The sequence below is a fragment of the Saccharibacillus alkalitolerans genome (assembly GCF_011090185.1).
Taxonomy (GTDB): domain Bacteria; phylum Bacillota; class Bacilli; order Paenibacillales; family Paenibacillaceae; genus Saccharibacillus; species Saccharibacillus alkalitolerans.
Genome location: NZ_JAAFGS010000001.1, coordinates 1 through 57,671, shown reverse-complemented (window position 1 = coordinate 57,671; position 57,671 = coordinate 1). Strand labels below are relative to the sequence as shown.

The 57,671-nt window shown below is 57.8% G+C and carries 50 protein-coding genes (1 of these 50 running past the window's edge); 7 read left to right on the top strand and 43 right to left on the bottom strand.

Annotated elements, in window-relative coordinates; all coding sequences use genetic code 11:
* A protein-coding gene (locus GYN08_RS00245) for an alpha/beta fold hydrolase (RefSeq protein WP_166271359.1) crosses the window boundary here: on the bottom strand, positions 1-224 show its beginning. It extends 610 nt beyond the left edge of the window; 224 of the gene's 834 nt are visible here — the first part of the coding sequence; it begins with the start codon at positions 222-224; its stop codon lies off the left edge, out of view.
* A 201-nt stretch (positions 225-425) separates the two neighbouring features.
* Positions 426-1,094, bottom strand: a complete 669-nt coding sequence (locus tag GYN08_RS00240) for a bifunctional 2-keto-4-hydroxyglutarate aldolase/2-keto-3-deoxy-6-phosphogluconate aldolase (RefSeq protein ID WP_166271357.1) — start codon at positions 1,092-1,094, stop codon at positions 426-428.
* A 484-nt stretch (positions 1,095-1,578) separates the two neighbouring features.
* On the opposite strand from GYN08_RS00240, the gene GYN08_RS00235 reads away from it, so the two are divergent.
* Positions 1,579-1,830, top strand: a complete 252-nt coding sequence (locus tag GYN08_RS00235; RefSeq protein WP_166271356.1) for a KGG domain-containing protein — start codon at positions 1,579-1,581, stop codon at positions 1,828-1,830.
* A 360-nt stretch (positions 1,831-2,190) separates the two neighbouring features.
* A complete protein-coding gene (gene ilvD, locus GYN08_RS00230) occupies positions 2,191-3,876 on the top strand; it encodes a dihydroxy-acid dehydratase (RefSeq protein WP_166271355.1) in 1,686 nt (561 codons plus the stop codon).
* A 160-nt stretch (positions 3,877-4,036) separates the two neighbouring features.
* Here ilvD and GYN08_RS00225 read toward each other — a convergent pair whose 3' ends face one another.
* Complete coding sequence (locus GYN08_RS00225) at positions 4,037-5,479, bottom strand: polysaccharide deacetylase family protein (protein WP_166271354.1); 1,443 nt, start codon at positions 5,477-5,479, stop codon at positions 4,037-4,039.
* Between the two features lie 153 nt (positions 5,480-5,632).
* Here GYN08_RS00225 and GYN08_RS00220 point away from each other — a divergent pair, with 153 nt between their 5' ends.
* Together GYN08_RS00220 and GYN08_RS00215 are read left to right on the top strand one after the other, a co-directional pair.
* Positions 5,633-6,829: an AI-2E family transporter gene (locus GYN08_RS00220; protein WP_166271353.1), complete on the top strand. Its 1,197-nt coding sequence runs from the start codon at positions 5,633-5,635 to the stop codon at positions 6,827-6,829.
* Positions 6,830-7,034: 205 nt separating this feature from the next.
* On the top strand, positions 7,035-8,627 hold the full coding sequence (locus GYN08_RS00215; protein ID WP_166271350.1) for a catalase: 1,593 nt from the start codon (positions 7,035-7,037) through the stop codon (positions 8,625-8,627).
* Between the two features lie 190 nt (positions 8,628-8,817).
* Here GYN08_RS00215 and GYN08_RS00210 read toward each other — a convergent pair whose 3' ends face one another.
* The 12 genes from GYN08_RS00210 to cymR all read right to left on the bottom strand — a co-directional run bounded on the left by GYN08_RS00210 (position 8,818) and on the right by cymR (position 21,496).
* On the bottom strand, positions 8,818-11,163 hold the full coding sequence (locus GYN08_RS00210; protein WP_235945682.1) for a methyl-accepting chemotaxis protein: 2,346 nt from the start codon (positions 11,161-11,163) through the stop codon (positions 8,818-8,820).
* A 272-nt stretch (positions 11,164-11,435) separates the two neighbouring features.
* Positions 11,436-12,755, bottom strand: a complete 1,320-nt coding sequence (locus GYN08_RS00205; RefSeq protein WP_166273043.1) for a peptidase U32 family protein — start codon at positions 12,753-12,755, stop codon at positions 11,436-11,438.
* Positions 12,756-12,782: 27 nt separating this feature from the next.
* Positions 12,783-13,715: a peptidase U32 family protein gene (locus GYN08_RS00200; protein ID WP_166271348.1), complete on the bottom strand. Its 933-nt coding sequence runs from the start codon at positions 13,713-13,715 to the stop codon at positions 12,783-12,785.
* 94 nt (positions 13,716-13,809) lie between these two features.
* A complete protein-coding gene (gene mltG, locus GYN08_RS00195) occupies positions 13,810-14,874 on the bottom strand; it encodes an endolytic transglycosylase MltG (protein ID WP_328802138.1) in 1,065 nt (354 codons plus the stop codon).
* A 132-nt stretch (positions 14,875-15,006) separates the two neighbouring features.
* Positions 15,007-15,315, bottom strand: a complete 309-nt coding sequence (locus GYN08_RS00190; RefSeq protein ID WP_166271344.1) for a DUF1292 domain-containing protein — start codon at positions 15,313-15,315, stop codon at positions 15,007-15,009.
* 5 nt (positions 15,316-15,320) lie between these two features.
* Positions 15,321-15,620 (bottom strand): DUF1292 domain-containing protein, encoded by a 300-nt coding sequence (locus tag GYN08_RS00185; RefSeq protein ID WP_166271342.1) that lies wholly within the window; start codon positions 15,618-15,620, stop codon positions 15,321-15,323.
* A gap of 13 nt (positions 15,621-15,633) precedes the next feature.
* Complete coding sequence (gene ruvX, locus GYN08_RS00180) at positions 15,634-16,050, bottom strand: Holliday junction resolvase RuvX (RefSeq protein ID WP_166271340.1); 417 nt, start codon at positions 16,048-16,050, stop codon at positions 15,634-15,636.
* A gap of 12 nt (positions 16,051-16,062) precedes the next feature.
* On the bottom strand, positions 16,063-16,320 hold the full coding sequence (locus tag GYN08_RS00175; protein WP_166271338.1) for an IreB family regulatory phosphoprotein: 258 nt from the start codon (positions 16,318-16,320) through the stop codon (positions 16,063-16,065).
* 135 nt (positions 16,321-16,455) lie between these two features.
* Positions 16,456-19,095, bottom strand: a complete 2,640-nt coding sequence (gene alaS / locus GYN08_RS00170) for an alanine--tRNA ligase (RefSeq protein WP_166271336.1) — start codon at positions 19,093-19,095, stop codon at positions 16,456-16,458.
* Between the two features lie 503 nt (positions 19,096-19,598).
* Positions 19,599-19,808 (bottom strand): hypothetical protein, encoded by a 210-nt coding sequence (locus GYN08_RS00165; protein WP_166271334.1) that lies wholly within the window; start codon positions 19,806-19,808, stop codon positions 19,599-19,601.
* A 101-nt stretch (positions 19,809-19,909) separates the two neighbouring features.
* On the bottom strand, positions 19,910-21,061 hold the full coding sequence (locus GYN08_RS00160; protein ID WP_166271332.1) for a cysteine desulfurase family protein: 1,152 nt from the start codon (positions 21,059-21,061) through the stop codon (positions 19,910-19,912).
* A 15-nt stretch (positions 21,062-21,076) separates the two neighbouring features.
* The gene (gene cymR, locus GYN08_RS00155; protein ID WP_166271330.1) at positions 21,077-21,496 is read right to left on the bottom strand and encodes a cysteine metabolism transcriptional regulator CymR; all 420 of its coding nucleotides are present in this window, start codon (positions 21,494-21,496) and stop codon (positions 21,077-21,079) included.
* Positions 21,497-21,769: 273 nt separating this feature from the next.
* Here cymR and mnmA point away from each other — a divergent pair, with 273 nt between their 5' ends.
* A complete protein-coding gene (gene mnmA / locus GYN08_RS00150; protein ID WP_166271328.1) occupies positions 21,770-22,909 on the top strand; it encodes a tRNA 2-thiouridine(34) synthase MnmA in 1,140 nt (379 codons plus the stop codon).
* 133 nt (positions 22,910-23,042) lie between these two features.
* Here the strand turns inward: mnmA and GYN08_RS00145 are convergent, their stop codons facing one another.
* The 12 genes from GYN08_RS00145 to GYN08_RS00090 all read right to left on the bottom strand — a co-directional run bounded on the left by GYN08_RS00145 (position 23,043) and on the right by GYN08_RS00090 (position 37,942).
* The gene (locus tag GYN08_RS00145; protein WP_166271326.1) at positions 23,043-24,182 is read right to left on the bottom strand and encodes an LCP family protein; all 1,140 of its coding nucleotides are present in this window, start codon (positions 24,180-24,182) and stop codon (positions 23,043-23,045) included.
* Positions 24,183-24,467: 285 nt separating this feature from the next.
* Complete coding sequence (gene crcB / locus GYN08_RS00140; RefSeq protein WP_166271324.1) at positions 24,468-24,833, bottom strand: fluoride efflux transporter CrcB; 366 nt, start codon at positions 24,831-24,833, stop codon at positions 24,468-24,470.
* Positions 24,830-25,234, bottom strand: coding sequence for a fluoride efflux transporter CrcB (gene crcB / locus GYN08_RS00135; RefSeq protein WP_166271322.1), 405 nt, complete (start codon positions 25,232-25,234; stop codon positions 24,830-24,832). The genes crcB (GYN08_RS00140) and crcB (GYN08_RS00135) overlap by 4 nt, the downstream gene beginning before the upstream one ends.
* Before the next feature lie 69 nt (positions 25,235-25,303).
* Positions 25,304-26,617, bottom strand: coding sequence for a replication-associated recombination protein A (locus GYN08_RS00130; RefSeq protein WP_408015047.1), 1,314 nt, complete (start codon positions 26,615-26,617; stop codon positions 25,304-25,306).
* Between the two features lie 221 nt (positions 26,618-26,838).
* Positions 26,839-29,010 carry a HelD family protein gene (locus GYN08_RS00125; protein WP_166271320.1) on the bottom strand — a complete coding sequence of 724 codons (2,172 nt, stop codon included), beginning with the start codon at positions 29,008-29,010 and terminating at the stop codon, positions 26,839-26,841.
* Between the two features lie 278 nt (positions 29,011-29,288).
* A complete protein-coding gene (locus GYN08_RS00120; RefSeq protein WP_166271318.1) occupies positions 29,289-30,056 on the bottom strand; it encodes a tRNA threonylcarbamoyladenosine dehydratase in 768 nt (255 codons plus the stop codon).
* A gap of 100 nt (positions 30,057-30,156) precedes the next feature.
* Positions 30,157-31,956 carry an aspartate--tRNA ligase gene (gene aspS, locus GYN08_RS00115; protein WP_166273041.1) on the bottom strand — a complete coding sequence of 600 codons (1,800 nt, stop codon included), beginning with the start codon at positions 31,954-31,956 and terminating at the stop codon, positions 30,157-30,159.
* A 78-nt stretch (positions 31,957-32,034) separates the two neighbouring features.
* Entirely contained in the window at positions 32,035-33,282 is a 1,248-nt protein-coding gene (gene hisS, locus GYN08_RS00110) for a histidine--tRNA ligase (RefSeq protein WP_166271316.1), read from the bottom strand.
* Between the two features lie 712 nt (positions 33,283-33,994).
* Complete coding sequence (locus GYN08_RS00105) at positions 33,995-34,447, bottom strand: hypothetical protein (protein WP_166271314.1); 453 nt, start codon at positions 34,445-34,447, stop codon at positions 33,995-33,997.
* A gap of 147 nt (positions 34,448-34,594) precedes the next feature.
* Positions 34,595-35,101, bottom strand: coding sequence for a type 1 glutamine amidotransferase domain-containing protein (locus GYN08_RS00100; RefSeq protein ID WP_166271312.1), 507 nt, complete (start codon positions 35,099-35,101; stop codon positions 34,595-34,597).
* A 151-nt stretch (positions 35,102-35,252) separates the two neighbouring features.
* Positions 35,253-35,696 carry a D-aminoacyl-tRNA deacylase gene (gene dtd / locus GYN08_RS00095; protein WP_166271310.1) on the bottom strand — a complete coding sequence of 148 codons (444 nt, stop codon included), beginning with the start codon at positions 35,694-35,696 and terminating at the stop codon, positions 35,253-35,255.
* A gap of 53 nt (positions 35,697-35,749) precedes the next feature.
* Positions 35,750-37,942 carry a RelA/SpoT family protein gene (locus GYN08_RS00090; RefSeq protein ID WP_166271308.1) on the bottom strand — a complete coding sequence of 731 codons (2,193 nt, stop codon included), beginning with the start codon at positions 37,940-37,942 and terminating at the stop codon, positions 35,750-35,752.
* A 410-nt stretch (positions 37,943-38,352) separates the two neighbouring features.
* On the opposite strand from GYN08_RS00090, the gene uraA reads away from it, so the two are divergent.
* Positions 38,353-39,672, top strand: coding sequence for a uracil permease (gene uraA / locus GYN08_RS00085; protein ID WP_166271306.1), 1,320 nt, complete (start codon positions 38,353-38,355; stop codon positions 39,670-39,672).
* A 203-nt stretch (positions 39,673-39,875) separates the two neighbouring features.
* Here the strand turns inward: uraA and GYN08_RS00080 are convergent, their stop codons facing one another.
* The 16 genes from GYN08_RS00080 to ruvC form a co-directional block, all read right to left on the bottom strand.
* Positions 39,876-41,096: a cation:proton antiporter gene (locus GYN08_RS00080; protein ID WP_166271304.1), complete on the bottom strand. Its 1,221-nt coding sequence runs from the start codon at positions 41,094-41,096 to the stop codon at positions 39,876-39,878.
* Positions 41,096-41,593 carry a cation:proton antiporter regulatory subunit gene (locus GYN08_RS00075; RefSeq protein WP_166271302.1) on the bottom strand — a complete coding sequence of 166 codons (498 nt, stop codon included), beginning with the start codon at positions 41,591-41,593 and terminating at the stop codon, positions 41,096-41,098. The genes GYN08_RS00080 and GYN08_RS00075 overlap by 1 nt, the downstream gene beginning before the upstream one ends.
* A gap of 252 nt (positions 41,594-41,845) precedes the next feature.
* A complete protein-coding gene (locus tag GYN08_RS00070) occupies positions 41,846-42,358 on the bottom strand; it encodes an adenine phosphoribosyltransferase (protein WP_166271300.1) in 513 nt (170 codons plus the stop codon).
* A 68-nt stretch (positions 42,359-42,426) separates the two neighbouring features.
* A complete protein-coding gene (gene recJ, locus GYN08_RS00065) occupies positions 42,427-44,874 on the bottom strand; it encodes a single-stranded-DNA-specific exonuclease RecJ (protein ID WP_166271298.1) in 2,448 nt (815 codons plus the stop codon).
* Positions 44,875-44,961: 87 nt separating this feature from the next.
* Positions 44,962-45,864, bottom strand: a complete 903-nt coding sequence (locus GYN08_RS00060) for a cation diffusion facilitator family transporter (protein WP_166271296.1) — start codon at positions 45,862-45,864, stop codon at positions 44,962-44,964.
* A 133-nt stretch (positions 45,865-45,997) separates the two neighbouring features.
* Positions 45,998-46,927, bottom strand: coding sequence for a protein translocase subunit SecF (secF, locus tag GYN08_RS00055; RefSeq protein ID WP_166271294.1), 930 nt, complete (start codon positions 46,925-46,927; stop codon positions 45,998-46,000).
* Positions 46,917-48,317: a protein translocase subunit SecD gene (gene secD / locus GYN08_RS00050; RefSeq protein WP_166271292.1), complete on the bottom strand. Its 1,401-nt coding sequence runs from the start codon at positions 48,315-48,317 to the stop codon at positions 46,917-46,919. Before secD ends, secF begins: the two co-directional genes overlap by 11 nt.
* 89 nt (positions 48,318-48,406) lie before the next feature.
* Complete coding sequence (locus tag GYN08_RS00045; protein WP_166271290.1) at positions 48,407-48,694, bottom strand: post-transcriptional regulator; 288 nt, start codon at positions 48,692-48,694, stop codon at positions 48,407-48,409.
* Between the two features lie 147 nt (positions 48,695-48,841).
* Complete coding sequence (locus tag GYN08_RS00040) at positions 48,842-50,158, bottom strand: ArsB/NhaD family transporter (protein ID WP_166271287.1); 1,317 nt, start codon at positions 50,156-50,158, stop codon at positions 48,842-48,844.
* A 262-nt stretch (positions 50,159-50,420) separates the two neighbouring features.
* On the bottom strand, positions 50,421-50,750 hold the full coding sequence (yajC, locus tag GYN08_RS00035) for a preprotein translocase subunit YajC (RefSeq protein ID WP_166271285.1): 330 nt from the start codon (positions 50,748-50,750) through the stop codon (positions 50,421-50,423).
* A 62-nt stretch (positions 50,751-50,812) separates the two neighbouring features.
* A complete protein-coding gene (gene tgt, locus GYN08_RS00030) occupies positions 50,813-51,952 on the bottom strand; it encodes a tRNA guanosine(34) transglycosylase Tgt (protein WP_166271283.1) in 1,140 nt (379 codons plus the stop codon).
* A gap of 44 nt (positions 51,953-51,996) precedes the next feature.
* On the bottom strand, positions 51,997-53,031 hold the full coding sequence (gene queA, locus GYN08_RS00025) for a tRNA preQ1(34) S-adenosylmethionine ribosyltransferase-isomerase QueA (protein ID WP_166271281.1): 1,035 nt from the start codon (positions 53,029-53,031) through the stop codon (positions 51,997-51,999).
* A 7-nt stretch (positions 53,032-53,038) separates the two neighbouring features.
* Complete coding sequence (locus GYN08_RS00020) at positions 53,039-55,159, bottom strand: SpoIID/LytB domain-containing protein (RefSeq protein ID WP_166271279.1); 2,121 nt, start codon at positions 55,157-55,159, stop codon at positions 53,039-53,041.
* 51 nt (positions 55,160-55,210) lie between these two features.
* Positions 55,211-56,218, bottom strand: coding sequence for a Holliday junction branch migration DNA helicase RuvB (gene ruvB / locus GYN08_RS00015; protein ID WP_166271277.1), 1,008 nt, complete (start codon positions 56,216-56,218; stop codon positions 55,211-55,213).
* Between the two features lie 37 nt (positions 56,219-56,255).
* Positions 56,256-56,876 (bottom strand): Holliday junction branch migration protein RuvA, encoded by a 621-nt coding sequence (ruvA, locus tag GYN08_RS00010; protein ID WP_166271275.1) that lies wholly within the window; start codon positions 56,874-56,876, stop codon positions 56,256-56,258.
* Positions 56,873-57,376: a crossover junction endodeoxyribonuclease RuvC gene (gene ruvC, locus GYN08_RS00005; protein WP_166271273.1), complete on the bottom strand. Its 504-nt coding sequence runs from the start codon at positions 57,374-57,376 to the stop codon at positions 56,873-56,875. Before ruvC ends, ruvA begins: the two co-directional genes overlap by 4 nt.
* An 85-nt stretch (positions 57,377-57,461) precedes the next feature.
* On the opposite strand from ruvC, the gene GYN08_RS23445 reads away from it, so the two are divergent.
* Positions 57,462-57,671 (top strand): hypothetical protein (locus GYN08_RS23445; RefSeq protein ID WP_206023561.1); only part of this gene is annotated, 210 nt, incomplete at its 3' end.

Here is a 57,671-nt window from a genome sequence, read left to right as displayed (position 1 = left end):
GATACGGCCGCGGCATCGTCGCTCTTCATGGCGGCTTCCGCTTCCGCGGACGGCTTGTAAGGCGTTCCCGCGTACACGGCGGCCGCCGCAAGCACGATCAGCAGAACGACGGCGACGATGAGGAAGAAGAGTCGGCTTTTCCGGCGCGGTTGTCCGCCGCCGCGCCGTCCTCTCCGTCTGCCGCTTTCGAACGGCCGGATCGGCGATCTTGTTCCCGTCAACATAAAAAAGTCCTCCTCGCTTGCTTTCTTGTTCCGTATCCTCCGGGTTTCCCGCAGCAGCGGTCCAAGGGCCCGATACGGACTTTCCCTGTCTCATTATAGAGAAAGTCCGACGGTCCGGCAAAGTCGTCCTCCGCGAATCCCGGCATAAAAAAGAAGCCCGCGCCTCGGGACGATGGAATTCGCGCGGACTCCCGTTTTCGTTCAGTATCCTTTTGCCCGGCGATACGCTTCCGTATACTGCGCCGCCTTATCGCGTATTTTCGACATGTCGCCGGTCTTCAGCGCTTCGCTGGTCAAATCCGAACCGATGCCGACCGCCACCGCTCCGCCCGCGATCCAGTCGCCGAGATTGTCGACGGATACGCCCCCGGTCGGCATCAGGTTGGCTTGAGGGACCGGTCCTTTGAACGTTTTGATGATGGAAGGTTCGAACATATTTCCCGGGAAAAGCTTCATCACGTCCGCGCCCAGTTCAAGCCCCTTCAACAGATCGGAAATGGTCACCACACCCGGCATGACGGGAATCCGATACAGGTTGCACAGCTTGATCGTATCTTCGTTAAGGGCTGGCGAGACGACAAACTGCGCTCCGGACATGATGGCCATGCGTGCCGTATGCGGCTCCAAAACCGTGCCGGCTCCGATTACCGCAAAACGCTCCGAATCCATCGGCGCTTCCGGGTTATAGATCCGGCTCAGTCTTTCGATCGCCTGAAGCGCGTTGGGTACCGTCATTGTAATTTCGATAATTTTGACGCCGCCGGCGATTGCCTGCTCCGCCATCTCCACGACCTGCTCCGGGGAATCTCCGCGCAGAACCGCCACCACGCCGCAGTCGAGAATGCGCTGCAGCACTTTGATCTTTTTCATTCGCTTCCCATTCCTCTCCGAATTCCGGCCGCGTGCGGCGAATACGGCCGACATTTTGGCATACGCGATTTTCCGCCGCCTGTACCCGCTTTCATTGTGAGGCAAGCCCGTTTGCAGTGTCAATGAAAAAAAACGAAAAAACACCGATATGAACGTTCATTTCTCTCGGAAGAATTGGAAAAACAGAAAAGCACCTAACAAAATGCGGCGGTTCGTTACGCTGCGATCGTGCGAATCAAGGTCGTTTCGACAGTCCATCGCCGCATGTTCGAAGCGGTTTTGCCCGTTTGCGCCTCCCGAAGCGAAAATCAAGGGAGCGGAGCGAAAAAAATGTGCATGCTCACCAACCCGCATGACTGCAAGGATTTGGAAAGAAAACCTTTCGTGGTGGGGCTTTTTTAAGCTTGCTCGGCGTTTCATCGCAAAAAAGCCGTGGTAAATAGTTGGTGCACGCGGCAATAACAACTACTGAGGAGTGATTGAGATGGCGAACAGTCAGTCGGGCAACAAGAAAATGAGTCGCGAAGAAGCCGGTCGCCTGGGCGGCGAAGCTACTGCGAAAAAGCACAGCCGGGAGTTTTACCAGGAAATCGGACGCAAAGGCGGGAAAGCCACGGCCAAGTCGCACAGCCGGGAGTTCTACCAGGAGATCGGACGCAAAGGCGGAGAAGCGACTTCCAATTCCCACGACAAAGACTTCTATCGGGAAATCGGACGCAAAGGCGGACAAAAGTAATCCGCTGCTCGAACAATCTTCCGGATTGGTCCCCAAACCCTTCGCGCGCTCCAAGCGAAAGAGCCGAAATAACGTTCGTCAGCGTGTTCGGCTCTTTCGCCTGGACGCGCTTTTTTTGCTGCGCGGAGATAAGCGGAGGTCGGCCCCGTCCATTTTTTAAGGTTTGGTAGGGCCTGTACGCAAACTTAACGACGTACATCTTTGGCCGCCTTCGAAGTTTGCGTGCACGCCCTAGTAAAAAGTAACGGCATATGTTAGACTGGTTAGAAATTTAGCTTCATTTTTGTCTTATGCCTTTGCTTTGACGGGCAAACGCGCTAAAGCGCTCATTTCAATCATCGTTTTGGGGGGAAAGTCATCATGGCACCAAAGAAAATGCGTTCCGACATGATCAAAAAAGGATTTGACCGCGCACCGCACCGCAGCCTGCTGCGTGCGGCCGGAGTCAAAGAAGAAGATTTCGGCAAGCCGTTTATCGCGGTCTGCAACTCTTATATCGATATCGTGCCGGGTCACGTGCACCTGCAGGAATTCGGCAAGATCGTGAAGGAAGCGATCCGCGAAGCCGGCGGCGTACCGTTCGAGTTCAATACGATCGGCGTCGACGACGGCATCGCCATGGGCCATATCGGCATGCGCTATTCCCTGCCAAGCCGCGAGATCATCGCCGACTCGGTGGAGACGGTCGTCTCCGCGCACTGGTTCGACGGCATGGTGTGCATTCCGAACTGCGACAAGATCACGCCGGGCATGCTGATGGGCGCGCTGCGCGTCAACATTCCGACCGTGTTCGTCAGCGGCGGACCGATGAAAGCCGGCAAGGACAAAAACGGACGCTCCATCTCCCTGACTTCGGTCTTCGAAGGCGTCGGCGCGCATCAGGTCGGCAAAATCGACGACCAGACGCTGCTGGAGCTCGAACAGTACGGCTGTCCGACCTGCGGATCGTGCTCGGGCATGTTCACCGCGAACTCCATGAACTGCCTCGCCGAAGCGCTCGGCCTGGCCATGCCGGGCAACGGAACCATCCTCGCCGTCGCTCCGGAACGCCGCGACTTCGTTCGCCAATCCGCGACGCAGCTGATGGAACTGATCAAGCTGGATCTGAAGCCGCGCGACATCGTGACGGTCGAAGCGATCGACAACGCCTTCGCGCTGGATATGGCAATGGGCGGATCGACCAATACGGTTCTGCACACGCTGGCTCTCGCTCAAGAAGCGGGCATCGAATATCCGATCGAACGCATCAACGAAGTGGCGAACCGGGTTCCTCACCTGGCCAAGCTCGCTCCGGCATCCGACTGGCATATCGAAGACGTGCATAACGCGGGCGGCGTCAGCGCGGTATTGAACGAGCTGCTGAAAAAGCCGGGCGCCCTGCACGCCGACCGGATTACCGTAACGGGCAAGACGATCAGAGAGAACGTCGAAGGTCAGGAGATCCAAAACACCGAGGTCATCCACAAGATCGATAACCCGCATTCCGAGCGCGGAGGCCTTGCCGTTCTGTTCGGCAATCTGGCTCCGGAAGGCGCGATCATCAAAGTCGGCGCGGTCGACCCTTCGGTCGGCGGCTATCACAGAGGCCCGGCCATCTGCTTCGATTCCCAGGAAGAAGCGCTGGAAGGCATCGCGAAAGGCCGGATCAAGGAAGGCCACGTGGTCGTCATTCGCTACGAAGGACCGAAAGGCGGACCCGGCATGCCGGAAATGCTCGCTCCGACGTCCCAGATCGTCGGCATGGGTCTCGGCGCCAAAGTCGGCCTGATCACGGACGGGCGTTTCTCCGGCGCATCGCGCGGCATCAGCATCGGCCATATTTCGCCGGAAGCGGCGGAAGGCGGACCGATCGCGTTCGTGGAAGACGGCGACTTCATCGAACTGGATCTGAACAAGCGCACCATCCAGCTGGAGATCAGCGACGAGGAATTTGCCGCCCGCCGCGCGAATTGGCAGGGCTTCGAACCGAAAGTCAAAACCGGCTATCTGGCCCGCTACTCCAAGCTCGTCACCAACGCCAGCATGGGCGGAATCATGAAAATCTGATTCTCCCTCGGAAGCGGGCCGGCAGAAAAAGGACCGGCAGTCCCGCTATCGCGCGATTCCGACGGCACAAAACGAAAAGGACTTCGAACCGCGCTTTTTCGGCGGGAGTCGAAGTCCTTTTTTTACCACGTTTTCTTCATGCTCGGGGGTTCGCTTCCGGTTAGCGTACCGTGGCCGCTTCCGCGCTTTTTCCGTCCGGGCGCACGAGCGGCATTGCGCTTTCCGCCTGAGTTTCCGCCGCCAATCCTTTGACCTCGGGCATTGCGCTTTCTTGTTGAACGGATTTTCCGCGCCCTTTGCGCTTATCCGCTTTGAAATCCCGGGTCAGCATCGTCTCCATCGGCATCACCATCACTTTGGGCACCAGAAACTCGCTCTGTTCATGCAGACGCGCGCTTCCCAAAGGATGGATCGCCCATAACAGCAGTTTCAAATAAAGGCGGGTAGCGCGCGCAAACAGACCGTCGGGCATATCGTAAATCCGGAAGCCGAACTGTTCGGGCCCCCGGTTGACCATGCTCACCGCGTAAACCGCTTTGGCGCGGCGCAGCTCGGGATCTTTCCGGATGTACTCCGCGATCCCCGGGAAGCTCTGTTCCGTTCCGCGGATCATGAGAATGGCCAGCTGTACCGCCGAACGGGAGCGGCTGCCGAATTCGAACAGCATTTTGTTGTCGAAATGCAGTTCCACGATCCGATCGCCCTTGACCAGCATTTCGCCGTTGCCCAGATCCAGCGGGCGGCCCGAATAACGGGTAGGACGAAAATGATAAAGCGGCGCGTTCTCGGCTTCGCGCAGACGGAATACGAAGCGGAAACCCCGTTCGTAGATCAACCAACCGCCAACCAACAGTTTTTTGAGCGGAGAAATTTTTCCCATTTCTTTGACACCCGCTTTCTTGGTCGTTTCCATCAGCCGTTCGATCGTCACGCTTTTCAAGCCTTTGCCGTATGCTTCTTCCAAAAACCGTTCCAGTGCGCGCAGCATATTTTCCGGCGCCTTGTCGTTCGCTCCGAGCGTCGCGCCGCAGTCGTGCAGCACCAGCACCTCGCCGCCGCGCATTTTGCGCCGCATCCGCTTGAGCAGGCGTTCTTCGCCGAGCCGTTTGCGCCAATCTCCGAAAATGCCCGACCAGAGCACGAGCCTCAGTTCCGTCCGGCCGACCAGATCGAACAGATTCACGATCCCCCAGGGCGGACGGTAATAGACGGCGCGCTGCCCCGTCACCTTTTCGATGACTTCGTTGGTCCGGTTAACCTGCTTGCGCACAGACCCGGGCCACATCAACCAATTGGTCCGATGTACATAATTATGAATCCCGATCGCATGTCCCTCGGCCTGCATGCGCTCGAGCAGCTCGGGATGCTGTACCGCATGAGAGCCCACAACAAAAAACGTCGCTTTAGCTTCGTACCGCTTTAGCAGATCGAGCAGCTGCGCCGTATACCTCGGGTCCGGCCCGTCGTCAAACGTCAGGGCAAGTTCCGTTTCACTTTTTCCTTTGCGAAAAGCCCGGAAACCGAAAATCCGGCTGATCAACCCCGGAATGAATGCGTAAAAAGAAGATAAGTAAAATAGCCATATCAGCAAGGTCGTTTCCATTTCCGCTCTCCGTTTCTCTCTGTTTGAAGTCCGAGCAAAAGTTCGCTTGTTCTATTGCTCACCGTTATCCCTTTATTTTATCATAGGAATCAATCGAATCAATGCCAAAGTGCGGGCTTCCGCCGTCCGGCATGTTCACGAAGGAGCGTATTCATGATCTCGTTGTACCGAAAATATTGGCGCACGGCTTTCGACATTGCCCTGATCATCCTGACCGTCTATCTGGTCATGCTTGCGTTCAGCTGGCTGTACGGCATCGCCGCCCCCATTTTCCTGTCTCTCGTCGTCTATCTCGTTATCGAACCGTTCGCCCGCTTCCTGAATCGGAGAAAAGTGCCCAAGCCGCTTGCCGCCGCGATCTCGGTACTGGTTTTCGTGCTGATCATTCTCGGGGCGCTGTTCGGCGCGGGTCTGATCTTCGTTTCGCAAATTGCGCGGCTGACGGATAACCTGCCCGAATATACGGCGATCGTGCAGCATCATTTCGCCAATCTCACCGAGTTTTTGCACAATGAGCTCAACGCGCTGCCGGCCGGTACCGTGGAAAAAGCCAACGAATATTTCGCGATGTTCACGGATCAGCTCACCGTTTGGCTGAAATACGCGTTCGCGCATGTGCTGGCGTTCCTGACGTCGTTCTCCAGCTTTATCGTCAGCTTCACGCTGTCGATTATTTTGGCTTTCTTCCTCAGCTCCGAAATTGTTTGGTGGAAGAAGATCGCAGGTGAGAAAACGCCGAATACGCTGAAGACGGCGTTCGCCTTTTTGAAAAATCACGTCTTTCGTTCGATCGGCTCTTATCTGAAAGCTCAAGCGATTCTGGTCTTCATTACGTTCGTCATTGTCTACGCGGGACTGCTGATTCTGAGGGTGGACAATGCCTTCGCCATTTCGATCGTTTCGGCGCTGTTCGACATCCTGCCGCTGCTCGGCGTTCCCGCCATTTTCATTCCGTGGGTCGTCTACCTGTTTATCGTCGGCAACACCGGCCTTGCGATCGGGCTCATCGTGCTGCTTGCCGTCGTCATGCTCACCCGCCAACTGCTCGAGCCGAAGATTGCGGGCAACTCGATCGGCATTTCTTCCGCTTACCTGATGCTGTCGTTCGTGCTGATCTCCACGTCGCTGTTCGGAATGGCCGGTCTCGTGCTGGCCCCGATTCTGCTGATCCTGATCAAAGAACTGCTTCAGCAGGGCTATCTGCAGCGCTGGATCCGCATGCCGCAGGAGGAATTCGCCGTCCATCCGCTGAGTCCTTCCGGTCCGCAGCCGGCGGCTTCCGCCGATCCCGCCGGGTCGCCCGCTCCCTCTTCCGCCGTGCCGCCGTCCGATCCGAATCTGCCGGATTGACAGCCTTTCTCCCTCCTTAACACCCGAGACGCTTCCGACCCGGAGCGTCTTTTTTCGCTTTTCGCCGACGAAAGCCGGATGAAGGTTCGATGAAGGAAGCCCAAGCGACGTTTTAACGATTGAACCACCGGGTAAAGGGTTGACGTATGCCCATTTTATGTAAGTTTGCACCTCCATTATCCGAGCGATGGGAAGGGGACTTCAAATGACCGACGAACAGAAACCGAAGACAGGCAGCGAGCAGGAAGACAACATGACCTTGACCACCCGGCAGGGCCATCCCGTACGCGACAATCAAAACGTGCGCACGGTAGGCAGCCGCGGTCCGACGACCTTGGAGAACTATCAGTTCCTGGAAAAGATTACCCACTTCGACCGCGAACGCATCCCGGAACGGGTCGTTCACGCACGCGGAGCAGGCGCTCACGGCGTCTTCACCGCATACGGCAAAGTCGGCGACGAGCCGGTATCCAAGTATACCCGCGCCAAGCTGTTCCAGGAAGAAGGCAAGGAAACGCCGGTGTTCGTCCGCTTCTCGAGCGTTATCCACGGCGGGCATTCGCCGGAGACGCTGCGCGACCCGCGCGGATTCGCCACCAAGTTCTACACGGAAGACGGCAACTGGGACCTCGTCGGCAACAACTTGAAAATTTTCTTCATTCGCGACGCGATCAAATTCCCGGATATGATTCACGCGTTCAAGCCGGACCCGATCACGAACGTGCAAAGTCCGGAACGCTTTTTCGATTTCGTCTCGCTCAGTCCGGAGGCGACCCATATGGTCACTTTCGTCTACTCGCCTTGGGGCATTCCGGCCAACTACCGGCAGATGCAGGGCTCGGGCGTCAACACGTATAAATGGGTCAACGCGGAAGGCGAAGCGGTGCTGGTGAAATACCATTGGGAGCCGCTCAAGCAGGGCATCAAAAACCTGACGCAAAAAGAAGCGAACGAAATCCAGGCCACCAACTTCAACCATGCCACGCTCGATCTGTACGAAGCGATCGAACGCGGCGATTATCCGGAGTGGGAGCTTTGCATCCAGATCATGGAAGACCACGAGCATCCGGAACTGGATTTCGATCCGCTCGACGATACGAAGCTGTGGCCGCCGGACAAGTTCCCGTTCCTGCCGGTCGGCAAAATGACGCTGAACCGCAATCCGGAAGATTATTTCACGGAAGTGGAGCAGGCGGCGTTCGGCACGGGCGTCCTCGTCGACGGGCTGGACTTCTCGGACGACAAAATGCTGCAGGGCCGCACATTCTCCTACTCCGACACGCAGCGTCACCGGGTAGGCGCGAACTATTTGCAGCTTCCGATCAATGCGCCGAAAACGCATGTGGCCACCAACCAGAGCGGCGGCCAGATGCAGTACAAAGTGGACCGCGCGCCGGGGCAGAATCCGCACGTCAATTACGAACCGTCCTCGATGGGCGGCTTGAAGGAAGCGCCGAAGCCGGGCAAAGACCATGAGCCGGAATACCACGCCAAGCTGGTTCGCGCCCCGATCGATCGCCCGAATAACTTCGGTCAGGCCGGCGACACGTATCGCTCGTTCGAAGACTGGGAACGCGACGAACTGATCGCCAACCTGGTCGACGCCCTGTCGCAGTGCAAACCGGACATTCAGGAGCGGATGATCGACTACTTCACGCAGGCCGACGCCGATTACGGCCGACGCGTAGCCGAAGGTCTGGCGTCCGCCAAACCGGAAGACGCCGTCAGCGGCCAGGCGAACCCTGATAAAGCCGTCGAGCAGTCCGAGGAAAAAGGCAAAGAAGCCGGCCCTTATTAAGCCGAGTTTTGTCAAAAAGTTTTTATTTTCCACATCAAAAAGAGCTTCGGACCTCGGTCCGAAGCTCTTTTTATGCTTTCCCCTCTCCTACCCGCCAAATGGGGAAGGTGGAGGGTGAAGTCCGTGAAGAAGCGATAGCGTTCGCCTTTGTAATCGGAACGGATTTCACCCGGAACCTCAGCACGTTTGATCATACCGTGAATTTCGAAATCGACTCCTTCAATTCGTTCGAAGCGTTGCTCAGCTTGGCCGACAGCTCGACCAGACGCACGCCGACATTCTGCTGCTCGCTGCTGAGCGAAGCCACTTCCTGGGAAGTTGCGGAAGACTGCTCGGCGACCGCGCTGACGCTTGCCATCGCTTCGGCCATCGTCGTCTGCGCGCGGCCCAGTTCGCCGATGGAAGCCGTTACCCCCTCCAGCTTGCCGGAGAACTGCTCCATCTGCTCCTGTACGGAGTCGAAAATTCCGCTTGTTTGTTTGACCGCATGCACCTGATCCTGGAACATCGGATAGACGGTCGACAGCGTACGGACCGTCTCTTCCATCTCCGACTGGATGTTATCGGTAATCTCGCCGACCATGTCGATCGATTCGCGCGAGCGGCTGGCCAACTGCCGGATCTCGCCGGCTACGACCATGAACCCTTGCCCGGCCGCGCCGGCGCGGGCTGCTTCGATCGTGGCGTTGAGGGAGAGAATGTTGGTCTGCTTCGTAATGTTCTGCATGACGTCAAGCACTTTCATGACCGAAGCGGTGCTTTCTTTCAGCGCATCGACTCTCGTCACGAGCGAGCGGACCATGTTTTCCGTGCCGCCCGTCTGGGTCAGCAGCTTGTCCAGATGCTCCGTTCCCTGGCGGCTGGCCGTTTGAACTTCCTTGGCGGAGACGTCCATTTCCAGGTTGGCGGAGACGACTTTTTCCATCCGGCTGCCGATCCGTTCGGTCAATTCGGTGCTCTTCTCCGCTTCCTGCGCCAGGCTCGAAGCGCCGTTGGCGATTTCTTCCGTCGCGATCGCTATCTCGCGCGCCGATATCGCCGTCTGCTTCGAGGCTTCTTCCAGTTCGCCGGCCGTGTCCAGCACCTGCTGCGCCGTATCGGTCGTTTGGCGGATCAGATCGGTGATCCGATCCATCATTCGGTTAAACGCCGTCGACAATTCGCCGATTTCGTCCTTCGAGCGATAGTCGCTCCGTACGCTCAGATTGCCCGTCGCCCCTTCCTGCATCAGCCCTTTGAGAAGCCCCAGAGGATGACCGATCATCCGAATAATCCACACGCCGATGACTGCGGCAACGAGTACGGCCACCACTACGAAGATCACGATAAGAGTCAGGATGCCCGAAGCTCCCGACAGCAGGTATTCGACCGGAACGGTCCCGATCAGCTTCCAGCCCGACGTTTCCATTGTATTGTAAGCGGCCAGTACGTTTTTGCCGGACTGCTTGGCTTCGAATTTCCCGCTGTCCTGCATTTCCCGATCCGCGAAACTAAGCGCTGTCGGCTGTCCTTCCGTTCCTTTTACATCCGAAGCGATGCTTGTCCCGTCTTCGGAGATCAACTCGATATGACTGCCGTCGCCGAGCGTCACGGAAGTCAGCTGCTCCTCCAGCGTTTTGACATTGAGCTGCAGGGCGACGATGAACTTGGCGCCGCTGCCGTTCGTTGTGGACATCAATCTGGCCAGCGTATAGCTTCCCCTGGCGGCGTCCGTCGGAACCCACATTACGTTTTTCTTGCCGCCCGTAAGATCGGCGTACCAGGAAGCCGCACGAATGTCTTCGGGCGTCGGCACCTGACTGCCGGCCGTGAAGAAGTTGTTCGACGCTTCGTCGGTCGGCAGGAAGTAAATGGCCTGCAGTCCGCTGGTCACGTTCACCTGATTGCTGAGCGAGTCATTGATTTGGCGAACGGCCTGGAACCGTTCGAATTCGGTTGTGCCCCGCTGCAGGTTGTTAATCGCGCTTTCGATCTCCGGGTTGAAGAAAATTTGTGTCGAAGCGTCCAAATAACGCTGCAAAATGATGTCCATCTTTTGCGAAGTCTGAATGATCGTCTGCTGGTTCGCCGATGCCGCGTTTTCCTTGATCGTATCCCGTGCCTTCACGTAGGAGAGAATGCCGAGCGACGACACGAAGACGACCATGCTGACCAAGAAAATCAGGAACAGCCTTACGCCGACCGACTTGGTCGGATCGAGAGCACGCCAATTTTTGAGCATGCCGACCGGCAAAGAGTCCCATCGGCGCGCGGACCGTTTCGGTCGATCTTTGCGCGTGCCTGTGTTCTTCCTTAAGCGAGACAGAGCGCGTGACGCTTTTTCCTTTAAAGACTTTTTGCTCTGCGCCGAGTCTTCGGAATCATCCCCCAAAGAAGCCGGTACCGTTTTCGGTAACGTTTTCTTTTTGCTGCGCACTTTTTTGCTCTTCTTGTCTTTTTTCAGCAGCTTCAGCGAAGGCTTCCCTTTTCCTTCGATTTTGCCGCCATCCGGCTCGAGTACCGGGTTTTCCCCGTGTTCGCCTTGTTCCTTCGTCATGCCCATGTCCCCACCCGCCAGTCTTTAGAATCAGCGTTGCAACGCCGGACCTTGAGAAAGCGCTCTCCAACTTGTCTATGTACCTACTTTCGTCTCAGAAAAAGCCCGGAATTACAAAATGCTGGATAACTTTATTATCGGCCGAAGCAGGCAAAATGGAAAGCAAAATGAACATTTTTTTTAAAAAAGTTAACATCAAACTAAAACCCTTCAGCTCCGTGAAGGATTTGAAGGGTTTCGTTAGGCCTTAAGACCCGATGAAATAGGGCCTATTATTTCTTTACATTCTTTTTGCGCATCATATCGAAATAGCGCAGCGGATGATCGACTTTGAGCTTGATAAGCTGCATCGGATGACGCGCCGCATCAAGCTCGCTGCCTTCCTCGTCCCAGATCGTGCCGACGGTCTGCTTGAAGAAGGTCCCGTTCGGGCCGAAAAATTCAATTTCCGTTCCCGGTTTGAAATGATTGCGCTGCTGAATGGTCGCGATTCCGGTCTCTTCGTCGTAATCCAGCACGAGTCCCGCGAAATCGTACGGCACCACTTTTTCTTCCGGCTCGTAAATGTGGTCTTCATGATCCGGCGTGTCGTAAAAGAACCCGGTATTCAGCGGACGGTTGGCCGCCTTGTTCAGCTCCTCCATCCATTCCGGTTTCAGCACATAGTTTTCCGGGTCGGCCATATACGAATCGATCGCCTGACGGTATACGTTGACGACGGTCGCCACGTAGTGAATCGATTTCATACGCCCTTCGACCTTGAAGCTGTCGATGCCGACTTCGATCAGGTCCGGAATGGAACCGAGCATGCACAGATCCTTCGAACCCATCGTGAACGCATTGTCTTCCGGCTTGAATAGCGGATTGCCTTCATTTTCGTCCAACTGCTGCTCTTCCGATACCCAATCGTTTCCCGGAGACGGGTTTTCGAACAAGTCGTACTTCCAGCGGCAGGACTGGCAGCAGCCCCCGCGGTTGGAATCCCGGTCGGTAAAGTGGTTCGACAGCACGCAGCGGCCCGAGTAAGACGAGCACATGGCGCCGTGCACGAACGATTCGATTTCGATATCGACGTTGGCTTTGATTTCCGCGATTTCTTCCAGGCTCGTTTCGCGGCCCAGCACGACCCGCGGCAGCCCTTCTTCCTTCCAAAACTGCACGGCCTGCCAGTTGAGCGTCGACTGCTGCGTGCTCAAATGGACTTCGATCTCAGGAGCCGCCGTTTTGGCCGTTTCGACGATAATCGGGTCGGCCGTGATGATCGCCGCGATGCCGGCTTCCTGCAGATTGCGCAGGTACTCGGCAATGCCGTCCAGGTCCTCTTCATGCGCGTAAATGTTGGTGGCGACAAACACTTTTGCCCCGTATTTTTTGGCGAATTCCACGCCTTCTTTCATTTCTTCGAAACTGAAGTTGTCCGCGTTCGAGCGCAGGCCGTACTTTTGCCCGCCGATATAGACCGCGTCCGCCCCGTAGTGCACGGCGAATTTCAATTTCTCCAGATTGCCGGCGGGCGCCAGCAGTTCGGGTTTGTCCAGGCGGTAGCGTTTGCCTTTATGCTTCGGCTTCGGTTGAACCGGCGTTTGTGTCATTTCCACGATGCAATCCCCTTTCCTTTCTCAATACACCTGTTCTTTATAGAAGAATCCGAACGACAGCTCGCGGCGAGGATCCTGCAGTTCGCGGATCTCGTCCAGCCAGGCTTCGTCGAACGCATAGCCTTCCGGGTCCGCGGAAAAGGCGTCGATCGCCCTGCGATACGCGCGCGCCGCCGCTGCGTTATATGCGGGACTCTGCAAAATGCCTTCGATCTTGAAGCTCTGCACGCCCGCCTCCATCAGCAGATGCAGATCTTCCAGAATGCAGATATCGCCGGAACTCATAATATGCGTGCCGTTGGAATCTTCGTAGATCGGGAAGCGCTCGTCGCGCCGCTCCGCTTCGATCAGATACAATCCGCGGGACAACCCCACGTTATCGTCTTCGACCGGTCGGCCCTGATTGGCCATATAGCTGTGCACCAGGCTGCGTTTGGAATGGTAAATGTTCGTCATGCCGTGCACCTGCACCTGGGCTTCGATCTCGAGCGACGGCATCATGCCCGTCACCTCGTCCATATTCAGTTCGCGAGCCAGCACGACCCGAGTCGCGCCGCGGCGTCCCCAGTAATTCGCCGTGCCGTGGTTGGTCGAGGTCATCTCCGCGTTCCAGTGCAGCGGAAGTCCCGGCAGCAGTCGGCGCGCATGCATCAGTACGGAAGGATCGCCGAATTCGATGCCGTCCACGCCGATTTCCCCCATTTTCTCCAAATAACCGGGCAGATCGGGCAGTTTCTCGTTATCCATCAAGTTATTGACGCAGGCGTAAATCTTAATGCCGCGCGAATGCGCAAAGACAACGGCTTCCTCGATCATGTCCGGCGTGAATTCGCCCGGCAGGCGCATTCCGTATTTCTCTTCCCCCAGCAAAAAAGCGTCGCAGCCGGCTTCCGCCAGCGCCTTCAATTCATCCAGTGTGCCGCATGTTGCGAGCAATTCGGGTCTGTATCCCAAAACGGCCACTCCCTTCTTCGACTTCGTCCGGGCATATCCGCCTTCCGGCGGCCTATGCTCCCCATTCATGCATGATCGGCATAAGCCGGCGCAATTATTTGCCGCCGGCCTTGCTTTTCTCGATATTTTTTTCGTGTTCCGCAAACGTTTTGGCGAAGAAATGTTCGCCGGATCCGTCTTTTTTCGTGACGTAGAAGAAGTAATCCGAGGCTTCGGGCTGCAGGGCCGCCTCGATCGACTTCAGGCTCGGAGAAGCGATCGGTCCCGGAGGAAGTCCTTCGTATTTATACGTGTTGTAAGGACTGTCGATCTTCAGGTCCGAATACAGCAGCCGCTCCTTCTGTTCGCCCAGCGCATACTGGACGGTCGCATCGATCTGCAGCTTCATCGGATCGTCCAGCCGGTTATAGATGACGCCGGCAATCAGCTGGCGTTCCGAATCGGCGACCGCTTCTCGCTCGACGAGGGAAGCGACCGTCAACAGCTCGTGCACGGTCAAGCCGCGCTCTTTCAACAGGCTGTCGAAGTCGGAAATCGATTCCAGCTTTTTACGAGTCTCTTGAACCAGACGGCGAACCACGTCTTCTTCCGAAGCGGTCGTTTCGAATTCGTACGTATCGGGGAAGAGATACCCTTCCAGCGCGTAAGTCAGTTTGACTTCGCCCGGAATTTCCCCCGGCAGGTCGTCGGCGAACTTCTCCGGTTCCCGTGCCAAAGCGCGGATCTTTTTGGCGTCCCATCCGCCCTTCTCGCTCAGCCGATCCGCGATCTGCTTGATGGTGAAGCCTTCGGGAATCGTCACTCTGACGGATTCGCGCCGAGCAATCCCCGTTTCTTTCCCGTTCAGGGCGGCGGTGATGCTCTCGTAATCCGAGCCGGGCAGCAGCTCGTAGGTACCGGCTTTGAAGGCCGTGCCTTCGTTTTCCATTTTCAAATAGGCTTTGTACAGGAGAGCGCTGCGGATCAACCCTTCCTCCTGCAGCCGGTCGGCGATTTTCGCCGTTCCGGTTCCTTCCGGGATCTCGAAGGCGACCGGCTGATCCGAAGCCGGCATCGGCTGCATCGAGGCGTATACGAATCCCCCAACCGATATGATCAACAGCAGCAAAATAAACAAAAATACAAGCGGAGCCTTCGATCTTTTTTTGGTTTTCGTCACTCGGGCGCACATCCTTTATCGGTCCTCCGGCGATATTCGGCCGGTAAGCCGCCTATCGCCATGCGTCATCCTTATTTTTGCGCATGGCAAAGCGGACCAGGCTGTCCGGGTCCGCTTGCCTTACCGATTCCCTTACATTTCTTCCGGGAAAGTGAGTTCGTCGAACAGTTCGGCCACGTTTTCCCACTCGTCATCGTCGTCGATCGTCGCCAGTTGAATTTCGCCTTCCGGCGACGTTTCGATCTTGAGAATTTGCACGTCGTCGTCGGCTCCGGCGCTTTCGTTCTGCAAAACCGCGTAAGCGCCGCCGCCTACTTCGAACTCTTTCAAGATTCGGTACGTGACCGACTCGGCATTCTCATCGATCAATTCGACATCCAATCCGTATACCTGCTGCAGCTTGTTCGTGTATACGACCTGACTTGCGGAAAATTCCGTCATCGCTTCTATTCCTCCCCGTCCAATTCGGCAACCAGCGTATTGAAAGTCTCTTCGACGATCTGCCATTCGGCTTCGTCTTCGATCACGTAGAGCTTCAAATCGTCGTCGTCCTCTTCGTAGCGGAACGCATACACTTCGTCCGCTTCCTCGTCATCCGAGTCCAGCGGAACGACCATCATATATTTGCTGTCTGAGCCGTCCACTTCGAATTTCATGATGACTTCGAAGCCTTCTTCCTGACCTTCTTCGTCGGGAATATAAATAATTTCGGGTTCTTCGCCCAAGAGATGGGAATCGTTTGCCATGCCCGTCACCCTTTCACCGGTTTGATTTGGAATCGAGATAGTTTTGCAAGATCAAGCCCGCCGCCATCTTATCGACGACCTGCTTGCGCTTTTTGCGGCTGACATCGGCTTCGAGCAGCGTTCGCTCGGCGGAGACCGTCGTCAGACGTTCATCCCAGAGGTGAACGGGCAGACCCAGCAATTCCCGCAGCGATTCGGCGAACTCGATGCACAGTTCGCCGCGCGGGCCGATCGTGCCGTTCATGTTTTTCGGAAGACCGACGACCACTTCTTCGACTTCGTGCAGCGCCGCAAGCTCGGCGATTCGCCGCATATGCGAATCGTCGTCGCGGCGCTGGACCACTTCAATCCCTTGGGCGGTCCAGCCGAAAGCGTCGCTCACGGCGACGCCGATCCGGCGGTCTCCGTAATCGAGGCCCAACAGTTTCATTGTACGTATCTCCTATCGAAGCTTGGACAAATAAGACCGGACCAGCTCTTCGATCAGCTCGTCGCGCTCCTTTTTCCGGATCAGGCTTCGCGCGTTGTTGTGTCTCGGGATGTAAGCCGGATCGCCGGACAGCAGGTAGCCTACAATCTGATTGATCGGATTGTACTCTTTCTCGACAAGCGCGTCGTACACTGTGAGCAGGATTTCCTCGGCGGAGGTTTCCTCGTCTCCTTGTACATTGAACTTCATAGTCTTGTCCATCGAATCCATGCGGATTACACCTCGCTTCACAAAGCGTCCGCGTGCGCGAGGCGCGCCTTGACGCCTTATTATTGAATCCTACCTATCATATCACACTTTTCCCCGATCAAGAAACGGGGAATCGGGCGATCGCGATCGGCGGAATCAAGCGTTCAGCGATTGTTCCAAAACGGAGACGGCTTTGTCCAGCGCTTCCCGCAGCTTCGATGCATCCTTGCCGCCGGCCTGCGCCATATCCGGACGTCCGCCGCCGCCGCCGCCGCATACGGTTGCGGCTTCCTTGACCAACTTGCCGGCGTGCAGCCCCCGCGCCGTCAGCTCTTTCGGAACGACGACGACGAAGTTGACTTTGTCTTCCGAAGAAGCGCCCAACACGAGCACCGCTTCCGGCAGCTTGACCTTCAGCTCGTCGGCCAGCGAACGCAGTCCGTCCATATCCGAAGCGGATACCGCTTCGGCCAACACCTTCACGCCGCCGACTTCTCGAACGCTGTCGGTCAGCTTGCCCGCTTCGATCGCGCCCAGCTTGCCGCGCAGCGATTCGATCTCGCGCTCGGCTTCCTTAAGCTGCTTGTTCAGTCCCTCGATCCGCTTCGGCACTTCGGCAACCGGCGTCTTGAGCGCGGCGGCCGACTGCTTCAGCAGATCGAGCTGCTCGTCGAGGTACAGATACGCTCCGCGCCCGGTCAACGCTTCGATCCGGCGCACGCCGGAACCGATGCCGCTCTCGCCCACGAGTTTGAACAATCCGATCTCGCCCGTATTGCGGACGTGGCAGCCGCCGCACAGCTCCAGGCTGTAATCGCCGATCTCGACCACGCGCACGATGTCGCCGTATTTTTCGCCGAACAGCGCCATCGCGCCCATCGCTTTCGCTTCGTCGATGCCTTTGTATTCGATCTTGACGTTAACGCCTTTCCAGATCTGCTCGTTCACGCGGCGCTCCACGTCCGCCAGCTCTTCCGGCGTGATGCTGCCGAAGTGCGAGAAGTCGAAGCGCAGACGCTGCGGTTCCACGAGCGAGCCCGCCTGATTGACATGGCTGCCGAGCACTTCTTTGAGCGCTTTGTGCAGCAGGTGGGTCGCCGTATGGTTTTTCTCGATCGCGGCGCGGGAATCGCGCTCCACGCTGGCGCGAACGTCGTCGCCGACATGCAGTTCGCCGGATTCCACTGTCACCTGATGCACGTGCTGGCCGCGCGGCGCTTTGACAAGGCCTTCGACGCTTAACGTGCCGGTAAAGGAAGAAATGGTGCCGACGTCGCTGACCTGGCCGCCGCTTTCCGCGTAGAAAGGCGTCTTGTCGAGAACGACCAATGCGGAATCGCCTTCGCCGACCGACTCGACGATCTCGCCGTCCTTGATCAGTACGGCGATCTTCGCTTCGACGGACGTTTCCGTGTAGCCGACGAACTCGCTGTCTGCTTCCAGCTCGGACAATGCGCCGCCCTGAATGTTCATGCCGCCGCCTTTTTTATGCGCTTCGCGCGCTCTTGTGCGCTGCTCCTGCATCGCCGTCTCGAAGCCTTCGCGGTCGACGGTCATGCCGTGCTCCAGCGCGAAGTCTTCCGTCAGGTCGAGCGGGAAGCCGTACGTGTCGTACATTTTGAACGCGTCTTCGCCGCCGATCATGTTCTCGCCCGCCGCTTTCGCGCGCTCGGCCGTTTCGGTCAGAATCGCCAGACCGTCGGACAGCGTTTTGTGGAACCGCTCTTCTTCGAGGCGAATGACGCGTTCGATCAGCTCGCGGCCTTCCACGATCTGCGAATAGTACACGCCCATCACTTCGCCGACCGTGGCCACCAGTTCGTACAGGAACGGACGGTCGAGGCCGATGACGCGTCCGTAGCGGACCGCGCGGCGGAGCAGGCGGCGGATGACGTAGCCGCGGCCTTCGTTGGAAGGCTGCACGCCGTCGCCGACGGCGAAGGTCACCGTACGCACGTGGTCGGCGATGACCTTCAGCGCGACGTCGTGCTCTTCGCTGACGCCGTACTGGATGCCGGCCATTTGGGCCGTACGCTGAATCATCGGCTGGAACAGATCGGTATCGAAGTTGGAGTTGACGTCCTGCAGGATGGAAGTCAGACGTTCCAGGCCCGCGCCCGTATCGATGTTTTTGTTCGGAAGCGGCGTGTAGCTGCCGTCCTTGTTATGGTTGAACTGCGAGAAGACCAGATTCCATACTTCGAGGAAACGCTCGTTTTCGCCGCCCGGATACATCTCCGGATCGTTCGGGTCAAGCGTGCCGTAAGCGTCGCCGCGATCGTAGAAGATTTCGCTGCACGGTCCGCAAGGGCCTTCGCCGATATCCCAGAAGTTTTCGTCGCCTAGCTTGATGATGCGTTCGGACGGCAGGCCGACTTTTTCGTTCCAGATCTTGAACGCTTCTTCGTCCTCGGCGTATACCGTGACGCTGATGCGGTTCGGGTCGAAGCCGATCCACTGCGGACCGGTCAGGAATTCCCAGGCCCAGGTGATCGCTTCTTCCTTGAAGTAGTCGCCGATGGAGAAGTTGCCCAGCATTTCGAAAAACGTATGGTGGCGGCGGGTTTTGCCCACGTTTTCGATATCGTTGGTTCGAATGCACTTCTGCGAGTTGGCGATTCTCGGATTCTCCGGCTTCACGCGCCCGTCGAAGTAAGGCTTCAGCGGCGCCATGCCGGCGTTGATCCACAGCAGGGACGGATCGTTATGCGGCACCAGCGGTGCGCTCGGCTCGATGTGATGGCCTTTCTGTTCGAAAAATTGCAGCCATTTGGAGCGGATTTCACTAGCTTTCATCGTTCTCGGACCTCCGTTTGAATGGAAATGGAATGGTTGAAAAAACATAAAAAACGCCCCTGAATAAATTCAGGGACGATTGCTCGCGGTACCACCCTGGTTATCGCCGGCGCGCTTCACTCCGCATCGTGCGGAAAAGGAAGCGTAAAGGGCGATCTCCTCGTATGCGTCCGGTAACGGGGACGGGCCGGCCGTGGGCGAAATTCGCCCTGCGCTCCGGAATCAGCTTTCGGTCCGTCTGCCCCCCAGGCTCTTCCACCCATGCGCCGGTTGCGCAAGGAGCCTGTTCGCTGAGGAGGCGTCCCTTCAGGACGTACTTCATTCCATCATCGCTTTATCGGTTATCGTCAATGCCTTCCCAGTATATCGGGCGTCCGTTTTTCTGTCAATGCGGAAGACGTGAAGAAGGACGGGATCACGCAAAAAGCCGGAAGACATCGGCGCGTACCCTGCAGCGGGTCGCGCCTCGTCTTCCGGCCCGGCAATTCGGGACTCGGTCAATCTCAGGACGTTGCCTGAAGCTGCCGCATCGAGCCTGCCGCGCCTTCCAGGCAGAACAGGTCGTCCAGCGAACTCAGCGTACCGTCTTTTTCGACTTGGTATACCGACACTTTTCCCGCGTTGACCGTAAGCTCGATAAAGCAGCTCCAGCAGTAGAACTGGTGCGTGCCGATTTTGCCGATATCTTTGGAACTGCAATTTGGACATTTCATTATGGGGATCACCTATCCGTCCGCTTATTTGAAGGTCGCGAAGAATCCGAAAGCTTTTCCCGGATTGAACGATTATTCACAATAGGATACGCAAAAAAGTTTTAATTTTTATTACGCATGCGGTTCGTAATCGTTTCGATTTTTTTGACGACCGTCTCGATTTCCTCCGATGTATTACCCAAGCCGAAGCTGAATCGAATCGCGGAATGCAAAACTTTTTCGGACAGATTCATGGCGCGCAGCACATGCGAAGTCTCGAGCGAACCGGACGTGCAGGCCGAGCCGCTGGCCGCCGCGATCCCTTCCATGTCGAGGTTCATCAGCATCGTTTCGGTCCCCACCGCCGGAAAGCTGATGTTCGCGATATGCGCGAGCGTATGCTCGGGATCGCCGTTCAAGACAAAAGCGTCTTCGCCGATCGATTGTTCCAGGCCGTTCAGGAACAAGCCGCGCAGACGCAGCGCTTCCTTATGCCGTTCTTCGAGGCCCGATACGGCCAGCTCGGCCGCTTTGGCGAAACCCGCCATGCCGGCCAAGTTTTCCGTGCCGGCCCGGCGTTTGCGCTCTTGGTTGCCGCCGTACAGCAGCGCCGGGAGCTTGACGTGCGGCGCCACGTACAGGGCGCCGATGCCCTGCGGGCCGTTGATCTTATGCGCGGAGAAACTGATCAGGTCGGCGTTCAAGTCGGCGCAGTCGATCGGCAGCGAGCCGAGCGCCTGCACGGCGTCCGTATGGAACCAGATGCCGCACTCGCGCGCGAAAGCGCCGATCTCCCGCACCGGCTGAACCGTGCCCACTTCGTTGTTCGCGAACATTACGCTGATCAGCGTCGTGTCGGGCCGCGCATGTTCGCGAATCCACTGCACATCCACCCGGCCGCGAACGTCGACCGGGATATATTCCACTTCGAAGCCCTGCTGCTCAAGGCGTTCCGCGGCATGCAGAACGGCATGATGCTCGATCCGCGAGACAAGCAGATGACGCCCTTGTTCCGCACGCGCCAGAGCCGCGCCGAACAGCGCCGTATTGTCGCTCTCCGTTCCGCCCGAAGTAAACACCAAGTCGGCCGGCCGGGCATTGATCGCCGCGGCGATTTTTTCGCGCGACGAACTGGCGATCCGTTTGGCGTCGCGTCCGAACGCGTGCACGCTGGAAGCATTGCCGTACGTGCCGGTCATAATGCGCAGCATTTCCTCCGCCACGAGCGGATGCACGGGCGTGGAGGCCGCATGGTCCATATAAATTCTGTTCATTCCGGTTTCACCTCGTCAGATATAGAACATGTAGCTGTCCGGTTCGCCTTTGTCCCGGTAAGCGATCAGGTCGCCGAGCGTCGTCGAGTCGATCACGTCGGCAATGGCGTCGCGGATTCTTTTCCACAGGTCGCGCTTGGCCGGATCGTCCTCCTCGGTAAAATCGACGACGGAAATCGGCCCTTCCAGCACGCGGATGATCTCGCCGGCGGTCACGGTGTCGGGATCGCGCGAGAGGATATAGCCGCCGTAAGCGCCGCGAATGCTTTTAACGAGCCCTCCGTTGCGCAGAGGCGCGATCAGCTGCTCCAGATAATGCTCGGACAGCGAGTTTTTTTCGGCGATGCTTTTCAGGGAGGTCGGCCCTTCCCCGTACCTCGCCGCAAGTTCCATCATAATAGTCAAGCCGTAGCGGCCTTTGGTCGATATCTTCAATTGGGGCACCTCTTTCGATTCATTCGGGGTTCTAGCCTGTGTATACTCAGACTATCGTAACATACTCCGGGAGCGTGATGCACTACGGATTGCCGAGACCCGGGGAAAATGTCCGCGGGCGAAGGACCCGGGCAGCCTCCCGGAATGTTCGGAACAGTCGTAAATTTGCGGCTTTTGTGTTAAAATGCTCTCAGACGCGCGGAGCGCGTTCTTTTTCTTTCGCACAGCTATGCAAACTTACTGCAAATATTTCAATAGAAGATGGTGATATTCATGCATAAATCTCCCGAAGAAACGCGGGTTGTCGTCGGCATGTCCGGAGGCGTCGATTCTTCGGTGACGGCGCTGCTGCTCAAGCAGCAGGGCTACGACGTCATCGGCATCTTTATGAAAAATTGGGACGACACGGACGAGTTCGGCCACTGCACCGCGGAGGACGACGCCGAAGACGTGCGCCGCGTCTGCGAGAAAATCGGCATTCCTTATTATACGGTGAATTTCGAAAAAGAGTACTTCGATAAAGTGTTCACTTATTTCCTCGACGAATACAAACGCGGACGCACGCCGAATCCGGACGTTATGTGCAACCGCGAAATCAAGTTCGGCGAATTCCTGAACAAAGCGCTCGACCTCGGCGCCGATTACGTCGCGACCGGACACTATGCCCGGGTGACGGAAGAAAACGGCGAGTTCAAGCTGCTGCGCGGCATCGACAACAACAAAGATCAGACGTACTTCCTCAACGCGCTTAATCCTTACCAGCTGTCCAAAACGATGTTCCCGATCGGCCATCTGCCGAAGCCCGAAGTCCGGCGCATCGCCGAGGAAGCCGGACTTGCCACGGCGCGCAAAAAAGACAGTACGGGCGTCTGCTTCATCGGGGAACGCAACTTCCGCGAATTTCTCAGCGGCTACCTTCCGGCCAAATCCGGCGAGATGGTCGATATCGCGACCGGCGAATCGAAAGGCCGCCACGACGGCCTGATGTATTACACGCTCGGCCAGCGCCAAGGGCTGGGCATCGGCGGTTCCGGGAACGGCGAACCTTGGTTCGTCGCCGACAAAGACCTCGAGCGCAACGTCCTGTACGTCGTGCAGGGCGACAAGCATCCGAGCCTGTATTCGACCGCGCTGACCGCAAGCGGCGTCACCTTCGCTTCGGGCCGCGACGAACTGGCGGACGGCCCGCTGAAATGCACGGCCAAATTCCGCTATCGGCAGCCGGATCAGGGCGTGACGCTGACCCGCTTGGAAGACGGCTCGGTGCGCGTGGCGTTCGACGAGCGCCAGAAGGCGATTACGCCGGGCCAGGCGGTCGTCTTCTACGACGGCGAAGTCTGCCTGGGCGGCGGCACGATCGAACAAGTCGAAAAAGTGCCGTACGAAGCGGCTCGGCAGGCAAGCCTTCGCTAAATGAAGCACCGTACCCTCCGGTTCGTTCGGACCCGGACCGGAGCATCGAAAAAAAGCCCGCTTTTCACCTTTTCGGTGAAAAGCGGGCTTTTTGGCGCGCCGCGAAAGCCGCTGCCAGGCGCCGAGAATGTTTTTACTGCCCGACGTCTCCGGCAGGTTGGCCTTCCTGATCGGTATGCGAGTCGCCGCCCGCATCCGTATCGTCCACGACCAGATCGGCTTCGGTCGAATTCGGATCGAGCCACTTGCTGATCGAATCGATCGTTTCCTCCAGATCTTCGTCGTCCAGTTCGTAATACCAGGCGTCGCGCGAGACGCCTTCGCCCTGCAGCATATGACTGCTGATCGTCGGCGTGGAATCGCTCAGAATGACCGTTTTCGCCAGCGAAAGCATAAAGTCGGATGTCATGTTGGTCTTGAAGTTCTGCCCGGCGATGCCGATCAGTTCCGGAATTTTCGTCAAATTCTCGACACTCTTCATCCGGTCCAGCATCTGCTTGAGGAATATCCGGTGCCGTTCGGTCCGTTTGAAATCGGAGTCTTCGCGATAACGCACGTAATTGAGCGCCTCGGTGCCGTCGTAAATCGGCTTGTTCGGCTCGATCGTGAATTTCTCATGATCGGCCTGCTTGTTTTCGATTTTCTCCGTAATCGGCAGCTCCACGCCGCCGAGCGCGTTGACGACGTCCGTCAGACCGTTAAAATTGATGGTCGCGTAATAATCGACGTCGTGCTTCAGCAGCGCTTCGACCGTGTCGACGCTCATCTGCGCGCCGCCGTAGGCGTAAGCCGCGTTGATCTTCGTTTCCGAGCGGGTCCCCTTGATTGTCGGCGTGCCGACCATCTTGACGTAGGAGTCCCGTGGAATGGACACGAGCAGCACTTTGTTATCCGCCGGCCTCACGACCGAGTAAATGATGGAGTCCGTGCGGGCGATTTCGTCTTCCCGCTGGTCGGTTCCGAGCAGCAGCACGGAGAACGGTTCCTTCGTCAGTTCGGCGACGGTGAGTTCTTCCGCCCCTCCCCCTTTGCCCGGCTGGTCAATCGGTTGGTACGAATCGTCGAGCGTATTCTTGACCGTGTCGGCGAGGAATGTATCGAACGCGAGCACCATCAGTTCTTTGCGGAAAATATATCCGCCGAGTCCCAGAACGAGCAGTACGCACAGCGCAATCAGCCACGCTCTGCCTTTGTTCGTCTTCTTTTTCTTCTTCTTCTGATGCCTCTGAGCCCTCGTAAGCACATGGGCCTCGGCCGGCTGGTTTTTATCCATTTCCTTCGTACCTTTCTCTCTCCACAAAAGTCGTCGCTGACTGCCTTGACCGGACGATGAACAAAGTATGCAACAGGTCAGGGCGCTGCGGACCGTGAAATCCCTCATGGATGCTGAATATAGAATCGTCTGCATGGCAAAGCGGCTTCGGACGAATGTCCGAAGTTAAGGACACACCTTAGATTACTACATTTCGTAGTGTTCTGACAATTCTAACATACCCGGCCGATCCGCGCCCTTTTTTTCTCGGACGGGCTCTCTTCCGGGATCGCTCGCCGTATGCGATCATCGCGCCAATCCCATTCCGGCCAACGCGGCGGCCGTGCCGAGCAGAGCCGAAGAGACGACATAGACGGCGGCGGCGGTCCGGCGATTCTGCGCCAGCAGCGTCACCGTTTCGTAGCCGAACGTCGAGAAGGTCGTGTAAGCGCCCAAAAAGCCGGTTCCGAGCAGCGGATAGACCCAACCGGGCATCCTGTGCTGCATCGCCGCCAATACGCCGAGCAGCAGCGAGCCGCTCAAGTTGATCAGCCAAGTGCCCCAGGGAAAGCGGCCGCCGAACGCCGATGCCGCCCACCTGCCCAGCAGATAGCGGACCGGCGCCCCGACCATCCCGCCGGCCGCCACGCATAATATCGAAGTCAGACTCAAGAGACGCCTCCTCCCTTCGGGTTCGTCCTCCTGCGCCAAGCTTCGCCCAGAAGAACACCCAGCCCGCTCAAAGCGACGCCGCCGGCCAGGCTGATTCCCGCATACGCCAGCGAGGCGGCGATCCGGCCGTCCTCGAGCAGCCTCGCCGTCTCGACCGAAAACGTCGAGAACGTCGTGAAGGCGCCGGTGAATCCCGTACCGATTCCGATCCGAAACGCCGGCGAAATCCGTCTCGGATCGAGCGCCACCGTGAAGAACAAACCGAGAAACAAGCATCCCGACAAGTTGATCAGCAGCGTGGGCAGCGGAAACCCGCCGGTCTGAGGAAGGGAGACGCCCAGCGCATAGCGCAGCAGGGCGCCGCCGATTCCGCCCAGCGCCACATATCCGATTTCTTTCATAAGCCGTTTCCTTCTTTGCCTCGTAATGATGCCGCCGCGCGGGCTCTCGACCGGCGAAGGCGAAATAGACTACTGCTCCCGGCGGCGCTGTTGATTCAGACGAATTTTCGACTCGTTCCCCTGCTCCGTCGCCTCATAAAATACGGTGCCTTCCAGCTCTGCGGGCAGGTACGCCTGCTTGACATAATGATTCGGAAAATTATGCGGATATTTGTAGCCTTCGTGCCCGAGCTTTTCGGCTCCTTTGTAATGGGTATCGCGCAGATGCAGCGGAACCTCAGCCGTGCCGGTCCGCCCGAACGCCGCCTCGGCCTTGGCGATCGCCGTATAGACGGCATTCGATTTCGGGCTCTCCACGGCGAACAGAATCGCCTGGGCCACGTTGAGCTTCGCTTCGGGCCAGCCGTTGTTCCGGTAAGCTTCGAGCGCCGAGACCGCCTGAACCATGGCCTGCGGATTGGCCAGGCCGATATCCTCGCTGCTCGCCGCGATCAGGCGGCGAATGAACGTCATCGGATCCATGCCGAGCTTCTCTACGGCGTACAGGAACCAGTACAACGCGGCGTCGCTGGAACCGCGGATCGACTTGTGGAACGCGGACAGCACGTCGTACTGCGTCGACTCGTCGGCTCGCGCGATCGGCCGGCGGACCGACTCCTCGGCCGCTTCCAGCGTGATGACGACGCTGCCGTCGGCCTGCGGCGGCGTCGTCAGCGCCGCCAGCTCCAGCGCGTTCAGCGCGCGGCGGATATCGCCGCCCGACATTGCCGCGATATGCTGCAGCGCCTCTTCTTCGACGCGAAGGTCCATGAAGCCGAGACCCCGTTCGGAATCGGCCAGCGCCCGGCGCATGGCGATCAGAGCGTGCTCCGCCGTCAGCGGATGAAGCTGGAACAGCGTTGAGCGGCTCATCAGGGCGCCGTTCACATAATGGAACGGATTTTCCGTCGTGGCGCCGATGAAGACGATCGTTCCCTTCTCCACCGCCGGCAGCAGCGCGTCCTGACGCGAGCTGTTGAAGCGGTGGACTTCATCCAGAAACAGGATCGTTTTGCTTCCGTACAGCGCCTTGTCGTCGGCAGCCTGCTGGATGACTTCGCGCACGTCCTTGACCGTGGCGTCCACGGCGTTGAGACGCACGAACTTGCCCTGCGTATGGTTCGAGATGATATGGGCCAGCGTCGTCTTGCCGCAGCCGGGCGGACCGTACAGGACGATCGATCCTACCTTGTCCGCTTCGATCGCGCGGCGCAGCAGCCGGCCCGGACCGACGATGTCTTCCTGCCCGATATATTCGTCCAGCGTCAGCGGACGCATGCGGTCGGCCAGCAGCCCGCCGCCGCTTTGCGAATCCGCGCCGCCTCCGTAATTGAACAAATCCAAACTTGTCACGTCCTTTCATTCCTTTATTCAATATAGTGCGCATCGGCCGGGAACGCAAATGCGAATTCGGGTCCCATCGCATGCAAAAGAAAAAGACCGCGGAAACTCCGCGGTCAACGTGCCTTGAAAGCTCGGCGAAGCTAGAAGCGAGAAGACGGAGAGAGAAATTCAGCGAAAGAACGATCCGGCCGCCCATCTCGCTGAACCCGCCCGATATTCCCTCAAATCTTCGGCCAGCCGGCTTCGCTCCATTCGCCGCCGCGATCCAGGAAAGCGGGCGTCTCGCCGCCGTGCAGCACCCAAAGTTCATGCAGGGCGCGCGTACAGCCGACATACAGCATTTTGGCGTCCCATTCGGAATCTCCGTAACGGTTCCGCCCCGCATCCGCGATCACGACGGCATCGAACTCCAATCCCTTCGACAAGTGCAGCGGCAGAACGGACAACCCGCCTTCATACTGCGTCATGCCTCCGTCGATCAGATTGAGTTCCGGAAATTCCGGCAGGAGCGCTTCGTGCAGCGCCTTCGCCTGATCCTGTGTGCGCGTCAGCAGCGACACGGTCTTGTGTTCGCGTCCCCAAAGCGCGCGAATCGCCCGGGCCGCCGCTTCCGCGCTCTCTTTTTCGCCGGCGCCGAATTCGATCGTCCGGACTTTGTTTCCGCTGCGGAATACCGGTACCGCTTCGATGGCGTTCGGTACGCCGCCGGTCAGAATCGTGTTGGCGAAGCCGATGATTTCCATCGTCGACCGGTAGCTTCGGGTCAGCGCATGGTAAGACGTCTCGTCCGCCCCGAACAGCCCGCTCATCTCTTCCCACGCGTGCACGCCCTTATATGCATGAATGCCCTGCGACAAGTCGCCGAGAATCGTAAACGAATGCCCGCGCACGAACCGGTCCAGCACCGATACCTGCAGCGGCGAAAAATCCTGCGCTTCGTCGATGACGATATGGTCGAACCGTTCGGTTCCTTCGATTCCGTTCAGCAGCAGATGCAGGTAGAGCAGCGGCGGCAGGTCTTCCTCCCGGATCCGGCCTTCTTTCAGATCTTTGCGCGTCGATTTCAGCACGGATGCCGGAATCCCTTCGAACGCTTCCCCGGGCAGCACGCCCCGCGTATCCTTGGCCGCGCCGAAGATTTGCTTGTACAGCGTCAGCGGGCTGAAATCCGGCCATTTTTTCGCATAGGCCTTCTCCCGCTGCACGGCTTTCTTTTTGTATTCTTTGCGCAGCGTTTCGGGCTTGACCGGCTTCAGCTCCATTTCGATCCAGCGGCGGATTCTCGCCAGCACCCGCTCTTTGCGGCCCGAAGCCGAGTAATGCTTGTACTCGTCGGCATACCAATGCAGAATCGTCTCGTACGGCAGCGTTTTTCCGTCCCAAGGCGAAAATTCCAGCTCCGGCGCGCCCGATGCTTCGAGCGCGGAAGCCGCGGCATCCAGCATCGCTCGGAAGCGTTCCGATCCTTTGAACCGTCCCGGCGCATCGTCGCCCGGCGCGGCTCCTCCCGATTCGCCGAACCAAAAGTCCAGCGTTTCCGACGGATCGGCCAGCATCTGTTCCGCTCCGAGCAGCTTGGACGCCCAATCGGTGAACGTGCGCTGCTGAATGTCGCCTACGCCCAGCTCCGGCAGCACGCCCGAAATGTAATCCAGAAACATGCCGTTCGGCGCGAAAATGATCATTTTTTCGGCCGAAACCTGCTCTTTGTATTGATACAGCAGAAAAGCGAGCCGGTGCAGCGCCACGGTCGTTTTTCCGCTGCCCGCGACCCCCTGGATAATCAGCGCTTTGTTTTTTTCCGCGCGAATGATTTTGTCCTGCTCGGCCTGGATCGTCGAGACGATGTCGCGCAGCCGGTTGTCCTTATTCTCCCCCAGGCGGTACAGCAGGAACTCGTCCGATACGGCCGGTTCCTCGCCGCCGCGGGTGTACGTATCGACGACGCGCTCAAGCTCCGATTTGCGAACCATGATATTGCGCTTCAGGTGCACGGCGCCGCCGATCACGCCTTCCGGCGCTTCGTACTCGACCCGCTCTTCGCCTCCCGTAAAAGAATAGAACAGGCTGGCTACCGGCGCGCGCCAATCGACCACGATCGGGAGACTGCCCGGATCGCGGCCGTCGAGGCCCGTTTTTCCGATGTAAAGCGGCGCCGGCGCCGGCTTCCCGTCTTCCTCGAAATCCATCCGGCCGAAATACGGCTCCGGCTCCGACTTGCTCAGCCGCTGACGGCGCTCTTCGCGTCCCGCTTCCAGCACCTGCTCGGTAAAATCGTGTCCGGTATACACCGGAACCGCCCGAAGGCGCGCAAGCTGGGTCCCGATCTCTTCAAGAACGGAATCCAGCTTGTCCTGCTCTTCTCGATAGGCACTTTGAACGTTCTCACTCACTTCAGTTACCTCCTAAGAGAGCATTTTGCACAGGGGTTCTCGCGAACCGACGAACCTACCGTTCATCGCGGGAAGAACGGCAGTCCGTACAAAATGCCGAAAATGATTCGCGTTCCGCCTCGGACCCGAGTCGTCGGCAAAACGCAAAAGGACTATTAGCATAGCATATTTCCGCGGCAGGAGCGCTATTTTTTTCCGAAACGCATCAGAACGAACGCCGAACGCCAAAAACGCGCTTCCCACGGACGGGGAAACGCGCTGCTCAAACGGATGAACGGTTATTCTTGATCGGGAAGCGGATGACCGCCGCGGATCATCAGGTCTTTGACGACTTCGCTGACCATGATCAGTCCGGCAACCGGCGGAACGAAAGCGTTGCTTGCCGGCGGCTGCTTCGCTTTGCGGATTTTGGCGCCGGCCGGCGCGATTTGCTCCGTAACGTCCTGGCGGGGCTTGATCGGCTTTTCGGTCGAAAAGACGACTTTGACCCCTTTTTTGATGCCGTCTTCCTTACGCAGCTTGTTGCGGATGATACGGGCGATCGGGTCCATTTTCGTTTTGGAAATGTCCGCGACCTGGAAGCGCGAAGGGTCCATTTTGTTCGCCGCGCCCATGCTGGAGATAATCGGGATGCCTCTCTTCAGGCATTCCTTGATGATATGAATCTTGTAGATGATCGTGTCGGAAGCGTCGACCACATAGTCGATTTTGTGCTCGAACAGTCTCTCGTACGTCTCTTCCGTATAAAACATGTTGAGCACGATCGTGTTGATGTCCGGATTGATCAGCTTGACGCGTTCGGCCATCAATTCCGTTTTTTGCTGCCCGACCGTCGTCGTCAGCGCATGAATCTGGCGGTTGATGTTCGTGATATCGACGACGTCCTTGTCGATCATGATGATCGTGCCGACGCCGGAGCGGGCGAGCGCTTCGACGGCCATCGCGCCGACGCCGCCGATGCCGAGCACCGCCACCGTACTGTTTTTGAGTTCTTCGAGACCTTCGGGTCCGAGTGCGAGTTCCGTTCTTGAGAATGCGTGCAGCATAATGGAAGAACCTCCTTGAATCCTAAAGTAAGGGCGTGACGCCTCGACAAAGCGAAAAGACAGACCGGACGATGCCGGCTGTCTTTTCTTCGTTGCAAACTTAAGCCTGCTCGCCTTCCGCCGCAGCCGGTTTTTTGGCCGGCTTCGGCGCGAGCTTGATGTGCAGTTGGTCCAGCTGTCCTTTGTCCACCGGCGCCGGCGCGTTCATCAGCAGGTCGGTCGCGCTCGCCGTTTTCGGAAACGCGATCGTCTCGCGCAGGTTCGTGCGCTGCGTCAGCAGCATCACCAGGCGGTCGAAGCCGAAAGCGAAGCCGCCGTGCGGAGGCGTGCCGTATTGGAACGCGTCCAGCAGGTAGCCGAACTGCTCCTGAGCCGTTTCTTCCGAAATGCCCAGCAGCTTGAACATCTTCTGCTGCAGCTCGTGTTCGAAGATCCGCAGCGAACCGCCGCCGACTTCGTAACCGTTCAGCACAAGGTCGTAAGCCTGCGCGCGTACCGCGCCCGGATCGGTCTCGAACAGTTCCAAGTCTTCCGCCAGCGGACGGGTGAACGGATGATGTTCCGCCACGTAGCGTTTCGCTTCTTCGTCGTAGCTGAGCAGCGGGAAGTCCAGCACCCAGGCGAACTTGTAAATGCTGTCGTCGATCAGTCCCAGCTGGCGTCCGATCTTCAGGCGAAGCGCGCCGAGCACGTCGGCCACGACTTGTTTCTTGTCGGCGGAGAACAGCAGCAGGTCGCCGACTTCGGCGTCCGTGCGCTGGCGCAGCGCTTCGATCTCTTCTTCGCTCATGAACTTGACGATCGGTCCCTTGAAGCCGTCTTCCTTGACTTGAATCCAGGCGAGGCCCTTCGCGCCGTAACGCGCCGCGTAAGGACCGAGATCGTCGATCTCTTTGCGCGGCCACGTGCCGCAGCCTTTGGCGTTCAGCACTTTAACCTGTCCGCCGCCCGTCACGACGGAAGCGAACACCTTCACGCCGCTGGTTTCGACGATATCGCTCACGTCGACCAGTTCCATGCCGAAACGAAGGTCCGGCTTGTCGGAGCCGTACTTGCTCATTGCTTCCGCGTGCGTCAGACGCTGGAACGGCAGCTGCACTTCGACGCCGATCGTTTCGCGGAACAGTTTGGCCATCAATTCTTCGATCATGCCCAGGATGTCGTCGCGGGATACGAACGACATTTCCAGGTCGACTTGGGTAAATTCAGGCTGGCGGTCGGCGCGAAGGTCTTCGTCGCGGAAGCAGCGGGCGATCTGGTAATAACGTTCGATGCCGCTGACCATGAGCAGCTGCTTGAAGATCTGCGGCGACTGCGGCAGGGCGAAAAATTCGCCTTCGTGCACGCGGCTCGGCACCAAATAATCGCGCGCGCCTTCCGGCGTGCTCTTGGTCAGAATCGGCGTTTCGACTTCCACGAAACCTTGGTCGTCCAGGAAGTTGCGGAAGATTTTCGCCGACTGCGAACGCAGCATGAGCGTCTTCTGCATTTCCGGACGGCGAAGGTCCAGATAGCGGTATTTCAATCTCAGCGCTTCGTCGACTTCGATGCCGTCTTCGATGAAGAACGGAGTCGTCTTCGCCGCGTTCAGCACTTCGATCTCGGTGACGCGCACTTCCAGCTCGCCGGTCGGCAGGTTTTTGTTGATCGTTTCTTCGTCGCGTTTGACGACCGTTCCTTTTACCGCCAGCACGTACTCGGTGCGCACGCGTTCGGCCGTCTGCAGCGCTTCGCCGGAATAAGCCGGGTTGAAGACGACCTGCACGATGCCGCTGCGGTCGCGAAGGTCGATGAAGAGTACGCCCCCCAGGTCGCGGCGGGTCTGTACCCAGCCGTTCAGCGTAACCGTTTCTCCGATATGAGCGGACGTGATCTGTCCGCAGTGATGAGTCCTCAGCATCATAAGTCGATTCTCCTTTTTATTAAACGCGTATTGTGGGTTTGTATTCGAAAGCGGCCTTTATGACCGATTCTGTCTTTATTTAAGCGCGGCCGCCAAGTTCTCCAGCGGCACGGTCACCTGCTCGCGGGTTTCCATCGATTTGACGGCAATCTCGCCGCGTTCCAGCTCGTCGTCGCCGAGAATCGCCGTGTACCGCGCCTGAAGCCGGTCGGCCGATTTCATCTGCGCCTTCATTTTGCGGCCCAGATAATCCCGCTCCGCCGAGAAGCCAAGGCGGCGCAGCTTGTGCAGCTGCTTCGTGATCTCCGCGTCGGCTTTGTCTCCGAGCGCGATCAGGTAGACATCGAGCGGCGGTTCGGTTTCGATCTCCGTCTGCTGATCCGCGAGGAGAAGCTGCAGCCGTTCCATGCCGATCGCCATGCCGATGCCCGGCTGATCCGGCCCGCCGACTTCGGCAACCAGCTTGTTATAGCGTCCGCCGCCGCCGATCGTATCGATTGCGCCGATGCCGCTTTTCGTTTTGAACTCGAATGCCGTAAGCGTGTAATAATCCAGGCCGCGAACGAGGCGGGGATTGATGGTGTACTCGACGCCCATTCCCTGCAGGTTGCTCTGTACGGCTTCGAAGTGGGTACGGCTCTCTTCGTCGAGACTGTCGAGAATCGACGGCGCGCCTTCGAATTTGTCCTGATCGACTTTGCAGTCGAGCACGCGAAGCGGATTGCGGTCGATCCGGCTCTGACAGTCTTTGCACAGCGTGTCGCGCATCGGATTCAGGAATGCCAGCAGCGTTTCGTTGTAGGCGGCGCGCGATGCGGCGTTGCCGACCGAATTGATCTCGACGCTGGTGCCTTTCAGACCGATATCTTCGAAGAACTGCAGGCCGAACGCGATGACTTCCGCGTCGATGGCCGGCTCGACCGATCCGATCGCTTCGATGCCGAATTGGTGGAACTGGCGGTAACGGCCAGCCTGCGGACGCTCCTGACGGAACATCGGTCCGATGTAGAACAGCTTCGCCACGTCCGGTTCGCCGAACAATTTGTTTTCGACGTAGGCCCGCACGACGCCCGCCGTGCCTTCCGGCCGCAGCGTCATGCCGCGTCCGCCCATATCCTGGAACGAAAACATTTCTTTTTGTACGATATCCGTCGTCTCGCCCACGCCGCGCTGGAACAGCTGCGTGTACTCGAAGATCGGCGTGCGGATTTCGCGGTAATTGAAACGTCTGCTCAAGTCGCGCGCTTTGCGCTCTACGTACTGCCATTTTTCCACCGTTCCCGGCAGAAAATCGAGGGTGCCTTTCGGCTTTTGAAAATCCATGGTTTCTCTTTCCTTCCTTTCCGGCTTGCGCGGCCGGGTTCTTTTTATAAATAGCAAAAAGTCCCCCGTCCGCCGTCTATGCCATTGCTGAACATAGTACAGGGACGAGGGACCGCGTATACGAATCTCCCGTGGTGCCACCCACATTTCGGGATCGTCTCCCGAAGCGGACGCAAGCGCCTCTATCCGAGAGAAGCGATAACCCGCTTCATTAACGACGGTTAACGCCCGCCAACTTCGCGCCTCGGCTACTTGGACTCCAAGAATCGTGCCGGGCCGACCGCCCTGCCGCTTCTTCCGTCTTTCGCCGTGCGTTCTCGGGGAGGTCTTTCGTCCGGCCGCCGCGCGGAATTCTTCCAGCCAAGGAATTCCTCTCTTGTGCGCATCGAACACCGAATTACTTTTTCCCGTCATCGAATCGTCATATTCGCCGGGAGCCCTGCATCCGAAGGAGGCACGAAAAGGCTCACTGCGTTTGTTATATTTTATGATTGTAATCAAGTGCATGATTAAAGTCAACCGTCTTTGCCTCTAAAACCCGGCCCGCACCGTCCGGCCCCCTTCGTTTTTCCATAAAAGCAAAAAAAAGACCCGCAGGCTGCTGCCGCGAGTCCTCAAAATTTATCTAAGGGGGTCATGCCCTTACTATACCGTTCTCTTGTTAAGGGAATGTGTAGCGAAGATTACAATTGGATTACAAAGTCTCGCGCTCTTAATCGTAGATATGCACGTAGCCGTGATTTCTGCGAATTTTGCGGACGACATCCCTGAAATCTTCGTCCTTGACCTTTACGGACAGCGTATGAGTCAGATCTTTCAGATCGTCGTCGGAAGCGTTCTCATAGTTGTCGTCCAAATCGTCTTCGTCGATGGGCTGGCCGCCCAAGTCGCCGGACTCCCGATGAGCCGGAACCGGAACCGCGTGTTCGCCGATCGTGCTTCCTCCGCCGACCGCGGCGCCGCCGTTGAATCCCGCGTTCGTCGTGCCCGAAAGCGGTACGAGAGGCACGACGACCCGGCCGCCTCCGTTTCCGTCGTTGCCGTAACCGACGCCGCCCTGCAGTTCTCCCACTTCGAGCTGCTCGGTGTTGAACGTCATCAGACTCATTCTTGCGCCTTCCGCTTCGCTTTCCGTTTTGAAATACGCTTGGATATGTTTCGACATCTTGATTCCCTCCTTTGTAATGGACGTTCGGTATGCGTTTTCGCTTAAAAAAAGCGTCTTCGTGTCTATTCTCGGAAGTATATAGGCAGCAGGGCCGGCGGAGCCGGCCTTGCATGGCCGTTCACGGAGCGCTCTGCTTACTCGCCCTTACAGAGCCTTCAAAATTTCGCGGACGAATGCCGGCTCGTCATCCGGCGTGCGGGACGTAATGAAGTTGCCGTCCACGACCGCTTCCTCGTCTTTGAACTTGGCGCCCGCGTTCACCATGTCGTCCTGCAGCGGCGGATACGAAGTGATCGTACGGCCTTTGAGCAGGTCGGCGCTGGCGAGAATTTGCGGACCGTGGCAGATCGCCGCGATCGGCTTTTTCGACGCGTTAACGTCTTTGACGAATTGGAGCACCCGTTCGTCCAGACGCAGATTTTCCGGCGAAGAGCCGCCCGGAATCACGACGGCGTCGTAGTCCGAAGCGCTGACTTCGGAGATCGCCTTGTCCGCCGTATACTCGGCTTTGCCCTGTTTGCCTTTCAGCGTTTCGCCGGCTTTGAGACCGATGATGTCCGCCGTATGGCCGGCCTTCCGTACCTCTTCATAAGGAACCTTCATTTCGGAATCCTCAAATTCGTTAGCAAGCAAAAATGCGATTTTACTCATCGATGTCTGACTCCTCTCCAATTTGTTCGTCGTGGTTTCCGTTCTCGCTTTCTTATTACCCTGCCCTCCCTGACTTCTAACACAAGGCGTCGGCAAAAAGAAAAACCGCCCCGGCGCTGCCCGAAGGCGGCCGAAGCGGCAGACAAAACTCTTATTCCTTGCTGTCTACAATGAGCGTTACCGGCCCCCAGTTGCTCAGCGACACGTCCATCATCGCGCCGAACACGCCGGTTTCCACGGTCAAACCGCGGGCTCGAAGCGCTTCGTTGAACGCTTCGTACAGAGCGAGCGCCGGTTCCGGACGGGCCGCTGCCATAAAGTTCGGACGTCTGCCCTTGCGGCAGTCGCCGTACAGCGTAAACTGGGACACGGACAGGACCGAACCGCCCACGTCTTCGACGCTGTGGTTCATCTTGCCCGCCTCGTCTTCGAAAATGCGCAGTCCCGCCGCTTTGTCGGCCAGGTAACGGGCATCCTTTTCCGTATCGCCTTCGGTTACGCCCACCAAAATCATAAGACCGTGCCCGATGCTGCCGACCGCTTCGCCTTCCACTTCGACGGAAGCGGATTTGCAGCGCTGAATGACAATTTTCATGGGAAAACAAGCTCCTTCTTCGGACCGGTCGCGCCAGCGCGCCGCCGGGTCCGTCATTGCATGATCCGGTGTACCGTATAGACGTCTCGCACCCGTTTGATCCGCTCGACGACCGACTGCAGATGCTCGGTGTTGCGGATCAGAATGGTGATATGCACGAGCGCCATCTTGTTTTTGTCCGCGCGTCCCGAAACGGCGGTCATATTCGTTTTGCTCTCGGATACCGCCTGCAGCACTTCGTTCAGGAAATCCCGCCGGTCAAGGCCCGTAATTTCGATATCGACGCTGAAATTCGATTCCACGGCCTCTTCCCATTCCACCTCGATGACGCGCGCGGCTTCTTCGCCGTCGCCCGCTCCCGGAATGTTGGTACAGTCTGCCCGGTGCACCGATACGCCCCTTCCGCGCGTGATGTAGCCGACGATGTCGTCGCCGGGAACCGGATTGCAGCAGCGCGCGAAGCGTACCAGCAGATTGCTGGCTCCCTTGACTTTGACTCCGTTGGTCGGACGCTTCTTCTCTTTGTCCGCCGGGGCCGCCTTGACCTCGCGGATTTCGTTCGTCAGCTCCAGATGATTGCTGTTCTCCTCCTGCTCGCGGCGCCATTTCTCCGTCAGACGGGTCACGACCTGGGAAGCGGTGATGCCGTTGAAGCCGATGGCGGACAGCATGTCGTCCGTATCGTTGAAAGAAAACTTGTTGGCGACTTCCAGCAGCTTATCGTCGGTCAGCCATTCCGAGACTTCCAGCCCGAGCTTTTTGATCTCGCGCTCCAGACCCTCTCGACCTTTTTCGACATTCTCTTCGCGTCGTTCTTTTTTGAACCACTGCTTGATCTTGCTTCGCGCATGCGAAGATTGGGCGATCTTGACCCAGTCCTGACTCGGTCCGTAAGAATGCTTGGACGTCAGGATTTCCACGATGTCGCCTGTTTTCAGCTTATGATCAAGGGGAACGATCCGGCCGTTTACCTTGGCTCCGATCGTCCGGTTGCCGATTTCCGTATGAATCCGGTAAGCGAAGTCGAGCGGAACCGATCCGGCCGGCAGTTCGATAACCTGTCCTTTCGGCGTGAACACGAATACGAGGTCGGAAAAGAAATCCATTTTAAGCGATTCGACAAATTCCGACGCATCTTTGGCTTCGTTTTGCAGCTCGATAATTTCCTTGAAAAACGGCATCTTGTTCTCGATCCCGCCGCTCGGATTCACGGTCGTGCCTTCTTTGTAGGCCCAGTGGGCCGCGATGCCGAATTCCGCCGTCCGGTGCATATCCCAAGTACGGATCTGCACTTCCGTCGGCTCGCCGTTTGGACCGACCACGGTCGTATGCAGCGACTGATACATATTCGCCTTCGGCATGGCGATATAGTCCTTGAACCGGCCCGGCATCGGCTTCCACAGCGTATGGATGATGCCCAGCGTCGCATAGCAGTCCTTGACGTTGTCGACCAAGATGCGGATGGCCAGCAGATCGTAAATTTCGTTGAACTGCTTGTTTTTGCTCGTCATTTTTTTATACACGCTGTAGATGTGTTTGGGACGTCCCGACAGATCGGCGTCGATGCCCATCTCTTCCAGCTTTTCGCCGATCCGGACGATGACGTCGGAAATGAACTGTTCGCGCTCGGCGCGCTTTTTGTGCATAAGATTGGCAATTCGGTAATACTGCTGCGGGTTTAAGTAGCGGAGCGCGATATCCTCCATCTCCCACTTGATCGCGGAAATACCGAGGCGGTCGGCTACGGGACAGAAAATCTCCAGCGTCTCGTACGCGATCCGGCGCTGTCCTTCCTCCGACTGATGCTTGAGCGTACGCATATTGTGCAGACGGTCGGCCAGCTTGATCACGATGACGCGAATGTCCTGGGCCATGGCGATAAACATCTTGCGGTAATTTTCGTTCTGCTGTTCTTCCTTGGACCGGAATTTGATCCGTTCGAGCTTGGTCAGCCCGTCGACGAGCATCGCGCAGGTCTCGCCGAAATGCTCCCGGATCTCTTCCAGCGAGACGGTCGTGTCTTCGACGACGTCATGCAGCAAGGCCGCTTCGATCGACGTGGTGTCCATCTGCATGCCCACGACAATATCTGCAACCGCCAGCGGATGCAGAATATACGGCTCGCCGGATTTTCGGACCTGGCCGGAATGGGCCTTATCGGCGAATTCGTAGGCTTCCCGGATGCGGGGGAGGTCCGACTCTCGGATATAAGCGGACGCCTTTTCAAGTAATCGTTCAATGCCCATTGAGTCCTTTCCGATTCCTTTCTATAAGAAAATGAAGCCTGTCCGCGAAACTCCGCATTCAGGCCTGTCGATAGGGTTTTCCTTTCATTATGCCTTTTAGGGATACCCCCGTCAATGCGTGCACGCAAATTGTTGCTTTCTTCATCAAAAGCTCATTGGGTCCGCGAGGCGGGGACTTTCTGACACGAACTCTCCAAAATCCGAAAGTTCCCGACATTTTAATCAAAAATGTTATTGAAAAAAAACAATTTTCTCTATAATCTAGTTAAGATGATCAAGCGCGTACGGATTTGGCCGCTTCGGCCTCGGTTTATCGCCGCGTTCTCTACCGTTTTTCTCATCCGCCAAAAGCCGCTCCCTCCGATCTTCCGGAGCGGCTCCAACCTATGCCCTTTAAGGAGTGAGAGTCTTTGCAGCGCGAAATCCAAGTGAATGAAAGACCGCCGTTCGGCCCGGGGCTGCTGCTCAGTTTGCAGCACCTGTTCGCCATGTTCGGCAGCACCGTCCTCGTTCCGAACATCTTCGGCGTGGACCCGAGCGTCATCCTGCTGATGAACGGCATCGGCACCCTGCTGTACATCCTGATCTGTAAGGGAAGAATTCCCGCTTACCTGGGATCGAGCTTCGCTTTTCTCGTACCGGTAGGCAGCGTGCTGGTTACTCCCGGCAACATGGAAAATTATTCGAAAGCTTTGGGCGCGTTTATCGTCATCGGCATCGTGTTCATCCTTGTCGCTTTTCTGGTCAAAGTGGCCGGTACCGCCTGGATCGACTTTATGTTCCCGCCGGTCGTCATGGGCTGCGTCGTCGCGCTGATCGGACTTGAACTGCTGCCGACGGCGGCCAACATGGCCGGGCTGCTCGGTACGACCGATGCCGCGACGGGCGCCGTCAGCTACAGCATGAACGCCATCATCATCTCCATGGTGACGCTCGCCGTAACCGTGCTGGGCGCCGTGCTGTTCCGCGGCTTCCCGAAAATCATTCACATCCTGATCGGTATCGCGGTCGGTTATATCGTCGCTTACTTCATGCACGAGGTGAATACCGCCGCCGTGGCCGACGCCAGCTTCTTCTCCACGCCGGACTTCACGACGCCGACCTGGGACGCCGCCGCGATCTTCACGATCTTGCCGGCCGCGCTCGTCGTCATCGTCGAGCATATCGGCCACCTGCTCGTGACAAGCAACATCGTCGGCAAAGACCTGTCGAAAGATCCGGGCCTGCACCGTTCCCTGCTCGGCAACGGCATCTCCACCGTCTTGTCCGGCTTCGTCGGCTCGACGCCGAATACGACGTACGGCGAAAATATCGGCGTCATGGCGCTCACCCGCGTCTACTCCGTTTTCGTGGTCGGCGGAGCGGCCGTCATCGCCATTCTGCTGTCGTTCTCGGGCACGTTCTCGTCGGCGGTCGCCAATATTCCGACTCCGGTCATGGGCGGCGTGTCGCTGCTGCTGTTCGGCGTTATCGCCGTGTCCGGCCTGCGCATCTTCGTGGAGCAAAAAGTCGACTTCTCCAAGTCGGTCAACATGCTGCTCGCCGCCCTGATTCTCGGCACGGGACTCAGCGGCGTCTCCCTTACGATCGGGAGCGTGTCGCTGAAAGGCATGGCGCTGGCGACCATCGTCGGCATCGTGGTGAACTTCGTTTTCCGTCTGATCTCCCTGCTGGGATTGTCGAACGAAAAAGAAGAAGCCTCGACCGAGGCCAAAACGCCGGACCTGTAAATTTTCCGCTTCTAAATTTCCGTTAAAAAAGCCGTACGTTCCTTCCGCAGAAGGACGTACGGCCTTTTTTCTCTCGACCGTCCGCAGGGACGGTCTTTTCCACGAGTTATTTTCCCATGATACGGAGAACCGGAAAACGGACGCTGCCGCTCCATGTTATAGGAAAATAATTCCTGTACGACTAAATGCATTTTCGCTTGCCTTTACGGAACCTTTCGGCTTTCGTCCCGCGTTTTTTTTATCGGAAAGATTTTGCTGACGAAACGGTGCACCATCGCCGATTCCTTCGTCAGGAACGGTCCCAGCACGGCCAGAATCAGAACGTAAATCGCCGCAAAAGGCTGAAGAATCGCCATCAACCCGCCGGCCGCGCCCAGATTCGCCATGATGATGGAAAATTCGCCGCGCGAGACGATCGTCAAGCCGACATTGGACGAAGCTTTCGGAGAAAGATTGGCCGTTCGTCCGGCCAGCATGCCCGCCGCGTAATTGCCCACGATCGTCAGAACCACCGCTCCGATCGCCAGCCATACCGCGCTGCCCTTCAGACTGAGCGGGTCGATCGTAAGGCCGAAGCTGAAGAAGAACAAAGCGCCGAAGAAGTCCCGGAACGGCAGAATGGCTTTTTCGATCCGGTGCATATGCTTCGTTTCCGCCAGCACCAGGCCGACGAGCAGCGCGCCGATCGCTTCCGCCACATGGATCGTTTCGGAGAACCCCGCCACGAGAAACAGCATCGCGAAGACTGTGGTCAAAAACACTTCGTTCGAAGGCACGCCGAGCAGCTTGTTCAGTGCGGGAACCAGCAGACGCCCGACGATCAAAACGAGCAGCATATAGCCGAGCGCGATTCCCGCGGACAGCAGCACGCCTCCCAGCGTGGTCGCTCCGCTGAGCAGCAGACCCGACAGGATGGACAAATACACGGCGAGGAATACGTCTTCGAACATGATGATGCCCAAAATCATTTCCGTTTCCGGATTGGCCGTCCGCTTGAGGTCGACCAACACCTTCGCCACGATCGCGCTGGACGAGATGGTCGTAATGCCCGCGATCACGAGCGTTTCCAGGATCGGGAAGCCGCAGACGAAGCCGAACAGCAGCCCGAGCGTAAAATTGATGCCGATATAAATGGAACCTCCGACCGCGATCGATTTGCCCGCTTTCGCCAACCGTCCGACCGAAAATTCGAGCCCCAGATAAAACAGCAGGAAGATGACGCCGAGCCGGCCCATGAAATTGATCAGTTCCGCGCTGTGGATAAACCGAAGGTCGACCAGACCGAAATGGGGCGCATGCGGACCGACGGCCATGCCGGCTAAAATATAGAACGGAACGACGGAGAACCTAAGCTTGGCGGACAGGAATCCGGCGAGCGCGATCAGCAGCACGGCAATCCCGACTTCGAATACCAGATGATCCATTACGCATCACCTGCTTCCAGCATCCTTTTCAACGTCTGAATATTCTGCCGCTCGCCGGCCAGTACCAGCGTCATGCCTTCGGCCAACACGTATTCCGGACCCGGACTCACCGTCTGTTTGTGCGACGACTCGATCGACGCGATGACGACCGTTCCGGTGTTCTCGCGGATCTTCAATTCCCCGATCGAACGGCCGATCGCTTTCATGCCTTTTTTGAGCTTGTGCCATTCGATCGACAAATGATCGAGCGTATGCTCCGCTTTTTCCAGCGCCGTCGGCTGGTAGTTCATGCCTCCGACGATCCCGCCCAGTTGACGCGCTTCCGTGTCGGTCAGCGTCATGACGCGCATGAGTTCCTCTGGATCTTCCGGCGACGGACAGAACAATTCCCGTTTGCCGTCCTCGTGCAGGATGACAATGAAGCGGTCTCCTTCTTCCGTATCGATCAGAAATTTGCGCCCGATTCCGGGCAGATCGGTTTCTCTTATTACGGACATTTTATTTCCCTCCTTAATTCAGAAAATGCGGACCCGGGCCGGTCGGGCCAAAACAAAAAGAGGCTCTTCCGCCGAGTCTCAAGAGGTAATACGCGCCGATCCCCGGCAGGTTTCAAAAAAAACGCTTTTTTTCTGTTTTTTGACCGAAAAAGCTCGTTTAAAAAGAAAAACCCGTCATTTGCTTCCCCATGCTGCTCGGGAAGTCCAATAACGGGTTTTTATGCTTTCATGCTATTCGCGTCGGCGTAAAGGTTAGCCCTGGATCAGGTTAAACACTTCGACGTTGTCGAGACGGCTGCGGCCGTTCAGCTCTTCCAGCTCGATCAGAAAGGCTGCGCCGACCACGTTGCCGCCGAGTTGGCGAACCAGGTCGACCGCGGTCGCGATCGTGCCTCCGGTTGCGAGCAGATCGTCTGCGATCAGAACATTTTGTCCCGGCTGCACGGCATCGACATGCATGGCCAGACGGTCCGTGCCGTATTCCAGCTCGTATTCGACTTCCACCGTCTTGTACGGCAGCTTGCCGCTTTTGCGGATCGGCACGAAGCCGACGCCCAGCGCATAAGCCAGCGGCGCGCCGACGACGAAACCGCGCGCTTCCGGTCCGGCGATCAGATCGATCTTCAAATGTTCGACCTGCTTTTTGAGCGCGTCGATCGCTTCCCGATAAGCCGGTCCGTTGCCGAGCAGGGTCGTAATGTCCTTAAAGCTGATGCCCGGTTTCGGAAAATCGGGAATCACGCGAATATGCTGGTTAAAATCCAAATCAATCTCCTCCTAAATGTTGTTTCCCGGATAGTCGATGATCGGCGAAAGAACGGCTTCCGCCCTTCCTATACCGAAAAAGATAAAACTTCGTCCGCGCTGCCGTTGCCTGCGGCCTTCCGCTTCTCCGCAAGCCAGGCGCCGATGTCTTCGCCCGGACCGAGCAAACGGCGTTCCAATGCTTCCGCTTCCTGCAGACGTCGGTAAGCCGCGGCCGATTCCAACGCCGCTTTCGGAGGACTCGGATTGGCGGTTACGGCGCCTTCGGCCCGAACGATAAATTCAAGTTCTTCGAACACGTCCAGCGTCATGCGGATCATGCGCGGCGAACAGCCGGAAGACCGGCTTAACCGGCGAACCAGCTGCTCTTCGTCCGCGGCCTCCGCCGCGCTGCGGCGAAGCTCGACATAAATCGTTTTGATCCGTTCGCGGCTGGGCTCGCTGAGCCTTCCGTCTTCCGGTCCGTCGGCCGAGTACAATAGAACGACGTTCTCCAGCGAGGGCAGTCCGGCCAGCAGCCGATCGAGCTGCGCGGCGGTGTCCGGGAGATCCAGGACGAACAAAGTGCGCGTCCCGGCCGGATCTGCGTGCGTCAGCCCGCTTTCCGTTCCTTGAATCCCGGAATATTCATCATACAGCCAAACCGGGAGTTGCGCCAGAGTCTTCTGCAAAACTTTTAGTGTCGTTTTATGGATGGCTGCAGCGATCTGATCGGGCCTGCAGGCAAGCACCGTTTCCGCTTTTTTCCGGAAACGTTCAAGGTTGTCCGCCGAAGCTGACGGCGAACGGCGGTCGAACACTTGAAAAGCCGGAAGCGCCAGGTCACGCACCATCAGCTGCGGTTTGCGGCTGCCTCGCCATTCGTTGATGCCCGGCTCCGCCAGCAGATCGAGCCGGTCGCCTTCGCTGAGATATTCGGCCAATGCGCCTTTGCCGAAAGCCACCGCCTCCAAAACGAATCCGTCCTGTTCGACGATCAGTTTCAAGTGAGTGTTCGTCTTGCCCATCGTCATCGCCCGCTGCAGCTTCACGCCCCGGAATACGAACTGCGGCGTCGGATTGTTCATGCCGAACGGAGCCATTCGCTCCAATTCCTCGATGACCGGAATCGGCACATCGGCCAGCGCGCATTCCGTTTCCGCTTCGATAACCGGAATGAGATGCTCGGCTTTCAGCACTTTTGCCGCATGCTGGTTCAGCCCGCGCTCGAAGTCATCCAGCCGTTCGCTCAGCAGACTCATGCCCGCCGCCGAAGGATGGCCTCCGAAATGCTGCATCGTTTCTTCGACCGACAGCAGCGCTTCGTAAATGTCGAATCCCGGAATCGAACGCGCCGAACCCTTGCAGGTCCCCTTTTCCGCATCGATCCCCAAAATAATCGTCGGACGATAATACCGCTCGAGAATTTTCGAGGCTACGATGCCCACCACGCCTACGTTCCATCCTTCGCCGGCCAATACGATTACATCAGGAACTCTTCCTGCGCCCGCGATCTTGAGCTCAAGCATGTCGATCGCTTCGCTTACGATGTCCTCGACGTTTTTCTGACGCTCTTTGTTCAGCAGATCGAGCACGGAAGCCAGATGCTCCGCGCGGTCTCGCTCCTGTGTCGTCAGCAGATCCACGGCCCGGTCGGCATGGTCCAGCCGGCCGCTGGCATTAATGCGCGGGGCAATGGCAAAAGCGATTCCCACCGACGTCAACTGCTCCGGCTTGCTGCCGGCCACCGCCAGCAGTTCTTCCACGCCGGGAGAAGGGCTGCGCCGCATGACCTCGATTCCGCGCGCCACGATCAGCCGATTTTCTCCGGTCAGCGGCATCAAGTCGGCCACCGTGCCGATGGCTGTCAGATCCATCCACTCTTCGGGAGGTAAGCCCAGCAGGGCGTGAGACAGCTTGAAAGCGACCCCTACCCCCGCCAGTCCTTTGAACGGATAACCGCACATCGGAAGTTTCGGATTGACCAGCGCACAGGCTTCCGGAAGAACGGCCGGCGGTTCGTGGTGATCCGTCACCACGACGTCGATGCCGAGCGAGGAAGCATAGGCGATTTGATCGACGGCGCTGATTCCCGTATCGACCGTGACGATCAGTTTGACGCCTTCGGACGCCGCCTGATCGATCGCATGCCGGTGCAGACCGTATCCTTCTTTGGAGCGATGCGGAATATAAGTGCCGAAATCCGCCTCCATCCGGGCCATCAGCCGAATCATCAGCGCTGTACTCGATACGCCGTCGGCATCGTAATCTCCGTAGATCCAGATTCGCTCGCCGCCTTGCAGCGCCGCGCGAATTCGCTGCACCGCCCGGTCCATGCCGTGCAGCAGGAAAGGATCGTGCAGGCCCGAGAGGTCTTCGTCTCCGTCCAAAAACTCAGCCGCCGATGCCGGCGCTTCGTATCCCCGGTTCGCCAGAAGGGACGCGAGGAGCGGCGAGATGCCGAGTTCTGCGCTGAGCCGGTTCACGGCGGACCGGTCGGGATGCGCGATTTTCCATTGATATTGGGAATGCAGCATAAGCTCACCTGCCTTTTCTTTCAATCCTTATAGTTCGAATAAATGAATCCCTAAATCGAACGAACGCGGATTGCTCCGCGTTCGGCTTCATTGAACGATCGTCGGTTGATCGCCGCTTCCCAGAAGTTCGTCGTTCGACTTGTACGGGTATCCTGTATGGTAAGGCTCGACCCGAACATCGACTTCGATCACCTGCACGAACCGATGCAGCAGCAAATCCCGCGAGCGTTGGGCGACTTCTTCCGCTTCCTTGACGGTCATGCGCGGATTGACGCTCAGTACCAGTTCGATTTTTAAAACTTCCGATGTCCTGAACGCGCGAAGCTCCCTTACCTCAATGACTCCGCGCACACGCTGAACGGTTTCCAAGAACGGAGTCGGATCTTCTTCGCTCCGCTTATGCGCCGCCGGAGATTCCTTGAATACCGACAGCATGATACGCAGCGCATTGACGATCGCGACTGCCGCAACCAGCAGGGAAGCGGCCGCATCCGCATAGACGAATTCGGTAATGCCGAAGCCGCTGCCGGCTATCGACAAAGCCATCCCTGCCGCGACGAACATCGAAGCGTATAAAGCAAGCCGGTGTTCGGCCGCGTACTTGAGAGCCGCCTCGCGATTCTCTCGTTCCAAACGGCGATAACGAAGCACGAACAGCGTCTCGCTGAGGAACACCGCGGCAAAAAAAGCAATCACCGCTCCCAGGCCCGGCGCCTTTCCCGGATCGTCCAGCAATCTTCCGACGCCCGAAATCGAGGCTTCGATCGCTCCGACCAGCACCAGCGCAGCCAGCAGCATTTTCGCCGTCAGCGCCTGCATGCCCGCCGAACGGCTTCCGCGCACGGCATCGGATGCCGAGTTCAAAGCGTCGGCCAGCAGCGCCTGACTTCCGCCGGCCAATCCGCCGGCCCCTTTGATCAGCGAAGCCGCGCCGAGCGCCCAGACTTCCGTCCACCCCGACGAACTCCCGCTTTGTTGACGGACCGTCATAGCTATCCTCCTCACGTATTTGATCGGCTCGGCCGGAAGGATTCCGGATGCGGCCGCTTTTCCGTTCAACGGAATAAGAAAAGCCGCGCCTCAAATGCAGGACGCGGCTTTACGGCACAGCCGTAGCGGAACGCTAAGTCGTCGCTTTGGACGGTTTGGCCGCGGACGGCTTTTTCTTGCTTCTCAGCGCCAGCCACAGCGGGCTTGCGATAAAGATCGACGAGTAGGCGCCGAACAGCAGGCCGATAACCATGGCCAGGGAGAACATGCGGATCGATTCGCTGCCCAACACGAGCAGGGCGAACGCCGCGATGAATACGGTGAATACCGTCCCCAGCGAGCGGGTCATCGTCTGCGACACGCTCTTGTTCACGACATCTTCCAAGTCGTGAGGAGTCTGCTTTTTCGCGAAACGCAGGTTTTCGCGAATGCGGTCGAAGATAACGATCGTATCGTTGATCGAAAAACCGATGATGGTCAGGATCGCGACGATGAACGTCAGATTGACCTCGAGTCTCAAGATCGAGAATACGCTGATAACGAGGAAGGCGTCATGCAGCAGAGCGACGACGGCAGACAGGGCGAAGCCCCATTCAAAGCGGATCGTAACGTAAATGACGATCCCGATGCTCGCTACCGCGATAGCCAACAGCGCATTGCGCTCCAGTTCCTTCGCCATCTCCACATCGACCGTATTGATCTCGTACGAGGCGTTCGGGTCGATTTGGCTGTTAAACGTCGTCTGCAGAGTCTCGACTTCATCGTCCGTCAGCACTTCCGGAAAACGGATGCTTACCCGGTCGGTGCCTGCCGTAATGTTGGCTTCCGGATCGAGCTTGGCGTCAGCCAGTACCTTCTGTACCTGCGCCTGCGTCGCCGCCTTCGATACCGACACGTCCACGTTCGAGCCCGAACGGAAATCGACGCCGTAATTCAGGCCGAAGACAGCAAGGCTGAGAATGCCGGCCAGCGTCAAAACAATCGAAAACGTATAGAAATACTTGCTTGCTTTAACAAAGTTGAAATTCCATTTCGAACTTGCAGCTTGAGGCTTAGAGCTCACGGATTTCACTCTCCTTTACTCCGAAGTACCCCGGCTTCTTCAAAGATTTCGCCTTAACGAGCAGGGAGAGCAGGAAACGCGACAAGACGACGTTCGTGATGATGCTGGTGATGATATCGATCATCAGAACGAGCGCGAAACCGCGAACCGAACCCGTACCGAGCCAGAACATGACGGCGCCGGCGATCAGGGTCGTAATCTGGGCGTCCATGACGGTACGGAAAGAACTTTTGCTGCCGGCACGGAACGCCGACATGATGCTCTTGCCGCTGCGCATTTCTTCCTTGATCCGTTCATACGTAATGATGTTGGCGTCGACCGCCATCCCGATCCCCAGTATGAATGCCGCAATGCCCGGAAGGGTAAGCGTGATATCCGCCCATATGAAGACCAAAATCGTCCCCCAGGTATGGATAATCAAGCAGAATGCGGCGATCAGTCCCGGTACCCGGTACATGAACACCATAAAGATCAGAATGATGATCGAGCCGATGATGCCGGCCCGAAGCGTCTGATCGAGCGACAGCTGTCCCAGCGTCGCGCCTACGCTCTGCGAGTATTTTTCGGTCAGCTTCAGCGGCAGCGCGCCGAGGTTGATCGTATCGCGCAGATTTTGTGCTTCTTCACGGGTAAACTTGCCCGAGATTTGGGCCGTTCCGCCCGTAATCCGCTGTTTGACTTCCGGCGCCGAGAGCAGTTGGTCGTCCAGGAAGATCGCCATCGGTTGTCCGACCAGGCGTCCGGTTACGTCCGCGAATTTCTGGGCGTCCTTCAGCTCGATCGAGATCATCGGATTGCCCAATTGGTCGAACTGGACCGAAGCGCCGTTCGGCTTGAAATCGTTACCGGTCAGCTCGACTTTGTCGTAGCCCTGGTAAGGATCGGCCTGGGCCGCGCTTTCTTCCGTCGCGCCTTCCTGTTCGGTGCCCGATGCGGCCGCATCCGGGCTTCCGGAAGCGTTCGTCGAATCGGTACTTTCCGCCGCCGTTTCGTCTTCGGCGTCCGCACCGCTGCCCGTCGTATTTTCCTCCGAAGAGTTACCCAGACTGCGGAAAGTCAGGTTGGCGGGTTCTTTGATACGTTCCCTTACGGCCTTCTCGTCCGTGACGCCTGCGATTCTGAGACGGATCCGGTTCGTGCCTTCGGTCGTGATCTCAGGCTCGCTTCCCCCAAGGGCGTCCACGCGTTTCTCAAGACTTCTGGCCGTCTCGTTCAGGGATTCTCGGGTGACTTCTTCGCCGCCTGTCATTGGCGACGCCTCGTACAGGATCTCGAAGCCTCCTTTTAAATCCAGTCCCAATCGGACGGAATTCAATAGGTTGGGCGTGCTCCAGACCATGATCCCGATTGAGACGAGCACAATAACAATGAAACTGACAATTCTCTTCATGCCGTTTCTGGTTCCCCCTTTTTTCTCAATATTCCCATTATAGCGATGGCGGAAAATGGAGTCAATGAAGCAAAAAGAAAGGCACTCCTTTAGGAAAAGGAAGCCTCTTTCAGCGCGGTAAGCGTCAAATGATTCATCAACTTGTCCGCCCGGAGCGTCAAGATATCGTTAACGATCCGATGCAGCGGCGGATCCTGCGTTCCCGTATACTTCGTGTTCACGCATTTCCAAACGTCTTCCCAAGTCGTATGTTCGTAGCCGAGATAATGAAACTCTTCGGCTTTGTTGTGGCAGAGCTCGATGACGGCCTCCGTCAATTCCTCTCCGGCCAGTTGTTCTGTCGCGGGCGGCTGCCCGTCCAGCCTTGCCTCCGTCATGCACTTCCCTCCTTTTTTTGCGCTTGCCCGTTACGGCTGCATCGGCTTCCGCGCGGTTTCGCTTTAAGCCGCAGCCGGCATTTAGGGTTGATTCGACGCCGGTCGTGTCTTTCCTGCCCGAAAACCGCTCTCCGCATTTCTTGAATATTACAAAATGTGCGCCCAGAGATACCATCCTCCGGCTCCGAGCGCAAGCAGCGTGAGCGGAAAGGCAATCACCAAGTAGGACAAATAAGAAAAAGGGTAGCCTTCCTTCTGCGCAAGACCCGCCGCAAGCACGCCCGCGACCGATCCCGCAAGCGTCCCGCTCGAGCCGATTCCGCAGCCCAGGGCCAGCGCGAACCATAAGTCGTTCAGATCCGACGGACGGACGACCTCGACTTGGAGCCCGATTGTTTGGATGAGCGGTACCGCCGCGGCCGTCAGCGGAACGGGATCGAGCACCGAGGACAGCAGGCCCGACACGCCGAACAGAACCAGCGCCGTCAGCGCCTTGTTTTCGTTCGTAAGCTCCAACAGACGCATCGCGATTTCGCCGACGATGCCGGTCTCGACCAGGCCGCCGGCGATCACGTAAAAGCCGATCAACACCCCGAACGTCTTGAAATCGAGCCGCTCCCGAATCTGCCGTGCCTCGCTTGAAGAACGAATATTGACGAGCAGCATCAACGCGGCGGCGATAACCGCGACCGTTCCGCTGTCCGCACGCAGATTATCGTGCCAGATCAGGCCGGCCGCAAGCAGAATCAGCACCCCGAGCGACATCAGCGCACGACCGCGGCCGCTCAAATACCCGACCGGCTCCAACGCTTCAAGCTCTGTGCGCCTGCCGCTGCCGGTTCTCATCTCTTTCCTGAAGATCAGCATCAGCAGCAGCAGGTGCACGGCAAGCAGCAGCAGAGCCGGCGGCAGAAGTCGGCGCGCGAAATCGATTGTATCAAGATCGGCGGCCGAGCCGATCATGATATTCGGCACGCTGCCGACCAACGTCGTCATGCCGCCGAGATTGCAGGCGATCACGCTCATGATAAGGAGCGGTACCGGTCCGACCCGGAGAGCTTTTCCAATACGCAGAATGAGCGGCGCCAACAGCAGAAGTCCGGGTCCGCTCCCCAGGAGCGCAGAGGACGCGGCCGCGATCAGCGTGACGACGATCAGTACGGCAGGCAGGCTGCCCGAGACGGCACGGACGATTTTCAGCGCCGCGTAGTGCATGATGCCGCTCAGGTCGGCTGCGGCCGCCGTAACGGCCATCCCGACCAGCAGAAGAAGCGCATTTACATACATATGATGCGTCAAAGCGGCGCTCCAGTCGACGATTCCCAATAAGAGCAGCGCCAACGCGCCCGCCATTGCCGCAAGCCCTCCGTTTATTTTTTCCGTTACGACCAGCATATAGACGATGACGAACACGGCTGCCGCCGTGTAGACCGGCCAAAATGCGGTATCGATTTCGGAAATCATGCAGTCACTTCCTTTCGGCGTTTCCATTCCCTGTCGTTCAAGCTCTCCAAAAGACCGGTTTTCGAAACCGAGACCCTCTGAAAGCAAGTTTGAAAGATACGCGTCCTATATGTAGAGTGCGGTTCTCCGAAAATGTTGCGGTCATGCCGCATCGAATTCGAAAAAATAAGCTGCCGTGGAACGGACGAAGTCCGTTCGGCGGCAGCTTGTACGGAAGAGCGGAGCGGTCCACCGCCGCAGGCGCTTCCTTGTTCGGTTGGCCTTACTTTTTGTCGAGGCTGACGTCGGAGCCCGTTGTCGTCACGTGGCTGATCGCGCTGCGATCAAACGTCATCTTCGTCACGTCGTTCACGCGCAGAACGACGATATCGTTCGTAATTTCCAGGATCGTGCCGTGCAGGCCGCCGATCGTGACAATTTTATCGCCTTTTTTGAGCTGGCTCAGCATGGCGTTGCGCTGTTTCTGCTTCTTCTGCTGCGGACGGATCAGCAGGAAGTAAAAGATCGCGATCATGAATACGAACGGAATGATCGTCATAATGATGCCCCCGCCCTGTCCGGCGTTGGCTGCAAGCGGTGCAGCATGAAACATCGTGAATCCCCCTTATTGTGCGAATGGCCGTACGATGATCCTCGTACTGGACACGTGGGCGGTCAGAACCCTTTATCGTTAGCGTGCATGCCATACTGCTCGAAAAATTCGTCGCGGAAATCCAGCAGGCGATCCTCGCGGATAGCTTGACGCACGCCGCGCATCAATTCGAGCAGGAAGTGGAGGTTATGATAAGTGGTCAGCCGGAGGCCGAACGTTTCGTCCGCCTTGATCAGATGGCGCAGATACGCCCGGGAATAGTTCCGGCAGGTATAGCAATCGCAGTTCGGATCGAGAGGACCGAAGTCTCTCGCGTACTGGGCATTGCGTACAACCACCCGGCCCTGGCTTGTCATCGTCGTTCCGTTACGCGCTATGCGCGTCGGCAGCACGCAGTCGAACATGTCGACTCCGCGAATGGCGCCTTCGAGCAGAGCATCCGGCGAGCCTACGCCCATCAAATAGCGGGGCTTGTTCGCCGGGAGCAGCGGTACCGTATACTCCAGCACTTCATACATCAGATGTTTCGGTTCTCCCACACTCAGTCCACCAATAGCATACCCCGGGAAATCCATGGAAGTCAAATCAGCCGCGCTCTGACGGCGAAGATCTTCATGCATGCCTCCCTGCACGATGGCGAACAGCCCCTGATCTTCCGGACGGGCATGCGCTTTGAGGCAGCGTTCCGCCCATCTGGAGGTCCGTTCGAGCGAGCGCTTGATATATTCCTTTTCGGCCGGATAAGGCGGGCACTCGTCGAAAGCCATCATAATGTCGGAGCCCAATGCGTTCTGGATGTCCATAGCCACTTCGGGAGACAGGAACAGCTTATCGCCGTTCAGATGGGAACGGAAGTTGACGCCTTCTTCGGTGATTTTGCGCATTTCGGCCAAGCTGAACACCTGGAAGCCGCCGCTGTCCGTGAGGATCGGACGGTCCCAATTCATGAATTTATGCAATCCTCCGGCTTCGCGGATAATTTCGTGTCCGGGTCGCAGGAACAAATGATACGTATTGCTCAAAATAATCTGCGCGTCCATCTGCTTAAGCTCTTCCGGGCTCATCGTTTTGACCGTGGCCAGCGTGCCGACGGGCATAAAAGTCGGGGTCTCGATCACGCCGTGCGGCGTATGCACGAGACCGAGTCTTGCGCCCGACTGCTTGCAGGTCTTGATATGTTCGTATCGGATAGCGGGTGTCATCGGATCGTTCCTTTACAAGAAAATGAGGAGGCTCGCGCCTCCGGTTAATAAATAAACATTGCGTCGCCGAAGCTGAAGAATCGGTACTCCCGTTCCACGGCTTCGCGGTAAGCCGCCAGCACGCGTTCTCTTCCGGCCAGCGCGCTGACCAGCATGACCAGCGTCGACTTCGGCAGGTGGAAATTCGTAATGAGCGCGTCGACCACTTTGAACTCTTCGCCCGGATACAGGAAGATCTGCGTCCAGCCGCTGTCGGCGCCGAGACGCCCCTCTCCGTCCATCGTTCTTCTGGCCGCCGATTCGAGCGTGCGCGTCGATGTCGTGCCGACCGAGACTACCCGGCCGCCGCGTTGGCGGGTCCGGTTGATCAGTTCGGCCGTTTCCGCCGGCAGCTCGTAGTACTCCTCGTGCATCACATGCTCTTCCACGTTTTCCACCGAAACCGGACGGAAAGTGCCGAGTCCCACATGCAGCGTCACGAAGCCGATCTCGACGCCTTTAGCCCGCAGTTTATCCAGCAGCTCCTCGGTAAAGTGAAGCCCCGCGGTAGGCGCCGCAGCCGATCCTTCGTGTTTGGCGTACACGGTCTGGTAGCGCTCGCGGTCATCGAGCCGTTCCTTGATGTAAGGCGGCAGCGGCATTTCGCCGAGACGGTCGAGAATCTCCTGGAAAATGCCTTCGTAACGAAACTCGATGATGCGTGCACCCATTTCTCCTTCTTCCAGCACGACGGCTTCGAGTTCGTCCCCGAAGCGGAGTACCGCTCCGGTCTTTACTTTTTTGCCCGGCTTGGCCAGCGTCTCCCAGCGGTCGCCTTCGATATTCTTGAGCAGCAGCAGTTCTACGCGCGCGCCCGTCTCCGGCTTAATGCCGTGCAGCCTCGCCGGCAGGACGCGCGTATCGTTCAGAATCAGCGTATCGCCGAGATTCAGCTTATCCAAAATGTCGTAAAAATGCAGATGCTCGGTCTCTCCCGTGCTCTTGTCGAGTGTCAGCAGACGGGAAGCCGTGCGTTCCGCGAGCGGCGTCTGGGCGATCAGCCGCTCGGGCAGTTCGAAATCGTAATCTTCTACATTCATGGATTCGTCATTCCTTAATAAGTTCTACGTTGTTGTAATAGTGCAGCAAAATGTCTTTGTAGCTTGCTCCCTCGTCCGCGAGTCCTTTCGCTCCCCATTGGGAAAGTCCGAGTCCGTGCCCGTTCCCCTTGCCGACGAAAAAGAATCCGGTACCCGAGGATACGGCCGACGTGTTCGTCCCTACCGCTGCCAGGCTGCGGGCGATCCCTCCGGTTTTGGCCGAAGCGCCGAGCTTGATCTGCGACGGGGACGCTTTCCCGCTCTTGGCCGCGGTCGTCGAAGTGATGACCGTATAGGCGTCCGCCGGCACTACGTCGAACAGAGTGCTCGGCAGGCCGCTCAATGCGGAACGGAACATATCCGGATATTTGACGTCGACCTTCGTTCCGTTGATCTTCAGCTCGGTCGCCCGGCCCGAAGGTCCTCTCTGGCTCACCTGGATCGTCTTGATCGTGGTCGGCAGCGTCGTCGTCGTGCGACCTTTTAACGTAGCCAGCAGCTGGGAAGACGTATAAGGGCCCCGAATCCATTCGTACGTGTTCGATTCGTTTACGACTTCCAGTACGAGCGCTTCCTCTCCCGGATTCATCTTCGCCAATTCCGACACGCCGCTCTGGATCTGCGGCAGCGGGCGCACCTTCGTGTTCTGCGCGGTCACGGTCATGGTGCGCAGGCCGGTCGCGCCGACTCCCCTGTCTTTGACGTTATCTTCGCGCACATAGCCGACCGTTCCGTTCGGCATCGCCACATGGTACCACTTTTTCAAGTTGGCGGACGCCGCTCTGTCGGATTCCGACGGCACGCTGCTGAACAGGCCGCTTCCGCCGCTGTTCCATACTTCCGTCGGGTCCGAAGTCATCCCTCCCGCATTGGAAGAGAACAAAGCTTCAACCGGCTTCCCGTTCTGCTCGAGAATCTCGCCCGCGGTCGAATCGACTGCGGCGTTGACGGACTTGCTTTCGGAGCTGATTCCGTTATAGGCCTGGCTCAGCGTCGAATCGACAACGTCGGCCACCTTGAACTTGGTTGCCGTCTTCGTTTGCACCTTCGCGTAGCTGCGCGCGGCCACGGCCTGCGCCTTCAGAGACTCTTCAGGCCAAGAAGCCGGAACTTCCGATCCGACAACCGAATACAGATATTGTTCCATCGGAAGTTCGTTGACCAGATACAGCTGGCCGCCGTACACGCCGATCTCCAGGTCCCCGCGATAGGAGCGCTTGGAGCGTTCCTCGACACGAATGCCGCCGTCGGGCGTGCCGTCAACCCAGATTCGATCGTTTGCGCCCAGTGTCAGCATGTACAGAGAGACCGTCGTGCCGTTCGTCAAGTCTCCCGTCGCATCGGCGCGAACAACGGCCGACGCGGCAGCGTTATCGGCTTCCGACAGGACAATCCCTTTCAGCTTGGAGGAAGCGCCGATTTTGAACAGGTCCCGTTCGGAAGCGCTGGAAAATTCGCCGATCCGCACGCTGTAGACGGCTTTGCCGTTCGAAGCGTTCGACATGGCGACGACGCCGTCGTAACCGGCATCCAGCACTTTCTGCAGCGCGGAAGAAGCCGCGCTCGGCGTGCCGTAATTACCGGCGTTCAACGAGAAGCTTCCCGTCGCGACCGGGGAAAGGCCGCTTACCGCCTTGACCGAAGCGTTTGCGGCAAGGCGCGCGGCCGCTTCGGATGCCGCCTTGTCGCTCGCATAAGGCCCGGCGTACAGCTGGTACACATTCTGCCCGCCGCGGTTGACTTTGTAGACGGACAGTTTATCCGAGCCCGACTTCAGCTTGGCCGCCAATTCCGATACCGCTTTAAGGTCTGCGCTTTCGCCGAGCTTGACCTTCGGACCGTCAAGCGCGAAAGAAGCCGTGCTTCCTGCGGAAACGGAGAACCATTTGACGTAGCCTTTGTCCGTTTTCTGCCCGACCGCTGCCGTCTCTGCCGGCGTCAGCGTAATTTTTTGCGTCGTTTGCTTGTACGTGCTTCCCAGGTTCAAGAACAGTCCTACCCGTACGTTGGAGTCCGCTTCGGCCGCGTGAACCGGGGCTTGAAGCGGGAGGCAGGAAAGTGCGACGGCGGCTGCCAGCAGCGGTTTTCCCCATTTAACGGCTCTGCCGTTCGAACGTTGCTTCGTCATGCTTGCGTTCCTCCTTGTGAGTCCAGGCCTCTTGAAATCGGTCGAGGCGAATTATTTTCCGTCTTCCGGCATCGGCAGTCCCAGGTGGGCGTACGCCTGGGCGGTGACAACGCGGCCTCTCGGCGTGCGCTGGATAAAGCCGCTTTGCAGCAGGTAAGGTTCGTAAACGTCCTCGATGGTCTGGCTTTCCTCGCCGATCGTGGCGGCGATGGTATCGAGCCCGACCGGTCCTCCGCGGAAGTTCTGGATCATCGCTTTGAGCATCTTATGGTCGATGCTGTCCAGACCGCGCGGGTCGACCTGCAGACGGGTAAGCGCTTCGGCGGCGATCTCAGGCGTGATAATCCCGTCTCCGCGCACCTGCGCGAAGTCCCGCACCCGCTTAAGCAGCCGGTTGGCGATCCGCGGCGTTCCCCGGGCCCGCAGCGCGATCTCTTCGGCCGCGTTGCCGACGATCTCGACATTCAGCGTATCGGCGTTGCGCGACACGATGAATGCCAGCTCGTCGACGTTGTAGAATTCCAATCGGCTGACGACCCCGAAGCGGTCCCGCAGCGGCGCGGACAGCAGTCCGGCCCGCGTCGTCGCGCCGATCAGCGTGAACGGCGGCAGATCGAGCCGCACGGAACGCGCGCTCGGTCCCTTGCCGATCATGATATCGAGCGCGGAATCTTCCATCGCCGGATACATGACTTCCTCGACCGTCCGGTGCAGACGGTGGATTTCGTCGATGAACAGCACATCGCCTTCCTGCAGATTGGTCAGCAGTGCCGCCAGATCTCCCGGACGTTCGATCGCAGGTCCGGACGTCGTGCGCAGATTCACGCCGAGTTCGTTGGCGATGATGTTCGCCAGCGTCGTTTTGCCGAGTCCCGGAGGACCGTACAACAGCACGTGATCGAGCGCCTCGCCCCTCATTTTCGCCGCTTCGATATATACCTTCAAATTTTCCTTGACCTGATTCTGGCCGATATATTCCGATAAATAGCGGGGACGCAGACTCAGTTCCACCGCCTGGTCTTCCATCATCAGATTGGCCGATATGATCCGGTCATCCATAAGTCCACACTTCCTCCCCGTTTATACTGTACCGCATTTATCCTTTGTAAAGAACCTTCAAAGCCCGTTTCATGAGCATATCGACCGGCTCTCCCGGCTGCAGATCCTCTTTCAGATGCATCCAGGCTTTGTCCAGCTCCGCTTCCGTGTACCCCAGCGCTTCCAGCCCTTCGCGCGCCGCTCTCCAGCCTCCGCCGTCCAGTTCCGCTTCCGCGGCGACGTTGTTGTCGAACAGCCCGCCCAACGACGGAGCGACGAATCCGTCCAAGCGGTCCTTAAGATCCAAAATCATGCGCTGCGCCGTCTTTTTTCCGATGCCGGGCAGCTTGGTCAGGAAAGTGACGTTCTCCTGCTGGATCGCCGACACGACTTTCTCGGGAGTACCGCCGGCCAGAATGCCCAATGCTACCCTAGGCCCGATGCCGGACACGTCGATCAGACGGCGAAACAGCTTTTGTTCTTCGCGCGTCGCGAATCCGTACAGCAAAATGGCGTCTTCCCGCACGCTGTGGTGGGTATAGACCGTAACCGGTTCTTCTCCCTTGGCCGCAAAAGCATACGGATTCGGGCAGAACACCCGGTATCCGATTCCCTGCACGTCGACGACTATATATTCCGTTTCCAGATGGGCTACCTGCCCGCGTACAAAATCGATCATTTTCGCAGTACCTCGTTCAGCTTGGAATTTAGTGTGGATGAATGCGCGTGACAGATCGCCACGGCCAAGGCGTCGGCTACGTCGTCGGGCTTCGGAATGGCCTGCAGCTTCAGGAACATGCGGACCATCTCCTGCACCTGCTTCTTCTCCGCCTTGCCGTATCCCACGATCGCCTGCTTCACCTGCATCGGCGTGTATTCCCCGATCGGCAGACCTTTCTGATGAGCTGCCAAAATAAGTACGCCGCGCGCCTGGCTGACCGGCATGGCCGTCGACACGTTCCGGTTAAAAAACAGTTTTTCGAACGCGACCGCGTCCGGTTTATATTTGTCGATCAGCTGCACCATCGCTTCGTAAACGTGCAAAAGCCGCTCTTCGTCGGGCGTATGCGCTTCGGTCTGAATGCAGCCGTATTGAACGGGAACGCACTTGCTCCCCTGTTTGTCTATAAATCCGAAGCCGACGATCGCGATCCCCGGGTCGATTCCCAATATACGCAAGATAACCTCTCCTTTTCCCCGAAAAAGCAAACACCGGATGCGCCGCCGGCGCGCCCGATCATCGCCGATTCAGACAGGTCCACATATGCCACCGAACATATGTATCCGTCTTGTCATTATAACAAAAGATGAAAAAGGAGGCACCCCAAAAGAAAGCTCTCTTCTTCAATTTCGGCATCTCTGCGGCAAAACCTTTGAATCCGCCGAAAACAACAAAAAAAGACTGCTTTCGAGCCGGAATCTTCCGCCTGAAAAGCAGTCTTTCTTATCTGCGTCGGAGAAGACGCTTAGTGTA

Bases quoted from the DNA above. Each gene is read 5' to 3' on its own strand.
- GYN08_RS00240 (WP_166271357.1), bottom strand. From the start codon at position 1,094: ATGAAAAAGATCAAAGTGCTGCAGCGCATTCTCGACTGCGGCGTGGTG.
- GYN08_RS00235 (WP_166271356.1), top strand. From the start codon at position 1,579: ATGGCGAACAGTCAGTCGGGCAACAAGAAAATGAGTCGCGAAGAAGCC.
- ilvD (WP_166271355.1), top strand. From the start codon at position 2,191: ATGGCACCAAAGAAAATGCGTTCCGACATGATCAAAAAAGGATTTGAC.
- GYN08_RS00225 (WP_166271354.1), bottom strand. From the start codon at position 5,479: ATGGAAACGACCTTGCTGATATGGCTATTTTACTTATCTTCTTTTTAC.
- GYN08_RS00220 (WP_166271353.1), top strand. From the start codon at position 5,633: ATGATCTCGTTGTACCGAAAATATTGGCGCACGGCTTTCGACATTGCC.
- GYN08_RS00215 (WP_166271350.1), top strand. From the start codon at position 7,035: ATGACCGACGAACAGAAACCGAAGACAGGCAGCGAGCAGGAAGACAAC.
- GYN08_RS00210 (WP_235945682.1), bottom strand. From the start codon at position 11,163: ATGACGAAGGAACAAGGCGAACACGGGGAAAACCCGGTACTCGAGCCG.
- GYN08_RS00205 (WP_166273043.1), bottom strand. From the start codon at position 12,755: ATGACACAAACGCCGGTTCAACCGAAGCCGAAGCATAAAGGCAAACGC.
- GYN08_RS00190 (WP_166271344.1), bottom strand. From the start codon at position 15,315: ATGACGGAATTTTCCGCAAGTCAGGTCGTATACACGAACAAGCTGCAG.
- GYN08_RS00185 (WP_166271342.1), bottom strand. From the start codon at position 15,620: ATGGCAAACGATTCCCATCTCTTGGGCGAAGAACCCGAAATTATTTAT.
- ruvX (WP_166271340.1), bottom strand. From the start codon at position 16,050: ATGAAACTGTTGGGCCTCGATTACGGAGACCGCCGGATCGGCGTCGCC.
- GYN08_RS00175 (WP_166271338.1), bottom strand. From the start codon at position 16,320: ATGGATTCGATGGACAAGACTATGAAGTTCAATGTACAAGGAGACGAG.
- alaS (WP_166271336.1), bottom strand. From the start codon at position 19,095: ATGAAAGCTAGTGAAATCCGCTCCAAATGGCTGCAATTTTTCGAACAG.
- GYN08_RS00165 (WP_166271334.1), bottom strand. From the start codon at position 19,808: ATGAAATGTCCAAATTGCAGTTCCAAAGATATCGGCAAAATCGGCACG.
- GYN08_RS00160 (WP_166271332.1), bottom strand. From the start codon at position 21,061: ATGAACAGAATTTATATGGACCATGCGGCCTCCACGCCCGTGCATCCG.
- mnmA (WP_166271328.1), top strand. From the start codon at position 21,770: ATGCATAAATCTCCCGAAGAAACGCGGGTTGTCGTCGGCATGTCCGGA.
- GYN08_RS00145 (WP_166271326.1), bottom strand. From the start codon at position 24,182: ATGGATAAAAACCAGCCGGCCGAGGCCCATGTGCTTACGAGGGCTCAG.
- crcB (WP_166271322.1), bottom strand. From the start codon at position 25,234: ATGAAAGAAATCGGATATGTGGCGCTGGGCGGAATCGGCGGCGCCCTG.
- GYN08_RS00120 (WP_166271318.1), bottom strand. From the start codon at position 30,056: ATGCTGCACGCATTCTCAAGAACGGAACTCGCACTCGGACCCGAAGGT.
- aspS (WP_166273041.1), bottom strand. From the start codon at position 31,956: ATGCTGAGGACTCATCACTGCGGACAGATCACGTCCGCTCATATCGGA.
- hisS (WP_166271316.1), bottom strand. From the start codon at position 33,282: ATGGATTTTCAAAAGCCGAAAGGCACCCTCGATTTTCTGCCGGGAACG.
- GYN08_RS00105 (WP_166271314.1), bottom strand. From the start codon at position 34,447: ATGTCGAAACATATCCAAGCGTATTTCAAAACGGAAAGCGAAGCGGAA.
- GYN08_RS00100 (WP_166271312.1), bottom strand. From the start codon at position 35,101: ATGAGTAAAATCGCATTTTTGCTTGCTAACGAATTTGAGGATTCCGAA.
- dtd (WP_166271310.1), bottom strand. From the start codon at position 35,696: ATGAAAATTGTCATTCAGCGCTGCAAATCCGCTTCCGTCGAAGTGGAA.
- GYN08_RS00090 (WP_166271308.1), bottom strand. From the start codon at position 37,942: ATGGGCATTGAACGATTACTTGAAAAGGCGTCCGCTTATATCCGAGAG.
- GYN08_RS00080 (WP_166271304.1), bottom strand. From the start codon at position 41,096: ATGGATCATCTGGTATTCGAAGTCGGGATTGCCGTGCTGCTGATCGCG.
- GYN08_RS00075 (WP_166271302.1), bottom strand. From the start codon at position 41,593: ATGTCCGTAATAAGAGAAACCGATCTGCCCGGAATCGGGCGCAAATTT.
- recJ (WP_166271298.1), bottom strand. From the start codon at position 44,874: ATGCTGCATTCCCAATATCAATGGAAAATCGCGCATCCCGACCGGTCC.
- GYN08_RS00060 (WP_166271296.1), bottom strand. From the start codon at position 45,864: ATGACGGTCCGTCAACAAAGCGGGAGTTCGTCGGGGTGGACGGAAGTC.
- secD (WP_166271292.1), bottom strand. From the start codon at position 48,317: ATGAAGAGAATTGTCAGTTTCATTGTTATTGTGCTCGTCTCAATCGGG.
- GYN08_RS00045 (WP_166271290.1), bottom strand. From the start codon at position 48,694: ATGACGGAGGCAAGGCTGGACGGGCAGCCGCCCGCGACAGAACAACTG.
- GYN08_RS00040 (WP_166271287.1), bottom strand. From the start codon at position 50,158: ATGATTTCCGAAATCGATACCGCATTTTGGCCGGTCTACACGGCGGCA.
- yajC (WP_166271285.1), bottom strand. From the start codon at position 50,750: ATGTTTCATGCTGCACCGCTTGCAGCCAACGCCGGACAGGGCGGGGGC.
- tgt (WP_166271283.1), bottom strand. From the start codon at position 51,952: ATGACACCCGCTATCCGATACGAACATATCAAGACCTGCAAGCAGTCG.
- queA (WP_166271281.1), bottom strand. From the start codon at position 53,031: ATGAATGTAGAAGATTACGATTTCGAACTGCCCGAGCGGCTGATCGCC.
- GYN08_RS00020 (WP_166271279.1), bottom strand. From the start codon at position 55,159: ATGACGAAGCAACGTTCGAACGGCAGAGCCGTTAAATGGGGAAAACCG.
- ruvB (WP_166271277.1), bottom strand. From the start codon at position 56,218: ATGGATGACCGGATCATATCGGCCAATCTGATGATGGAAGACCAGGCG.
- ruvA (WP_166271275.1), bottom strand. From the start codon at position 56,876: ATGATCGATTTTGTACGCGGGCAGGTAGCCCATCTGGAAACGGAATAT.